At 55.0% G+C, this 57,671-nt stretch carries 52 protein-coding genes, 1 pseudogene and 1 other annotated feature (2 of these 54 running past the window's edge); of the genes and pseudogenes, 25 read left to right on the top strand and 28 right to left on the bottom strand.

The annotated features are described in order from the left end of the window. The 4 genes and pseudogenes from D781_RS07405 to D781_RS07390 all read left to right on the top strand — a co-directional run. Positions 1-985, top strand: partial view of a cystathionine beta-synthase gene (locus D781_RS07405; protein ID WP_015671691.1) — the 3' portion only. It extends 383 nt beyond the left edge of the window; only the last 985 of its 1,368 coding nucleotides appear in the window; its start codon lies off the left edge, out of view; its stop codon occupies positions 983-985. 14 nt (positions 986-999) lie between these two features. Beyond that, on the top strand, positions 1,000-2,145 hold the full coding sequence (locus D781_RS07400; protein WP_015671690.1) for a PLP-dependent aspartate aminotransferase family protein: 1,146 nt from the start codon (positions 1,000-1,002) through the stop codon (positions 2,143-2,145). A 145-nt stretch (positions 2,146-2,290) separates the two neighbouring features. After that, positions 2,291-2,947, top strand: a complete 657-nt coding sequence (locus D781_RS07395) for an HAD family hydrolase (protein ID WP_015671689.1) — start codon at positions 2,291-2,293, stop codon at positions 2,945-2,947. A 79-nt stretch (positions 2,948-3,026) separates the two neighbouring features. Continuing rightward, positions 3,027-3,559, top strand: a pseudogene (locus D781_RS07390) (glutathione S-transferase). Here D781_RS07390 and D781_RS07385 read toward each other — a convergent pair. Further along, on the bottom strand, positions 3,551-4,657 hold the full coding sequence (locus D781_RS07385; protein ID WP_041412038.1) for a PQQ-dependent sugar dehydrogenase: 1,107 nt from the start codon (positions 4,655-4,657) through the stop codon (positions 3,551-3,553). The pseudogene D781_RS07390 and the gene D781_RS07385 sit on opposite strands and share 9 nt — an antisense overlap. Positions 4,658-4,786: 129 nt before the next feature. On the opposite strand from D781_RS07385, the gene D781_RS07380 reads away from it, so the two are divergent. The 4 genes from D781_RS07380 to D781_RS07365 all read left to right on the top strand — a co-directional run bounded on the left by D781_RS07380 (position 4,787) and on the right by D781_RS07365 (position 8,884). Then, entirely contained in the window at positions 4,787-5,206 is a 420-nt protein-coding gene (locus D781_RS07380; protein ID WP_015671687.1) for a GNAT family N-acetyltransferase, read from the top strand. Between the two features lie 10 nt (positions 5,207-5,216). Continuing rightward, a complete protein-coding gene (locus D781_RS07375) occupies positions 5,217-6,203 on the top strand; it encodes a magnesium and cobalt transport protein CorA (RefSeq protein ID WP_041411754.1) in 987 nt (328 codons plus the stop codon). 324 nt (positions 6,204-6,527) lie between these two features. Then, positions 6,528-7,868: an MFS transporter gene (locus D781_RS07370; protein ID WP_015671685.1), complete on the top strand. Its 1,341-nt coding sequence runs from the start codon at positions 6,528-6,530 to the stop codon at positions 7,866-7,868. 80 nt (positions 7,869-7,948) lie between these two features. Further along, entirely contained in the window at positions 7,949-8,884 is a 936-nt protein-coding gene (locus D781_RS07365) for an amidohydrolase family protein (protein WP_015671684.1), read from the top strand. 75 nt (positions 8,885-8,959) lie between these two features. On the opposite strand, the gene D781_RS07360 is transcribed toward D781_RS07365, so the two are convergent. The 4 genes from D781_RS07360 to D781_RS07345 are packed head-to-tail and all read right to left on the bottom strand — an operon-like array spanning position 8,960 to position 12,910. Next, positions 8,960-10,312 carry an MFS transporter gene (locus D781_RS07360; protein WP_015671683.1) on the bottom strand — a complete coding sequence of 451 codons (1,353 nt, stop codon included), beginning with the start codon at positions 10,310-10,312 and terminating at the stop codon, positions 8,960-8,962. A 38-nt stretch (positions 10,313-10,350) separates the two neighbouring features. Continuing rightward, positions 10,351-11,283 carry an SMP-30/gluconolactonase/LRE family protein gene (locus tag D781_RS07355; RefSeq protein ID WP_015671682.1) on the bottom strand — a complete coding sequence of 311 codons (933 nt, stop codon included), beginning with the start codon at positions 11,281-11,283 and terminating at the stop codon, positions 10,351-10,353. Further along, on the bottom strand, positions 11,280-12,218 hold the full coding sequence (locus D781_RS07350) for an NAD(P)-dependent oxidoreductase (RefSeq protein WP_015671681.1): 939 nt from the start codon (positions 12,216-12,218) through the stop codon (positions 11,280-11,282). Before D781_RS07350 ends, D781_RS07355 begins: the two co-directional genes overlap by 4 nt. Beyond that, positions 12,215-12,910, bottom strand: a complete 696-nt coding sequence (locus D781_RS07345) for a demethylmenaquinone methyltransferase (protein WP_015671680.1) — start codon at positions 12,908-12,910, stop codon at positions 12,215-12,217. The genes D781_RS07350 and D781_RS07345 overlap by 4 nt, the downstream gene beginning before the upstream one ends. A gap of 180 nt (positions 12,911-13,090) precedes the next feature. Between D781_RS07345 and D781_RS07340 the strand changes: the two genes are divergently transcribed. Both D781_RS07340 and rimO read left to right on the top strand, forming a co-directional pair. Then, positions 13,091-13,804, top strand: coding sequence for an IclR family transcriptional regulator (locus tag D781_RS07340; protein WP_015671679.1), 714 nt, complete (start codon positions 13,091-13,093; stop codon positions 13,802-13,804). An 89-nt stretch (positions 13,805-13,893) separates the two neighbouring features. Beyond that, positions 13,894-15,201 carry a 30S ribosomal protein S12 methylthiotransferase RimO gene (rimO, locus tag D781_RS07335; protein WP_015671678.1) on the top strand — a complete coding sequence of 436 codons (1,308 nt, stop codon included), beginning with the start codon at positions 13,894-13,896 and terminating at the stop codon, positions 15,199-15,201. 48 nt (positions 15,202-15,249) lie between these two features. Here rimO and D781_RS07330 read toward each other — a convergent pair whose 3' ends face one another. Then, complete coding sequence (locus D781_RS07330; protein WP_015671677.1) at positions 15,250-16,074, bottom strand: SDR family oxidoreductase; 825 nt, start codon at positions 16,072-16,074, stop codon at positions 15,250-15,252. Positions 16,075-16,303: 229 nt separating this feature from the next. Between D781_RS07330 and hisL the strand changes: the two genes are divergently transcribed. The 9 genes from hisL to hisIE all read left to right on the top strand — a co-directional run bounded on the left by hisL (position 16,304) and on the right by hisIE (position 23,582). Then, entirely contained in the window at positions 16,304-16,351 is a 48-nt protein-coding gene (gene hisL / locus D781_RS23380; RefSeq protein ID WP_101495319.1) for a his operon leader peptide, read from the top strand. After that, positions 16,327-16,453 (top strand) — a sequence feature (His leader region). (Overlaps the previous gene by 25 nt.) 69 nt (positions 16,454-16,522) lie before the next feature. After that, complete coding sequence (gene hisG, locus D781_RS07325) at positions 16,523-17,422, top strand: ATP phosphoribosyltransferase (protein ID WP_015671676.1); 900 nt, start codon at positions 16,523-16,525, stop codon at positions 17,420-17,422. Between the two features lie 4 nt (positions 17,423-17,426). Beyond that, the gene (hisD, locus tag D781_RS07320) at positions 17,427-18,734 is read left to right on the top strand and encodes a histidinol dehydrogenase (RefSeq protein ID WP_015671675.1); all 1,308 of its coding nucleotides are present in this window, start codon (positions 17,427-17,429) and stop codon (positions 18,732-18,734) included. Further along, complete coding sequence (gene hisC, locus D781_RS07315; RefSeq protein ID WP_015671674.1) at positions 18,731-19,819, top strand: histidinol-phosphate transaminase; 1,089 nt, start codon at positions 18,731-18,733, stop codon at positions 19,817-19,819. Before hisD ends, hisC begins: the two co-directional genes overlap by 4 nt. Then, positions 19,816-20,883 (top strand): bifunctional histidinol-phosphatase/imidazoleglycerol-phosphate dehydratase HisB, encoded by a 1,068-nt coding sequence (gene hisB, locus D781_RS07310; RefSeq protein ID WP_015671673.1) that lies wholly within the window; start codon positions 19,816-19,818, stop codon positions 20,881-20,883. The genes hisC and hisB overlap by 4 nt, the downstream gene beginning before the upstream one ends. Next, positions 20,883-21,473, top strand: a complete 591-nt coding sequence (gene hisH / locus D781_RS07305; RefSeq protein WP_015671672.1) for an imidazole glycerol phosphate synthase subunit HisH — start codon at positions 20,883-20,885, stop codon at positions 21,471-21,473. The genes hisB and hisH overlap by 1 nt, the downstream gene beginning before the upstream one ends. A 5-nt stretch (positions 21,474-21,478) precedes the next feature. Next, on the top strand, positions 21,479-22,216 hold the full coding sequence (gene hisA / locus D781_RS07300) for a 1-(5-phosphoribosyl)-5-[(5-phosphoribosylamino)methylideneamino]imidazole-4-carboxamide isomerase (RefSeq protein ID WP_015671671.1): 738 nt from the start codon (positions 21,479-21,481) through the stop codon (positions 22,214-22,216). Next, positions 22,198-22,974, top strand: a complete 777-nt coding sequence (hisF, locus tag D781_RS07295; protein WP_015671670.1) for an imidazole glycerol phosphate synthase subunit HisF — start codon at positions 22,198-22,200, stop codon at positions 22,972-22,974. The genes hisA and hisF overlap by 19 nt, the downstream gene beginning before the upstream one ends. Then, complete coding sequence (hisIE, locus tag D781_RS07290) at positions 22,968-23,582, top strand: bifunctional phosphoribosyl-AMP cyclohydrolase/phosphoribosyl-ATP diphosphatase HisIE (protein ID WP_015671669.1); 615 nt, start codon at positions 22,968-22,970, stop codon at positions 23,580-23,582. Before hisF ends, hisIE begins: the two co-directional genes overlap by 7 nt. Before the next feature lie 96 nt (positions 23,583-23,678). Here hisIE and gndA read toward each other — a convergent pair whose 3' ends face one another. Next, positions 23,679-25,085, bottom strand: a complete 1,407-nt coding sequence (gndA, locus tag D781_RS07285; RefSeq protein WP_015671668.1) for an NADP-dependent phosphogluconate dehydrogenase — start codon at positions 25,083-25,085, stop codon at positions 23,679-23,681. 291 nt (positions 25,086-25,376) lie between these two features. On the opposite strand from gndA, the gene D781_RS07280 reads away from it, so the two are divergent. Genes D781_RS07280 through D781_RS07260 form a run of 5 tightly spaced genes read left to right on the top strand, consistent with a single transcriptional unit; the run spans position 25,377 to position 31,116 of the window. Then, positions 25,377-26,738 (top strand): hypothetical protein, encoded by a 1,362-nt coding sequence (locus D781_RS07280; protein ID WP_232238918.1) that lies wholly within the window; start codon positions 25,377-25,379, stop codon positions 26,736-26,738. Then, positions 26,719-27,942 (top strand): oligosaccharide flippase family protein, encoded by a 1,224-nt coding sequence (locus D781_RS07275; RefSeq protein ID WP_015671666.1) that lies wholly within the window; start codon positions 26,719-26,721, stop codon positions 27,940-27,942. Before D781_RS07280 ends, D781_RS07275 begins: the two co-directional genes overlap by 20 nt. A 35-nt stretch (positions 27,943-27,977) precedes the next feature. Next, a complete protein-coding gene (locus tag D781_RS07270) occupies positions 27,978-28,871 on the top strand; it encodes a glycosyltransferase family 2 protein (protein WP_015671665.1) in 894 nt (297 codons plus the stop codon). A gap of 7 nt (positions 28,872-28,878) precedes the next feature. Then, positions 28,879-29,961: a glycosyltransferase gene (locus tag D781_RS07265; protein WP_015671664.1), complete on the top strand. Its 1,083-nt coding sequence runs from the start codon at positions 28,879-28,881 to the stop codon at positions 29,959-29,961. A gap of 27 nt (positions 29,962-29,988) precedes the next feature. After that, positions 29,989-31,116, top strand: coding sequence for a glycosyltransferase family 4 protein (locus D781_RS07260; RefSeq protein ID WP_015671663.1), 1,128 nt, complete (start codon positions 29,989-29,991; stop codon positions 31,114-31,116). Positions 31,117-31,174: 58 nt separating this feature from the next. Here the strand turns inward: D781_RS07260 and galE are convergent, their stop codons facing one another. The 21 genes from galE to galU form a co-directional block, all read right to left on the bottom strand. Next, a complete protein-coding gene (galE, locus tag D781_RS07255; RefSeq protein ID WP_015671662.1) occupies positions 31,175-32,185 on the bottom strand; it encodes a UDP-glucose 4-epimerase GalE in 1,011 nt (336 codons plus the stop codon). A 198-nt stretch (positions 32,186-32,383) separates the two neighbouring features. Continuing rightward, positions 32,384-33,703 (bottom strand): TolC family outer membrane protein, encoded by a 1,320-nt coding sequence (locus tag D781_RS07250; protein WP_102024959.1) that lies wholly within the window; start codon positions 33,701-33,703, stop codon positions 32,384-32,386. Positions 33,704-33,762: 59 nt separating this feature from the next. Further along, a complete protein-coding gene (locus D781_RS07245; protein ID WP_015671660.1) occupies positions 33,763-35,094 on the bottom strand; it encodes an HlyD family type I secretion periplasmic adaptor subunit in 1,332 nt (443 codons plus the stop codon). Positions 35,095-35,142: 48 nt separating this feature from the next. Beyond that, entirely contained in the window at positions 35,143-36,906 is a 1,764-nt protein-coding gene (locus tag D781_RS07240; protein ID WP_015671659.1) for a type I secretion system permease/ATPase, read from the bottom strand. A 343-nt stretch (positions 36,907-37,249) separates the two neighbouring features. Then, complete coding sequence (locus D781_RS07235; RefSeq protein WP_124014435.1) at positions 37,250-38,716, bottom strand: hypothetical protein; 1,467 nt, start codon at positions 38,714-38,716, stop codon at positions 37,250-37,252. 156 nt (positions 38,717-38,872) lie between these two features. Then, on the bottom strand, positions 38,873-39,862 hold the full coding sequence (locus D781_RS07230; RefSeq protein ID WP_015671657.1) for a glycosyltransferase: 990 nt from the start codon (positions 39,860-39,862) through the stop codon (positions 38,873-38,875). Further along, the gene (locus tag D781_RS07225; protein WP_015671656.1) at positions 39,859-40,815 is read right to left on the bottom strand and encodes a polysaccharide pyruvyl transferase family protein; all 957 of its coding nucleotides are present in this window, start codon (positions 40,813-40,815) and stop codon (positions 39,859-39,861) included. Before D781_RS07225 ends, D781_RS07230 begins: the two co-directional genes overlap by 4 nt. Positions 40,816-40,817: 2 nt before the next feature. Beyond that, positions 40,818-42,299, bottom strand: a complete 1,482-nt coding sequence (locus D781_RS07220) for an MOP flippase family protein (RefSeq protein ID WP_015671655.1) — start codon at positions 42,297-42,299, stop codon at positions 40,818-40,820. Between the two features lie 200 nt (positions 42,300-42,499). Beyond that, on the bottom strand, positions 42,500-43,333 hold the full coding sequence (locus D781_RS07215; RefSeq protein WP_015671654.1) for a glycosyltransferase: 834 nt from the start codon (positions 43,331-43,333) through the stop codon (positions 42,500-42,502). A 142-nt stretch (positions 43,334-43,475) separates the two neighbouring features. Beyond that, positions 43,476-44,372 carry a glycosyltransferase gene (locus tag D781_RS07210; RefSeq protein ID WP_015671653.1) on the bottom strand — a complete coding sequence of 299 codons (897 nt, stop codon included), beginning with the start codon at positions 44,370-44,372 and terminating at the stop codon, positions 43,476-43,478. 161 nt (positions 44,373-44,533) lie between these two features. After that, positions 44,534-45,400 carry a dTDP-4-dehydrorhamnose reductase gene (gene rfbD, locus D781_RS07205; RefSeq protein WP_015671652.1) on the bottom strand — a complete coding sequence of 289 codons (867 nt, stop codon included), beginning with the start codon at positions 45,398-45,400 and terminating at the stop codon, positions 44,534-44,536. Further along, the gene (gene rfbC / locus D781_RS07200) at positions 45,397-45,933 is read right to left on the bottom strand and encodes a dTDP-4-dehydrorhamnose 3,5-epimerase (protein WP_015671651.1); all 537 of its coding nucleotides are present in this window, start codon (positions 45,931-45,933) and stop codon (positions 45,397-45,399) included. Before rfbC ends, rfbD begins: the two co-directional genes overlap by 4 nt. Before the next feature lies 1 nt (position 45,934). Then, positions 45,935-46,804 (bottom strand): glucose-1-phosphate thymidylyltransferase RfbA, encoded by an 870-nt coding sequence (gene rfbA, locus D781_RS07195; protein WP_015671650.1) that lies wholly within the window; start codon positions 46,802-46,804, stop codon positions 45,935-45,937. Positions 46,805-46,826: 22 nt separating this feature from the next. Continuing rightward, positions 46,827-47,894 (bottom strand): dTDP-glucose 4,6-dehydratase, encoded by a 1,068-nt coding sequence (gene rffG / locus D781_RS07190; RefSeq protein ID WP_041411749.1) that lies wholly within the window; start codon positions 47,892-47,894, stop codon positions 46,827-46,829. Between the two features lie 22 nt (positions 47,895-47,916). Then, positions 47,917-49,320, bottom strand: a complete 1,404-nt coding sequence (gene wcaJ, locus D781_RS07185; RefSeq protein WP_015671648.1) for an undecaprenyl-phosphate glucose phosphotransferase — start codon at positions 49,318-49,320, stop codon at positions 47,917-47,919. A gap of 61 nt (positions 49,321-49,381) precedes the next feature. After that, the gene (locus D781_RS07180; RefSeq protein ID WP_015671647.1) at positions 49,382-50,290 is read right to left on the bottom strand and encodes a glycosyltransferase; all 909 of its coding nucleotides are present in this window, start codon (positions 50,288-50,290) and stop codon (positions 49,382-49,384) included. A 146-nt stretch (positions 50,291-50,436) separates the two neighbouring features. Beyond that, positions 50,437-52,611: a tyrosine-protein kinase Wzc gene (gene wzc / locus D781_RS07175; protein WP_015671646.1), complete on the bottom strand. Its 2,175-nt coding sequence runs from the start codon at positions 52,609-52,611 to the stop codon at positions 50,437-50,439. A gap of 17 nt (positions 52,612-52,628) precedes the next feature. Next, positions 52,629-53,063 (bottom strand): protein-tyrosine-phosphatase, encoded by a 435-nt coding sequence (locus D781_RS07170; RefSeq protein ID WP_015671645.1) that lies wholly within the window; start codon positions 53,061-53,063, stop codon positions 52,629-52,631. Positions 53,064-53,083: 20 nt separating this feature from the next. Further along, positions 53,084-54,220, bottom strand: coding sequence for a polysaccharide export protein (locus tag D781_RS07165; RefSeq protein ID WP_015671644.1), 1,137 nt, complete (start codon positions 54,218-54,220; stop codon positions 53,084-53,086). A gap of 265 nt (positions 54,221-54,485) precedes the next feature. Beyond that, on the bottom strand, positions 54,486-55,379 hold the full coding sequence (locus tag D781_RS07160) for a sugar phosphate nucleotidyltransferase (protein ID WP_015671643.1): 894 nt from the start codon (positions 55,377-55,379) through the stop codon (positions 54,486-54,488). Between the two features lie 47 nt (positions 55,380-55,426). Further along, a complete protein-coding gene (gene galU, locus D781_RS07155) occupies positions 55,427-56,326 on the bottom strand; it encodes a UTP--glucose-1-phosphate uridylyltransferase GalU (RefSeq protein WP_015671642.1) in 900 nt (299 codons plus the stop codon). Between the two features lie 671 nt (positions 56,327-56,997). Here galU and D781_RS07150 point away from each other — a divergent pair. After that, positions 56,998-57,671, top strand: the 5' end (the start) of a protein-coding gene (locus D781_RS07150) for a TerC family protein (RefSeq protein WP_015671641.1). 910 nt of this gene lie beyond the right edge of the window; 674 of the gene's 1,584 nt are visible here — the first part of the coding sequence; it begins with the start codon at positions 56,998-57,000; the stop codon falls past the right edge of the window.

Genomic DNA, 57,671 nt, shown 5'->3' with positions numbered 1-57,671 from the left:
GGATTACGCCCAGCGGCTGGCGGACGACACGCCGGGCGCCTTCTATATCGATCAGTTCAACAACCCGGCCAACCCGGCGGCGCATACCGCCACCACCGCGCCGGAGCTGTGGCGGCAGATGGATCACAACGTCGACGCCATTGTGGTCGGCGTCGGCTCCGGCGGCACCCTGAGCGGGCTGAGCCGTTACTTTGCCGAGGTGTCTCCCGCGACCCGCTTCGTGCTGGCGGACCCGGCCGGCTCCATTCTGGCGGACTACCTCGACGACGGGAAGATAACCGCCGCCGGCAGTTGGTTGGTGGAGGGCATTGGCGAAGACTTTGTGCCGCCGCTCAGCGACTTTCGTCAGGTGGCGGCCGCCTACCGTATCGACGACCAGGAAGCCTTCACCACCGCGCGCCAGCTGCTGCAGAGCGAGGGCATCCTGGCCGGTTCGTCCACCGGCACCTTACTGGCCGCCGCGCTGCGCTACTGCCGGGCGCAGACCGAGCCGCAGCGGGTAGTGACATTCGTCTGCGACAGCGGCAATAAGTACCTGTCCAAAATGTTTAACGACCGCTGGATGCAGGAGCAAGGGCTACTGGCGACCACCCGGTTCGGCGATCTGCGCGATCTGATCGCCTACCGTCACGATGAAAACGCCGCGGTAACCGCCGCGCCGGACGATACGCTGGCGGTGGTGCACGCCCGCATGCGTCTGTACGACATCTCACAGTTGCCGGTGCTGGACAACGACCGGCTGGTCGGCCTGATCGACGAGTGGGATCTGCTGCACACCCTGCAGGCCGACGCCGGCAACTTTCGCCTGCCGGCCGAACAGGCCATGACCCGCCGGGTGCAGACGCTGCAAAAAGACGCCGATCCGCAGGCGCTGCTGGCGACCTTCGACCACGGCCACGTGGCGGTCATTCTCGACGGCGAGCGCTTCCTCGGCCTGATTACCCGCACCGACGTTCTGAACGCCTGGCGCCAAAAACTCCGTTAATCAAGGACTCTGTTATGACCAAGTTTGCCACCCAAACCGTACATGCCGGCTATACGCCGGACGCCACCGGCGCCGTGATGCCGGCCATTTACGCCACCTCGACCTATGCCCAGCCGGCGCCGGGCGAGCATACCGGCTATGAATATTCACGCAGCGGCAACCCGACCCGCAGCGCGCTGGAAAACGCCATTGCCGAGCTGGAAAACGGCAGCCGCGGCTACGCCTTCGCCTCCGGGCTGGCCGCCTGCTCCACGGTGCTGGAGCTGCTGGATCAGGGCAGCCATCTGGTGGCGGTCGACGACCTGTACGGCGGCACTTACCGCCTGCTGGAAAAAGTGCGCAGCCGCACGGCCGGGCTGCGCGTCACCTATGTCACGCCGGGCGACACGGCGGCGCTGGAGCAGGCGATCGAAGCCGACACCAAAATGATCTGGGTGGAAACCCCGACCAATCCGCTGCTGAAGCTGGCCGATCTGGCGGCCATCGCCGCCATCGCCAAGCGGCACAACCTGATCAGCGTGGCGGACAACACCTTCGCCTCGCCGTATCTGCAGCGCCCGCTGGAGCTGGGGTTCGACGTGGTGGTGCACTCCGCCACCAAATACCTGAACGGCCACTCCGACGTGGTGGCCGGCCTGGCGGTGGTCGGCGATAATCCGCCGCTGGCGGAGCAGCTCGGCTTTCTGCAGAACGCGGTAGGCGGCATTCTCGACCCGTTCAGCAGCTTCCTCACCCTGCGCGGCATCCGCACCCTGGCGCTGCGGATGGATCGCCACAGCGCCAGCGCGCTGCGCATTGCCCAGTGGCTGGAGCAGCAGCCGCAGGTGGAAAACGTCTACTACCCGGGATTAACCACTCACCCGCAGCATGCATTGGCCGGCCGGCAGATGCAGCAGTTCGGCGGCATGATTTCGCTGCGGCTGCGCGGCGATGACGACTACGCGCGCCGGGTCATCAGCAGGCTGGCCCTGTTTACGCTGGCGGAGAGCCTGGGCGGGGTGGAAAGCCTGATCGGCCAGCCCGCCAGCATGACGCACGCCTCCATTCCGCTGGAACAGCGGCTGAAAACCGGCATCACGCCGCAGCTGCTGCGCCTGTCGGTCGGCATTGAAGACGCCGACGATCTGATTGCCGATCTGCAGCAGGCGCTGGCGGAATAAACCTGCCCCCTTTCCCTCTCTCCCCGGCCGGGGATGCCGGCCGTCATACCAGCGTCATCAATATTCCTTAAGCTCGGCGCAATTTTATCGCCCGCGGCGAATCCGCTATCCTGAAGCGCAACCGTACCCGACCGGAGAAAATACCATGGACCTAGCCCTGTTCGACCTGGATGAAACCCTGATTAATGAAGACAGCGCCAGCCTGTGGATCCGCTGGCTGGTTTCCCAGGGGTTTGCGCCGGCGGAGCTGGCGACCAAGGAGCAGCAATTGATGCAGCACTATTATCAGGGCCGACTGTCGATGGAGCAGTATATGCAGGCCACGCTGTCGCCGCTGGCCGGGCGCAGCGTCCAGACCGTCGCCGGCTGGGTGACGCGCTATATCCGCCGCGATATTCTGCCGCGTGTCTACCCCGCGGCGCAGCAGCGCCTGCAGTGGCACCGCAGCCGCGGCGACCATATTCTGGTCATCTCCGCCACCGGCGAGCATTTGGTGGCGCCGATCGCCGAGCAGCTCGGCGCCGACGGCGCGCTGGCGATCGGCGTTGAGGTGGACGACGGCCGCTTTACCGGCCGCACCTACGGCACCATGACCTATCAGCAGGGGAAGGTCACCCGGCTGGAGGCGTGGCTGGCGCAGCATCCCGAACGACGTTTCGGCCAGCTGTACGCCTACAGCGACTCGCTGAACGACCGGCCGATGCTGGAATATGCCGACCATGCGGCGGTGATAAATCCTGACGCCGAACTTCAGGCGCTGGCGCAGCAAAACGGCTGGGAGGTATGCAGCTGGACGCGCTAACGCAAACTCCGGGTGACAAACGGCGGATTGTGGCGTAGGAATAAAGCACTCAATGACACCGTCTATCTGGAGGCATGCCATGCTGACTATCTGGGGCAGAGAGAATTCCAACAACGTGCGCAAAGTACGCTGGTGCGCCGCCGAGCTGGGGCTGAGTTACCAGCACATCAACGCCGGCGGCGCCTACGGCAAAGTGGATGAACAGCAGTACCGCGCGCTTAACCCGAACGGCCTGGTGCCGCTGCTGCAGGACGATGACTTTGTGCTGTGGGAGTCCAACACCATCGTGCGCTATCTGGCGGCCAAATACGGCGACGCACCGTGTTCTGGGGACTGGTGCGCACCCTGCCGGAGCAGCGCGATATGCTGAAGATTGAAGCGGCGATCGCCTCGCTGGAAAAGTGCTTTGATATCGTCGAGCAGGAGCTGGGGCGGCAGCCTTATCTCTCCGGCGAGGCGTTCGGCATCGGCGATATTCCGCTCGGCAGCTTTATTTACGCCTGGTTCGAAATGCCGATCGAGCGGCAACAGCGCCCCAATATGGAACGCTGGTATCAGCAGCTCTGCGCCCGCCCGGCCTACCGCAGCGGCGTAATGACGCCGTTAACCTGATTGCCCTTCGCCCACGCGCAGCAGTTTGCCGTTGCTTTCATCGGTTAGCAGATACAGATAACCGTCCGGCCCGCTGCGCACTTCACGGATCCTCTCGCCGCGATCCTCCAGCAGCCGCTCTTCCGCCACGATTTTATTGTCCACCAGCGTCAGTCGGATCAACGCCTTCTGCGCCAGCGCGCCGATAAACAGCGAATGCTGCCAGCCGCTAAAGCGCGGGTTATTGTAAAACGCCATGCCGCTGATGCCCGGCGACACCTGCCAGTAGTGCGTCGGCGCCTGCGTCCCCGCGGCAAACTGCCCTTTGGCCTCCGGAATCGGCTGCCCGGAGTAGTTGATGCCGTAGGTGGCGATCGGCCAGCCGTAGTTTTTCCCCGGCTGCAGAATGTTGATCTCATCGCCGCCGCGCGGGCCATGCTCATGCTCCCACAGCTCGCCGCTCCACGGATTGAGCGCCAGCCCCTGCGGGTTACGGATGCCGTACGCCCAAATCTCCGCCCGTTTGCCCGACTGGCCGGCAAACGGATTGCCCGGCGCCGGCTTGCCCTCGGCGGTCAGGCGCACCACCTTGCCCTGCAGCTTGTCGAGGTCCTGCGCCGTCGGCCGCTGGTTGTTTTCCCCCAGGGCGACAAACAGCAGCCCCTGACGGTCAAACACCATCTTGCCGCCGAAGTGGTTGCCCACCGACAGCTTCGGCTGCTGGCGGAAGATAACGCGGAAATCCTCCAGCCGGCGTTTGTCCTCGCTCAGCCGGCCGTAGCCCACCGCGGTGCCGGCTTTACCGCCATCGCCGGCTTCGGCAAAGCTGAGGTACACCCGGCGACTGCTGGCGAAGTCCGGCGCCAATACCACGTCCAACAGCCCGCCCTGCCCCTGCGCATAGACCTGCGGTACGCCATCGATCGGCGCCGACAGACCTTGGTCCTGCTGCCACAGGCGTAAACGGCCGGGCCGCTCGGTAATTAACATGCCCTGCTGAGCGGGTAAAAACGCCAGCGACCAGGGATATTCCAGCCGCTCCTGCAGCTGGGTGACCTCGGGCGCAGCCTGTAGGCCGCCGCTCAGCAGCAGGCCGGTGAGTAATGTCGTTCGGGTCAGTCGAAGCATGTATCCTCCTTATTTATCAGCGCCTTTTCAGTGTAGCCCAGCCGCCCCGCGCTGCCGCCGGCCGGCCGTTTATCTTTGGCTTTATCTGTGCTTAAGTTAAGAAAAGCACAAGGAGCAAGTATGAATATCACCGTAACCGAAACCATGAATGATGAGACGCTGGACGCCGTGCGCCAGGGGCTGATGGCGTACAACCGGCCGTTTATCGACACCAGCCTGCGTCAGCCGCTCAGCGTCTACGCCAACGATGATGACGGCCAGGTGGTCGCCGGCCTGACCGCCGTCACCTGGGGCAACTGGCTGAGTATCGACTGGCTGTGGGTAGCGGAAAGCCAGCGCGGCAGCGGCCTGGGGCGTCAGGTGATGCTGGCGGCGGAGCAGCAGGCGATGGCGCGCGGCTGTCGCTATGCCCGCGTGGACACCTTCAGTTTCCAGGCGCGGCCGTTTTATCAGAAGCTGGGCTATCAGGTGCAGATGACGCTGGAAAACTATCCGCTGGAGCACCAGTGCTATTTCCTGACCAAAACGCTGAAGAATTAACGGGTGGCAAATGGACAGCAAAACCATGGTGGTCAACAGCGTCGCCTATAAGGCGGGCAAGCGTTTGAACGACGTCACGATTGACGACATCAGCGAGGTGGTCAAACAGCCGGACACCTTTGTCTGGCTGGGGCTATGGCAGCCTGAAGACGCCTTTATGCGTAAAATTCAGCAGGAGTTCGGCCTGCACGATCTGGCGATTGAAGATGCGCTCTGCGCCCATCAGCGGCCGAAGATCGAAACCTACGGCGATTCGCTGTTTATCGTGGTGAAAACCGCGCAGATGGCCGGCGCAGAAGACGAGGTGGAGTACGGCGAAACGCACTTTTTCGTCGGCAAAAACTTCCTGATCACCGTACGTCACGGCGCGTCGGTCAGCTACGCGCCGATCCGCGCCAAGGCGGAGGAAAACCCCAAACAGCTGTGCCACGGCCCCGGCTTTGCGCTGTACGCCGTGCTGGATTTTATCGTCGACAATTACCGGCTGATCGTCGCGCGCTTTGAAACGCTGATCGAACGGCTGGAAGCCAGCATGTTCAACGCCGAATTCGATCAGACCGCGATTGAAAATGTCTACGGCCTGCGGCGCCACCTGCTGGCGCTGCGCAACGCCGCCCAGCCGATGGATGAAATCTGCAGCCAGCTGATCCGGCTGCATGAAGAGGTGATTCCGAAGGAACTGCGCGCCTATGTGCGCGACGTGCAGGACCATGCGCGTCAGGTGGTCAGCACCATCGACGATATGCGCGAAATGCTGACCAACGCCATGCACGTCAATCTGGCGCTGGTGACGGTGAAACAAAACGAAGTGGTGAAAAAGCTGGCCGGCTGGGGGGCGATTCTGGCCATCCCGACGGTGATTTTCAGCCTGTACGGCATGAACTTCGCCGATATGCCGGAGCTGAAATTCCCCTGGGCCTACCACGCGACGCTGGCGGTCACCGTCGGCGGCTGCGCGCTGATGTACCAAAAGCTCAAACGCGCCGGCTGGCTGTAGCCGGCGCACCGACAAGCCTCTCTCCCGTCGGGGCTCCGCCGCGAGTACCGGCAAGATCGCGCTGGCGGCTTCCGCCTGCCCCCTTCCCGCTGACCTGACCCAAATCACGGCCGAATTCGATGTAAGAAATTTCTGCCGCATCACAGAAAAAACCAGACATTGAAACATTTTTGTGACAAATCACTCAAGATGATTACATTCCCGAGCAATACAAGGCGTTCGTCGTGATAATGATTTTACTGTGTACATTTAAGTTTTACACAGTAAAACACAAGGTTCACCTTCGTTCGCGGGCTAGCGCCTGACAATTTTGTGAGGAATAGAATGTCTGAGAATATGCACAACGCGGATGCGATACCCGATCTCGAGCAACAGACCGTTAAGCGCGTGATCTGGCGGATCCTGCCGTTTCTGATCGTCTGCTATCTCATCGCCATTATCGATCGCGGTAATATTGGCATGGCCTCCCTGCAGATGAACGAAGAGCTTGGGCTGTCGAAGGCCGTATTCGGCCTGGCGAGCAGCCTGTTCTTCGTCGGCTATTTTATTTTTGAAGTGCCCAGCAACCTGGCGATGCAAAAGATCGGCGCGAAAATATGGATCTCGCGCATTATGGTGAGCTGGGGCATCATTTCCGTGTGCACCGCTTTCGTCTCCAGCGCGGAAATGCTCTATGTGCTGCGCTTCCTGCTGGGGGCGGCCGAGGCGGGCTTTTTCCCCGGCGTGATCCTGTATCTCACCTACTGGATCCCGGGTAAATATCGCGCCCGCGTGATTGCAACTTTTATGGTGGCGATTCCGGCGGCCAACTTTATCGGCTCGCCGATTTCCGGCGCCATTCTGTCGCTGGATGGCTGGCTGGGGCTGCGCGGATGGCACTGGCTATTTATTCTGGAAGGCTTCCCGGCGATCTTCCTCGGCATCGCCGCCTTTTTCTTCCTCAGCAACCGCCCGGAAAACGCCGACTGGCTGACCAAAGCGCAGCGGGAGTGGCTGCAGGCTAAGCTGGCGGAAGAAAACGCCCAGCGTAAAGTCATCGGCCATATCTCGCTCTGGCAGCTGCTGCGCCATAAACACATCTGGCTGATGGCGCTGATCTATGCCGGCGCTTCCGCCGCCGGCTCCACGCTCAGCGTCTGGTCGCCGCAGCTGCTGAAGTCTTACGGCCTGGATAACTTCAGCACCGGGCTGGTCAACGCCATTCCTTACGGCCTGGCTTCCGTACTGATGATCGTCTGGGGCAGAAGCTCCGATCGCAGCGGCGAACGCCGTTGGCATACCGCGCTGACGCTGTTCCTGATCGCCGGCGGCTTACTGTCCGCCTTCCTGCTGAACTCCCTGACGGGCAGCGTGATCGTACTGTCGATGGTGCTGATCGGCGCCTACTCCATGAAAGGCCCGTTCTGGGCGCTGGCGTCCGGCTGGCTCTCTTCCGGCACCGCCGCAGCCGGACTGGCGGCGATCGGCGCCATGGCCAACCTGATCGGCGGCGGGTTAATGGTGAACGTTTACGGCATCATCAACGATCAGACCGGCAGCCATACCCTGGCCATGCTGCCTCTGGCGCTGCTCTGTGGCGCAGGGGGCGTGGCCGTACTGATAATGGGGCGCAAACGGGCGCTGCAGGTCAAGCTGGATAACCCGGTCAGCCCCGTCAATAAATAAGCCAGCCAATCTTCCCCACAAAGCATGCCCAACGGCATGCTTTGTTTTTTTATCCGCCGGTAACGACAGGAGTAGCATCCATGCCCTTTTCACGCCGCGATTTTCTCCAGGCCGGCTGCGCGCTCGGCGCCTATCATGCGTTCTCTGCCTTTGCACAGACGCCGTTCAGCACCGGCGACGAACAGCCCACGCTCCCCATCCCGCCGGGCAGCGTGGACTGCCATATGCACCTCTACGATGACCGTTACCCGGCCGTCGCCGGCGCCCGCCTGCGGCCGCCCAATGCGTCGCTCGCGGATTATCAGCGCCTGCAAACCCGGTTGGGCATGCAACGGATGGTGATCGTTACGCCATCCACTTACGGCACCGACAACCGGCTGCTGCTTGCCGGCCTGCAGCAAAGCGCCGGCAACGCCCGCGGCGTGGCGGTGATCGATACCACGATCGACGACGCGAGGCTTGAACAGATGGACCGGGCCGGCGTGCGCGGCATTCGTTTTAACTTAAGGACCGGAGGTACGCCGCTCGCCGCGCTGGAAACGCTGGCGGCGCGCATTGCGCCGCTCGGCTGGCATATTCAGCTGGTGGCGACCGGCGAGGCGTTTATCGCGTTGGAGCAGCGTCTTGCCGCGCTGCCCGTGCCTCTGGTGATCGACCATATGGGGCATATTCCACAGCCGGCAGGGGTTAATTCAGCGGCATTCCACACGCTTCTGCGCCTGATCGCGCGCGGCAATAGCTGGATAAAGCTGTCGGGGCCTTACATCACATCCCGGGTCGGCCCGCCCTCTTATCACGACGTCGGCCTGGTGGCCGCCGCGCTGGTGCAGGCCAATCCACAGCGCGTATTGTGGGGCAGCGACTGGCCGCATCCGACGGTGAAGCAACACAAGCCCGACGACGCCGCCATCCTCAACCTATTAGCCCGCTGGGCGCCGTCCTCTGTCGAGCAGGAGCGCATTCTGCGGATCAACCCCGGGCAGCTCTACGGCTTTGACGACGGCGAGCAGAGCTGACGATCAACAACAAGGCCTGGTGAACGCGCCACCAGGCCATTAACTGCCGCTCGACAAACGGGATAGGTATCGAGCTTATTCTTGCTGCCGATAGGGATCCTTGACCAGCGAGACGCCAACGGCGCCGATAAATAAAAACAGCGCGACCACTAACAGCGGCCACATAAACCCATCGGTCGACTGACGTATATAACCCATTAACGAAGGCCCGACAAACCCGCCGAGATTGCCGATGGAGACGATCATCGCCAACCCGCCGGCGGCGGCATTGCCGGTGAGAAAACCCGACGGCAGTGCCCAGAAAGAGGCCTGAAATGACAAAATGCCGCTGACCGTAACGCAAAGCGCCATAATCTTATACAGCGGACCGTCCAGCACGGCGCTGGCAACCAACGCCGCGGCGGCGATCAGCAGCGCACCGGCAATCCAGCGTATGCGGTGCGACCTATTCGCCCTGCGCGCCCAAAACAGCATGCAAAAAGCGCCGCACACATAAGGTATTGCGGTAAGGTATCCCGTCGCGCCGTGGCTGACGCCCAGCTGTTTGATGATCTGCGGCATCCATAGCCCGACGCCAATAGAGCCGACAATGCCGCAGAAGTTGATCATCGCCAGCAGGTAAAGCAGCGGATTGCGCACGGCATCGCGCAGGCTGGAACCATGGGCCGCAGAGATCTGCCGGCGTTCCGCGTCGAGACGCCGGTTAAGCAGGCTCTTTTCCCTGGCGTTCAGCCACGCCGCCTTTTCTGGCTTATCCTGCAGGTAAAACAGGCACATGACGCCCAGAATCACCGCGGGCAGCCCCTCAATCAGCAGCAGCCATTGCCAGTTGCGCATATGCTCATGGCCGGTGAGCTGCATCAGCGCGCCGGAGACCGGAGCGCCGATAATATTGGCGACGGGGATCCCCACCAGAAATGAGGCGGTAATCCTGGCGCGCCAGTTACCCGGAAACCAATAGGTAAAAAACAGGTAAATGCCGGGGGTAAACCCGGCCTCGGCGACTCCCAGACAAAAACGCGCCAGCGTAAAACTGACGGGGCCGGTCACGAAGGCGGTCAGCATGGAGATCACCCCCCAGGAAATCATGATGCGGGCTATCCATATGCGCGCGCCGACCTTTTGCATAATCAGATTGCTAGGAACCTCGAATAAAAAATAACCGATAAAGAACATGCCGGCGCCGAACCCGAACTGTTCCGCGGTGATCCCCAGATCCGCATTCATGCCCAGCGCGGCAAAGCTGACGTTGGTGCGATCCAGATAGCTGACCACGTAGCAAAGAAAGATAAAGGGCAAAATGCGCCAGAACGCTTTCCTGGCGACGGTTTCACTCTGCGCAAAATCACGGTTACTCATAGCCTCATGCGGCTCAGGAACGGCGTCCGGCGTTGCCGGCGCAGCCGAAGGTAGCGAGTGCAAAGTCATGACGATCTCCGTTGCGTTTGGTTAACGCAGGCTCGTGTTCAGAGAAAAGCGGTCGACAGCGACGGCAGCTGGCGACCCGGGGTGCGCATCGGACAGGTCAAGATGGCGCCGCTGACGGACTCGGTGACAAACAGCTGCCTGAAGCCTTCTCCGCCAAAACACAAATTGGTGGTTGAACGCCCGGCCGGGCTGGTCAAAATTTCTATCGGCTCAGCAAGCTCATTAAGCAGCCAGACGCGGCCCAGTCCCGGGTTGGCGATCAGCAGCTCGCCGTGCTGATTGACCGTCAGTCCGTCCGGCCCGCTGGGGCCGAAGGAGGTGAAAAACTGCCCGACTTTACTCACCGAACCATCAGGCTGCAGCGGCACCCGCCAGACGCAGTTGCCGCGCGTCATCGCCACGTACAGCACCTTTTCGTCCGGAGAGAGCACCAGTCCGTTTGGACTGGGGCAGTTATCCAGCAGCAGATCCAGACGGCCGTCCTGGCCCAGCCGGTACACCCGGCCGGTGGGATCGTGCAGGCCGGTTTGACCCTGGTCGGTAAAATAGAGGTTGCCCTGAGAGTCCGGCGTCAGGTCGTTCACACCGCGGAAGCTTTCGCTGTTGCGCCGCGACAGCCAGGGGGTGATACGCCTTTCCTGCAGCGACAGTTTCATCAGCCCGTGCCGATAATCGGTAATAATCAGCGTGTCGGGATCGGTCAGCTTCATGCCGTTGGGCTCCCCGTCGTACTGCACCAGCAGTTCCCAGCGGCCCGACATATCCACCTGGAAAATCCGGCCGTAAGGGATATCGCTCACCAACAGGTAACCGTCAGGGTGCCAGACCGGCCCCTCAAGGAAGGAGTCCGTCAGCTGCCCGCCGCGATTGGCGGCGGCCCAGGCATTGTGCGCGTCAGGGCGGCGGAAATGGTCAGGCAGACGGGAAAATAGCGCCATCTGCCGCGTCTCCGGCGAAGTCAGCCACGTCATGATACGACGTCCTGTTTTTCCACCACTTTCAGCACATTTTCCGCGGCGGTCACCCCCATTTTGATATAGGAATGATCGCTGACGCCGCCGATATGCGGGGAAATAATCACGTTGTCGATGTGCTGCCAGGGGTGCGGCGCGCTCAGCGGCTCCACGGTAAAACTGTCCAGCCCGGCCCAGCGGAGGGTGCCGTTATCCAGCGCCCGCAGCAGCGCGTCATCATCAATCAGGCCGCCGCGGGCGGTGTTCACCAGAATCGCCCCCTTTTTAAAACAGGACAGGGCCTCGTCGTTAATCATTCTGACGTTCTGCTCGGTCAGCGGACAGTGCAGAGAAACCACGTCAGAACGCGCATACAGCTGCTGCACATCGTCGACGGGCTGACAGCCGGCAGGGAAAGCGCCGGCATAGGGATCGTAAGCCAGTACGCGCATGCCAAACGCCTGGCCGACATCGGCAACGCGGCGGCCGATGGCGCCCAGCCCCACCAGGCCCAGCGTACGGCCTTCCAGCTCCAGCGATTTGTGCCGGGCTTTATCCCAGTGCCCCTGACGCAGGCGACTATCCAGCGGCAGCACCGATTTGGCGCAGGCGAGAATCATCGCCCAGGTGTGCTCGGCCACCGCGGCGGCATTGGCACCCGGCGCGGACTTCACCTCAATCTGCCGCGCGGCGGCGGCCGCTTGATCGATAATGTCGATCCCGCTGCCGTGCTTGGAAATCACTTTCAGCCCCGGCGCGGCATCCATAATGCGCGCGTTGATGCGGCCATAACGCACAATGATGCCAACCGGATTATGACGCTGACACAGCGCCACCAGATCCTCTTCCGACGGCTTCCCTCCGGCAAATACCACGAGGTAATCGTCCAGCAGCGCCATCGCCTCGGCGGCCAGATCGGCGCCGGTCACTAAAATCACCGCGTTATCGCTCATTGCAGCGCCTCCCCGTCCGTCAGCATGCCAGCAGAACGCAGAGCGCCGTCAAGCCAGGCCGGGCGTAAATCCCCGCCATGAATCGCCGCGATACGGCGGGTTTCCATCGCCAGCTTTTTCGCCGCCAGCGCCAGGATCAACGTAACCTCGGCGCGCGGAATAACCACCACGCCGTCGGCATCGCCGACCACCAAATCGCCGGGCGCAACGGCGGCGCCCGCCACGGAAACCGGGTAATTGACGCGTCCCGGAATGGACTTGGTCGGTCCACAAGGGTTCAGCCCGGATGAAAACACCGGGTAGCCTTTGGCGATCAGGGCATCGGCGTCGCGTACCGCGCCATCAATGATAATGCCGGCAATGCCGGCGGCCTCTGCCTGGGTTGACATGATCTCCCCCAGCAGCGCGCAGCTGAGATCGCCCTTGCCGTCCACCACGATCACATCGCCAGGCTGAGCGACCGCCAGCGCGGCATGGATCGCCAGGTTATCGCCGGGCCGCACTTCCACCGTAATGGCCGGGCCGGCGACTTTCATACTTGCCGCCAGCGGTTTAACCCGTCCATGCAGCGTCCCCCGGCGCCCTGCGACATCGGCAAGAATTGCCGCCTGAAATTCTGCCGCCTGTCTGACATAATCGGCGCAGACACGGTCAAAATGACGGTTAATCATCGGTTGTTCAGAAGCAGACATAGGACCTCTCATTGCGTGATTTGTTTTACACAGTAAAACTACGTTGTACAGAACAAAACAACTATATCGATGAAACGCTGAATCACGCCAGTGTTACGGGGCTGTTTATGATGTAAACACGATGTTACTCACAGTTTTCAGGTACACTCAGTGCCGACAGAAACTCAGGAGAAGAAAGAAATGGGAAATGAAGGCGTTCATGCGGTGGAGAAAGCGCTGGCCTTACTGGATTGCTTCAAACCAGGGGAAGAGAACCTGTCACTCACCGAGTTATCGCAACTTTCCGGCTACCATAAAACCACGGTGTACCGGCTGATGAACTCTTTGGAGCGCATGGGCTATATCGTGCGACGGGAAAGCGGCATCTATACGCTTGGCCCCAGACTGCTGTATCTGGGCAAACTTTATGAACAGTCGTTCCATCTGGCCAGCATTGTCCAGCCGGAATTGCAGGCGCTGGCGTCCGCCACCAATGAAAGCGCCAGCTGGTATGTGCTGGACGAAGGCAAGCGCCTTTGCCTGTTCCGCGCCGAAGCCTCTGACGGATTGCGCCATTCCCGCCTGCCCGGCTCCATCTATCCCCTTGATGACTCCGCCATCAGCCAGGTGCTGCGCTACTGGGGGATGAACGAGCCGCTGTTTGACGCCCCGCCGGCGGTGCCGCTCTATACTTCCGGCGCCAGGGACCCGCACATTTCCGCCTTTGCGGTTCCGGTGTTCGCCGAGGGAGAAAAGCTGACCGCGGCATTAGCCCTGACCGGGCCGTCCTCCAGACTGACGCTGGATAAAAAAGAGAGCGGTCTTGGCGAACTGATGCGCGATACGGCAGCCAGATTGTCCGCCAGGCTCGGCGCCCGCAAGCCGTTCTGCGACCCGATCTACGGCCGCGGTTAGCAACGCCGGCAGCCGTCAGCGGAGATGACTGTCCCACGGCGGCCATTGTATAATCCCCCTACTCCGAGCAATGGTATAGTGTGGAAGACATGGCTAAAATTGGATTTTTATCATTAGGTTGCCCTAAAAACCTGGTGGATTCGGAACGGATCCTCACTGAACTGCGTAACGAAGGCTATCAGGTGGTGCCGCGTTACGATGACGCCGAGTTGGTGATCGTCAATACCTGCGGCTTTATCGACAGCGCGGTGCAAGAGTCGCTGGAGGCGATCGGCGAAGCGCTGCATGAGAACGGCAAGGTGATCGTCACCGGCTGCCTCGGCGCCAAAGAAGACCAAATCCGCGAAGTGCACCCCAAGGTGCTGGAAATTACCGGGCCGCACAGCTACGAGCAGGTTTTGTCGCACGTTCATCACTATGTGCCGAAACCGCCGCATAACCCGTTCACCAGCCTGATACCGGCGCAGGGCGTCAAACTGACGCCGAAACACTACGCCTACCTGAAAATATCCGAAGGCTGTAACCACCGCTGCACCTTCTGCATTATTCCGTCGATGCGCGGCGACCTCGACAGCCGCCCTATCGGCTCGGTGCTGGATGAAGCCAAACGCCTGGTAGACGCCGGCGTCAAAGAGCTGCTGGTGATCTCCCAGGACACCTCCGCCTACGGCGCAGACGTGAAACAGCGCACCGGCTTCTGGAACGGACAGCCGGTGAAAACCAGCATGGTCAGCCTGTGCGAACAGCTGGCCGGCCTCGGTGTCTGGGTGCGTCTGCACTATGTCTACCCGTACCCGCACGTGGATGAAGCGATCCCACTGATGGCCGCCGGCAAGATTTTGCCGTATCTGGATATTCCCCTGCAGCACGCCAGTCCGAAGATCCTCAAACTGATGAAGCGCCCGGGCGTGGTCGAACGCACGCTGGAGCGCATCAAACGCTGGCGTGAGATCTGCCCGGAACTGACGCTGCGCTCCACCTTTATCGTCGGCTTCCCGGGGGAAACCGAAGAGGATTTCCAGCTGCTGCTCGACTTCCTACAGCAGGCCCAGCTGGACCGCGTCGGCTGCTTTAAATACAGCCCGGTGGAAGGCGCCGCGGCCAACGAACTGGCGGACCCGGTGCCGGAAGAGGTCAAAGAGGCGCGCTACCACCGCTTTATGCAGCTGCAGCAGCAGATATCGGCACAGCGCCTGCAGGAAAAAGTGGGCCGTGAACTGCTGGTGCTGATCGACGACGTCGACGCGGAAGGCGCGACCGGCCGCAGTATGGCCGACGCGCCGGAGATCGACGGCGCGGTGTACCTGAACGGCGACACCGGCGTCAACGTGGGGGATATCGTGAAAGTGAGAATCGACCACGCTGATGAATATGACCTGTGGGGCAGCCGCGTTTAAATCAGCTTATGGCGCTGCTGAAAAACCTGCAGCGCCAAAGCGGCACACTCAGCTGACCGGCATTCGCGCCGGATCCGGATGCTGATAGACAAACCCCAGCTCGCGGCAGATCCGGCTGCCGTCCACCAGTCGCGCCGGCTGTTCCGGCTCTGCCGCAAACTGCGGCGGCGTCAGCTGCAACTGCGCCGCCAGCTGCGGGTAAAACTCGCGTTTCAGCGGGTGGTGCGGCGCGCACAGATTATAAACGTGCCCGCCTGTCGGCAGCGTCAGCAGCAGTTGAATCGCGGCGATCGCGTCATCCTGATGCAGCAGATTGACGCCCTGCCCGCCGCCTTTGACCGCCACCTTACCGGCCAGAAAACGCCCCGGATGACGCTCGGCGCCCACCAGCCCGGCCAGGCGTAAAATATCCACCGAGGTATTGGGCAGCTCATGCAGCCAGCGTTCCAGCTCCGCCAGCACCCGGCCCGAGGGGCTGACCGGGTTGATCGGCGCATCCTCGTTCAGCATGCCGGCGGCCTCGCCGTACACCGAGGTCGAACTGGTGAAAATAATCCGCGATACGCCGTAGGCCATCGCGCTGTCCACCAGCATCCGCACCGCGTTGAAATAGTTTTCGCTGCCCTCGACGGTGCGACGCGCCGGCAGCGTAATCACCAGTGCATCCACCTGCAGCAAGGCGTCCAGATCGTCCGCTTCACACTCCAGTTCCGGCGTCAGCGTCAGCGGGTAGCACTCAACGCCGCTCATGCGCGCGGCCTCCACGCCGTCCGGGGTGGTTTTGCTGCCCACCACCTCAAACCCGCGGCTTATCAGGGACAGGGCCAGCGGCATGCCCAGCCAGCCAAGGCCAACAATGGCGACTTTTTTCATCTCTTCCTCTCCTGAAGATTACGGCGCACTCCGGTTATCAAGGCTACGCCAGTCGCGACGGCATGGCAATCGGCGCCCTGTCGGGTTAGGTAAACCGGCATATAGCTAATAACTGAACCTGTTTCAATAAATTAAATTTATGACCGTAAAAAAGAGTTGCGCGATCCATAACCTATAGTTTAGGTTAATTAGCAATTCAGTCATTCATGACACAGATACGAGATTACACATGACGCGCATTCAGTTCAGCCACCATCATCACCATCATCCTGACTAGTCTTTCAGGCGATGAGTGCTGGGAGACGGTTTTTAAATCTTCCAGCGGCGCGCAGATTGTAAGAGAGAGCCCTCGGAAGATTTCTTCCGAGGGTTTTTTTTTGCCCCCGGACAGACAGAAAAAATATTTTTACAACAAATTCATAAAATTACAGATTAAACAGAGGTTACCATGCTGGATAAAACACGCTTACGCATCGCCATGCAGAAGTCAGGTCGTCTGAGCGACGAGTCGCAGGAGCTGCTGGCGCGCTGCGGGATTAAAATCAACCTGCAGCAGCAGCGTCTGATCGCCTTCGCAGAAAATATGCCGATTGATATCCTGCGGGTGCGCGATGACGATATCCCCGGCCTGGTGATGGACGGCGTGGTCGACCTGGGCATCATCGGCGAGAACGTGCTGGAAGAAGAGCTGCTGACCCGCCGCGCGCAGGGGGAAGACCCGCGCTACCTCACCCTGCGTCGCCTGGACTTCGGCGGTTGCCGCCTGTCGCTGGCCGCCCCGCTCGATACCGACTACACCGGCCCGCAAAGCCTGCAGAACGCCCGCATCGCCACCTCCTACCCGCACCTGCTGAAGCAGTACCTCGACAAACAGGGCGTCAGCTTTAAATCCTGCCTGCTGAACGGCTCGGTGGAAGTCGCGCCGCGCGCCGGCCTGGCGGACGCCATCTGCGATCTGGTGTCAACCGGCGCCACGCTGGAGGCCAACGGCCTGCGCGAAGTCGAAGTCATCTACCGCTCGAAAGCCTGCCTGATCCAGCGCGACGGCGAAATGCCGGCCGCCAAGCAGCAGCTGATCGACCGCCTGATGACCCGTATTCAGGGCGTGATTCAGGCGCGGGAATCCAAATACATCATGCTGCACGCGCCAAGCGAGCGTCTGGAAGAGATCGTCGCGCTGCTGCCGGGCGCCGAACGCCCGACCATTCTGCCGCTGGCCGGCGCGCAGAACCGCGTGGCGATGCACATGGTCAGCAGCGAGACCCTGTTCTGGGAAACCATGGAGAAGCTGAAGGCGCTCGGCGCCAGCTCGATCCTGGTACTGCCGATCGAAAAGATGATGGAGTAACGCCATGTCTGACTTCAATACCCCCGTCAACTGGGCCGACTGCAGCGCCGAACAGCGCGCCGCCCTGCTGATGCGCCCGGCGATTTCCGCCTCGGACAGCATCAGCGCCACGGTGCGCGGCATCCTCGACAACGTGAAAAGCAACGGCGACCGCGCCCTGCGCGAGTACAGCGCCAAATTTGACAGCGTTGAGGTCGATGCCCTGCGAGTGACGCCGGCGCAGATTAACGCCGCCGTCGCCCGGCTCGGTGACGATATCAAGCAGGCGATGGCCGTCGCCGTCGGCAACGTGACCACTTTCCACAACGCGCAGCAGCTGCCGCTGGTCGACGTAGAAACCCAGCCGGGCGTGCGCTGCCAGCAGGTGACGCGGCCGATTGACTCGGTCGGCCTGTATATTCCCGGCGGCTCCGCGCCGCTGTTCTCCACCGTGCTGATGCTGGCGACCCCGGCGCGCATCGCCGGCTGCCGCCGCGTGGTGCTGTGCTCGCCGCCGCCGATTGCCGATGAGATCCTGTATGCGGCGCAGCTGTGCGGCGTGCAGGAGGTGTTCCAGGTCGGCGGCGCACAGGCGATCGCCGCCATGGCGTTCGGCACCGAATCCGTCCCGCGGGTCGATAAAATCTTCGGGCCGGGCAACGCCTTCGTTACCGAAGCCAAACGTCAGGTCAGCCAGCGTCTCGACGGCGCGGCAATCGATATGCCGGCCGGTCCGTCAGAGGTGCTGGTGATCGCCGATGCCGGCGCCACGCCGGCGTTCGTCGCCTCCGATTTACTGTCGCAGGCGGAGCACGGCCCGGATTCTCAGGTGATTCTGCTGACCCCGGACGCTGCAATGGCGCAGGCGGTGGCCGAGGCGGTGGAACAGCAGCTGGCGGCGCTGCCGCGAGCTGAGACCGCCCGCCAGGCGCTGGCCGCCAGCCGCCTGATCGTGGCGCGCGATCTGGCCGAATGCGTCAGTATCAGCAACCGTTACGGCCCGGAGCACCTGATTATTCAGACGCGCAACGCGCGCGATCTGGTTGACGACATCACCAGCGCCGGCTCAGTGTTCCTCGGCGACTGGTCGCCGGAGTCCGCCGGAGATTACGCCTCCGGCACCAACCACGTGCTGCCGACCTACGGCTACACCGCCACCTGCTCCAGCCTGGGACTGGCGGATTTCCAAAAGCGCATGACGGTGCAGGAGCTGTCACCGCAGGGCTTTATGGGGCTGGCGGCCACCATTGAGGTGCTGGCCGCCGCCGAACAGCTGATCGCCCACAAAAACGCCGTAACCCTGCGCGTCGCCGCGCTGAAGGAGCAAGCATGAGCATTGAAAATCTGGCGCGCCAGAACGTGCGCGACCTGACGCCTTACCAGTCGGCGCGTCGCCTTGGCGGCAGCGGCGACGTCTGGCTCAACGCCAACGAATACCCGCTGGCGCCCAGCTTCCAGCCGGCAGCCGATAACCTGAACCGTTACCCGGAGTGCCAGCCGGCGCAGGTGATTGCCCGCTACGCCGAGTATGCCGGCGTCACCCCGGAGCAGGTGCTGGTCAGCCGCGGCGCGGATGAGGGCATCGAGCTGCTGATTCGCGCCTTCTGCGAACCGGGCCAGGACGCCATTTTATACTGCCCGCCGACCTACGGCATGTACGGCGTCAGCGCCGAAACCTTCGGCGTTGAGCGGCGCACCGTACCGAGCAAAGCCGACTGGCAGCTCGACCTGCCGGCGATTGCCGCCAGCCTCGACAACGTCAAACTGATCTATGTCTGCAGCCCGAACAATCCGACCGGCAACCTGCTGGAACCGGATTCGCTGCGCGCGCTGCTGGAGATGGCCAAAGGCAAAGCCATTGTGGCGGTGGACGAAGCTTATATCGAGTTTTGCCCGCAGGCCAGCGTGGCCGGCTGGCTGGCAGACTACCCGCACCTGGCGATCCTGCGCACCCTGTCCAAAGCCTTTGCGCTGGCCGGCCTGCGCTGCGGCTTTACGCTGGCGAACCCGGCGCTGATCGCCCTGCTGCTGAAGGTGATCGCCCCCTACCCACTCTCCAGCCCGGTAGCGGATATCGCCGCTCAGGCGCTCAGCGCCGAAGGCCTGCGCCTGATGCGCCAGCGCGTCGGCGAGATTGCCGCCAACCGCCTGTGGCTGCAGCAGGCGCTGGAAACGTGCGCCTGCGTCGAACAGGTGTTCGCCAGCGACAGCAACTATTTGCTGGTGCGCTTCACCGCCGCCAGCAATGTGTTTAAAAGCTTGTGGGATCAGGGCATTATCTTACGAGACCAAAACAAACAGCCCGGGCTTTCCGGCTGCCTGCGCATCACCATAGGCACCCGTGATGAATGCCAGCGCGTGATTGACGCGCTCCGCCCGCTGCCCGGAACCACCACGACTCGCCAGGAGCCACTGTGAGCCAGAAATATCTGTTTATTGACCGCGACGGCACGCTGATCGCCGAACCCCCTGAAGATTTCCAGGTTGACCGCCTGGATAAACTGGCGCTGGAACCGGCGGTGATCCCTTCCCTGCTGGCGCTGCAGGCGGCCGGCTATACCCTGGTGATGATCACCAATCAGGACGGGCTCGGCACCGACAGTTTCCCGCAGGACACCTTCGATCCGCCGCACAACCTGATGATGCAGATCCTCAGCTCGCAGGGGATCCGCTTTGAAGAGGTGCTGATCTGTCCGCACCTGCCGGCGGACAACTGCGCCTGCCGCAAGCCAAAAACCGCGCTGGTGACGCGCTACCTGCAGCCGGGCGCGATCGACGCCGAACGCAGCTATGTGATCGGCGACCGCCAGACCGACATCCAGCTGGCGGAAAATATGGGCATTCAGGGGCTGCTGTACCAGCGCGGCGCCTTGGACTGGCCGGCGATTACCCGCCAGCTGACCCAGCGCGATCGCCATGCGCACGTTAACCGCGTTACCAAGGAGACGCAGATCGAAGTAGACGTCTGGTTGGATCGCGAAGGCGACAGCAAGATCAAAACCGGCGTCGGCTTCTTCGATCATATGCTCGATCAGATCGCCACCCACGGCGGCTTCCGCATGAATATTCAGGTCAACGGCGATCTGTATATTGACGATCACCACACGGTGGAGGATACCGCGCTGGCGCTGGGCGAAGCGCTGCACAAGGCGCTGGGCGACAAGCGCGGCATCGCGCGCTTCGGCTTCATGTTGCCGATGGACGAGTGCCTGGCGCGCTGCGCCATGGATATCTCCGGCCGGCCGCACCTGGAGTATAAGGCCGAGTTCAACTATCAGCGCGTCGGCGATTTAAGCACCGAGATGATCGAGCACTTCTTCAGCTCACTCTCTTACACCATGGGCTGCACGCTGCACCTGAAAACCAAGGGCAAAAACGATCACCATCGGGCCGAGAGCCTGTTTAAAGCCTTTGGCCGCACCCTGCGCCAGGCGATTCGCGTGGACGGCAATACGCTGCCCAGCTCGAAAGGAGTGCTGTGATGAACGTGGTCATTCTGGATACCGGCTGCGCCAACCTCTCTTCGGTCAACTATGCGGTCAGGCGGCTGGGTTACCAACCGGCGGTCAGCCGCGACCCGGAGATCGTGCTGCGCGCCGACAAGCTGTTTCTGCCCGGCGTCGGCACCGCCAAGGCGGCGATGGAACAGCTGGAACAGCGCGAGCTGATTGAGCTGATCAAAGCCTGCACCCAACCGGTGCTGGGCATTTGCCTCGGCATGCAGCTGCTGGCGGACAGCAGTGAAGAGAACGGCGGTATCACCACGCTGGGGGTGATCGACTCGCAGGTGAAGCAGATGGACGCCGGCGGCCTGCCGCTGCCGCATATGGGCTGGAACCAGGTTTCCGCCCTGGCCGGCAGCCACCTGTTCCGCGGCATCGATGACGGCGCCTATTTTTACTTCGTCCACAGCTATGCGATGCCAATATGTCCAAACACCATCGCCCAGGCGAACTACGGCGCGCCCTTCACCGCCGCCGTACAAAAAGACAACTTCTTCGGCGTGCAGTTTCACCCAGAACGTTCTGGTGCCGCCGGCGCGCAGTTAATGAAAAACTTTCTGGAGATGTAGGCAGCATGATTATCCCCGCATTGGATTTGATCGACGGCAAGGTGGTGCGCCTGCATCAGGGCGATTACGGCCGGCAGCGCGACTACGGCAGCGACCCGCTGCCGCGCCTGCAGGACTATCAGCAACAGGGCGCGCAGGTGCTGCACCTGGTGGACCTCACCGGAGCGAAAGATCCGGGCGCCCGCCAGCTGCCGCTGCTGCGTCAGCTGTTAGCCGGCGTGACGGTGCCGGTACAGGTCGGCGGCGGCGTGCGTCATGAACAGGACGTGGCGTCCCTGCTGGAAGCCGGCGCCAGCCGCGTGGTGATTGGCTCCACCGCCGTGAAGCAGCCGGCGCTGGTGCAGAGCTGGTTTGAACGCTACGGCGCGGACGCGCTGGTGCTGGCGCTGGACGTGCGTATCGATGCCGCCGGCGCCAAGCAGGTGGCGATCAGCGGCTGGCAGGAGAACTCTGACGCCACGCTGGAACAGGTGGTTGAACAGTTTCTGCCCTACGGCCTGAAGCACGTGCTGTGCACCGATATTTCCCGCGATGGCACGCTGGCCGGCTCTAACGTGGCGCTGTATCAGGAAATCAGCCAACGCTACCCGCAGGTTGCCTTCCAGGCCTCCGGCGGCATCGGCGGGCTGGAGGATATCGCGGCGCTGCGCGGCAGCGGCGTGGAGGGCGTGATCGTCGGCCGGGCGCTGCTGGAAGGTAAATTTAACGTTGAGGAGGCCATTGCATGCTGGCAAAACGGATAATTCCCTGCCTGGATGTCAAAGACGGGCAAGTGGTGAAAGGCGTGCAGTTCCGCAACCACGAAATCATCGGCGATATCGTGCCGCTGGCGCAGCGCTATGCAGAGGAAGGCGCGGACGAGCTGGTGTTCTATGATATCACTGCCTCCAGCGACGGCCGCGTGGTGGACAAGAGCTGGGTGTCGCGCGTGGCGGAAGTGATCGATATCCCCTTCTGCGTCGCCGGCGGGATTAAAAGCGCCGATGACGCCAGCCAGATCCTGTCGTTCGGCGCCGACAAAATCTCCATCAACTCGCCGGCGCTGGCGGACCCGAGCCTGATCGGCCGGCTGGCCGACCGTTTTGGCGTGCAGTGCATCGTCGTCGGCATCGACACCTGGTATGACGAAAACAGCGGTAAATATCACGTCAACCAGTATACCGGCGATGAAAGCCGCACCCGCATCACCCAGTGGGAAACGCTGGACTGGGTGCAGGAAGTGCAGAAGCTGGGGGCCGGGGAGATCGTGCTCAACATGATGAACCAGGACGGCGTACGCAACGGCTACGATCTGGAGCAGCTGCGCCGCGTGCGTGAGCTGTGCAACGTGCCGCTGATCGCCTCCGGCGGCGCCGGCACCATGGCCCACTTCCTGGAAGCCTTCCGCGACGCCAACGTCGACGGCGCGCTGGCGGCATCGGTGTTCCATAAACAAATTATCAATATCGGCGAACTGAAACGGTTCCTGGCCGATAACGGCGTGGAGATTCGCGTGTGTTAACCGAACAACAGAAAGCCCGGCTGGACTGGGAAAAAACCGATAACCTGATGCCGGTTATCGTTCAGCACGCCGTTTCCGGCGAAGTGCTGATGCTGGGCTATATGAACCAGGAAGCGCTGGCCACTACCGAGAGCAGCGGCAAGGTGACCTTTTACTCCCGCACCAAACAGCGCCTGTGGACCAAAGGGGAAAGCTCCGGGTATTTCCTCAACGTGGTCAGCATCACGCCGGACTGCGATAACGATACGCTGCTGATTCTGGCGCAGCCTATCGGCCCGACCTGCCACCTGGGCAACAGCAGCTGCTTCCACCCGGCGGCCAGCGACTGGACCTTCCTGTATCAGCTGGAACAGCTGTTGGCGGCGCGCAAGAACGCCGACCCGCAGAGTTCATATACCGCCAGCCTGTACGCCAGCGGCACCAAGCGCATCGCGCAGAAAGTGGGGGAAGAAGGCGTGGAGACCGCGCTGGCAGCAACGGTGAATGACCGCGAGGAGCTGACCAACGAGGCGTCGGATCTGATTTACCACCTGCTGGTGCTGCTGCAGGACCAGCAGTTGGATCTGAGCACAGTGATCGGCCGGCTGCGCGAGCGTCACGCGAAATAAGCCTGCCGCAGGCCAGATAAAGAAAAAGCCGCAGGGGATTAACCGCTGCGGCTTTTTTTCAGCCGGCGCACAATGCGCCGGCGGCAAGAACGACGCTTATTCCATCCACTCGGTATGGAACACGCCTTCTTTGTCGATACGTTTGTAAGTATGCGCACCGAAGTAGTCGCGCTGAGCCTGGATCAGGTTCGCCGGCAGTACCGCAGAACGGTAGCTGTCGTAGTACGCGATGGCCGCGGAGAAGGTTGGCGTAGGAATGCCGTTCTGCACCGCATAAGAGACCACGTCACGCAGCGCCTGCTGATAGTCGTCGGCAATCTGCTTGAAGTATGGTGCCAGCAGCAGGTTGGCGATATCGGCGTTTTCCGCGTAGGCATCGGTGATTTTCTGCAGGAACTGAGCGCGGATGATGCAGCCGGCACGGAAGATCTTGGCGATTTCGCCGTAGTTCAGATCCCAGTTGTTCTCTTTGGATGCCGCTTTCAGCTGAGAGAAGCCCTGCGCGTAGGAAACAATTTTGCCCAGGTACAGTGCGCGACGCACTTTCTCGATAAACTCGGCCTTATCACCGCTGAAGGTCGCAACCTGCGGACCGGTCAGCACTTTAGACGCGGCTACGCGCTGGTCTTTCAGTGAGGACAGGTAGCGTGCGAAGACGGATTCGGTGATCAGCGACAGCGGTTCGCCCAGATCCAGCGAACTTTGGCTGGTCCACTTGCCGGTGCCTTTGTTTGCCGCTTCATCCAGGATCACATCAACCAGGTATTTACCTTCTTCATCTTTTTTGGTGAAGATATCTTTGGTGATGTCGATCAGGTAGCTGTTCAGCTCGCCCTTGTTCCACTCGGCGAAGGTGTCCGCCAGCTCTTCGTTGCTCAGGTTCAGCGCCTGCTTCAGCAGCGAGTAAGCTTCGGCAATCAGCTGCATATCGCCGTATTCGATGCCGTTGTGCACCATTTTCACATAGTGGCCGGCGCCATCTGCGCCGATGTAGGCCACGCAAGGCTCGCCTTCGGCCACGGCGGCGATCTTCTCAAGGATAGGGGCAACCAGCTCGTACGCTTCTTTCTGGCCGCCAGGCATGATGGAAGGCCCTTTCAGCGCGCCCTCTTCACCGCCGGAAACGCCGGTGCCGATGAAGTTGAAGCCCTGGTCAGACAACTCACGGTTACGACGAATGGTGTCCTGATAGTAGGTGTTGCCGCCATCGATCAGAATATCACCTTTATCCAGGTGCGGAGTCAGGGAAGCAATAGTCTTATCGGTCGCTTCGCCCGCTTTTACCATCAGCAAAATGCGGCGCGGTTTTTCCAGCGATTCAACAAACTCTTCAACGCTGTAGTAAGGCGCCAGGTTTTTGCCTGGGTTCTCAGCAATCACTTCGTCAGTCTTATCGCCTGAACGGTTGAAGATGGAAACGGTGTAGCCACGGCTCTCGATGTTCAGTGCCAGATTGCGGCCCATTACCGCCATGCCGACAACGCCGATTTGTTGCTTGGACATTTAGTCACTCCTGTCTGAAGGTACCCCTGCTAACAGCTCTCGGCTAACAGGTTTTGTGATGTGGCCCACATGTTAACTCAGGTTTGCGGGTGGTGGGTAGTGATTGGTGCGATAGATAAAGAGTAACAACGCCCTGACATACAACGTGATTATTATTACAAAATAAAAATTATAGGAATAATCCTAGCAAAAAAAGGATTGCTTATATTACAGACATGCACATAAAGCCCTATTGATACCCCCTGAAGATACTGTACAATTCAGCGGTTTATAATAATTAGGGATAGGAAAGTGCGCTCAATTTCCAGTATTTTTACATTACTTTTCATTGTGTTAGCAATGCTGGGCACTGTTAAAGTCTACATCGGCGGCAACCTTAATTGGCTAATTCTGTTATTACTCCTTGGCGTTGCTACGGTAACCTCATTGACAAGTACTCAGAGTTCTCTCAAGGAATTACTTAGCACACGATTAAGCATCCTGAAACACTATAAATGGATGCTAGCCGGTTGGGTGCTGTTTATCGCAGGTATCTTTATCGCTGCCTTAATGAACGACGGTACAGGCTTATACACCGTAGTAAAATACCTGCTGTTCGTTATCGTCCTCTTGTCACTGCTGCTGATCTCGCCGTTGACGCCAGCGCTACTGGAAAAGGCGTTGAATGTTTCGCTGATCGTTTCCCTGCTCCCGCTGTTGGTTTTCGCCGTGTTGCGACAGACCGACTATTTGCTGGTACTCGGCGATGGCCGTATGGGGTGGTTAGCCAGTTGGCCGGGCGTTATCTGGAAAGCCGGCGCTTATGCATGGCCTTTCATTGCCTGGCGTTGTCTGAAAAACACCAGCTGGCGCAACCTGTTATTAGCCTTCTGCGCAATTTTGATTATGGCGCTCGACGGCAGCCGTACATCCATGCTTTGGATGGCGCTGGTCTGGTGCGCGCTGGCGGTGGTTGCCCTGTTCGCCAAAATCCCTGGCAGAGGCATTAAAGGCCATATCGTCCTTCTGCTTATCACTCTCTTTTCTTTCACCGTGCTGCAGCCAACGCTGGTGGGCTGGGTATGGGGCAAATATGACCCGCTGATCGTTGAATTAATGACCGAGAAGAAGGACGTTAATGAGCCGGCATCCAACGATACATCAGAGAGTAACGACAGTACGGCCGAAATCATCATGGATAACCTTGGTGATACGGTAAAAAAAGCACTCTCTACGCCAAAAGAGGATGCTACGGCGGATCGTCTGATCAAAGGCGATAACACTACCCGTTTGGAGATGATTCAGGCCGGTTGGCATAAAGCGGTTGTGACTTTCCCGTGGGGCGGAGGCTTTGGCGCAACTCGGGTGGCCGATAATGATGTCACCAGCGTGATACATATGACTTATGTACAGCTCCTGGCGGATGAGGGCGTGCTTTCCTTTATCGGTTACCTGTTGATTATTCTGGCTCCGCTGTGTGCCGGCCTAAAATTTGTTTTTGCAGCTCGTGAAACATTTATCGAGCGCTTTGAGCTGATGCTCGCTCCTCTCTCGGCCCTGGCCTTGTTTACCATGATGGGATGTTTCCACCCGTTAAGTAACGAGCTTACCGAATGGGGTATCGTACTGGTCGCGATGACGCTGGTTATGACTCATGTCACGCATCGCAAGTAATACGTTCTGGTTAATGCTGGCGCAAATCGGGGGATTGTTTATTCCCCTGATTGAGCTGCCCGTGTTGGCGCGGGCGCTTGGCCAACAAAGCTATGGCCAGGTGCTCTATGCCTTGGGCATCGCCTTGACCGCCTCCGTGTTCGTTGAGTTCGGTTTCAATTTCAGCGCAGCGCGCAGCCTGGTAAAAATAAAAGATCAACCGCGTCAAATCGCGCAACTGGTGACCAATGTCCTCACTGCCAAGCTGTTTCTCAGCCTGGTGGTGAGTATCGCTGTCGCCCTGCTGATGTTTTCTGGCGTTGGGGCCACCGCTATACCTTCGCACTGGCTACTGTGGATCTCTCTTTTCATCCTGGCCTTCGGCTTCACGCCTCTCTGGTATTATGTCGGCATTGAAAGGCTTATCTTCCCGGCATTGCTCGACCTGGCTTTACGCAGCACCGGGCTCCTGCTCACCGTCATACTGGTTGCCGCCCCGCAACATGCGCAACGCGTGTTAACCATTCAGGCAACCGTTGGAATCATTAATACATTAGTACCGACGCTATTAATGATCCGCAAGACAGGCCTTGCTCCGGTGAGCTTATCGGGAGCAAAACAGGTTATAAAGGAAAGCTGGGAGCTTTTCCTTTATAAAGGTGCGCAAAGCATCATGGGGTCGATAGCCTCTACCTTGCTGGGATTGTTAGGTGGCGCGCGCGCCGTCGGTGCTTTTGTACCGGCAGAAAAACTCGTGCGGGCTGCCAGCGGCCTGGCGGCACCGGTGCTGAATGCCGCGTTCCCCCATCTGGTAAAGGTACAGTCGGATTCCAAACATGCGGCCAAGAGAATTGTTGGTCTGACCCTTTTGGCTTTGGTGGCCATGACGCTTATTTTTGCCTTACTGACCGTCTGGCTGGCTCCTTGGGTAGTGAATATCGTCTTTGGTCCGGGCTATCAGGATGCCATTGAACTATTAAGAATTCTGGTGTGGATTGTCCCGCTACGAATCTGCAGTATGGCGCTCGCCATCCTCTGGTTTATCCCGATAGGCAAGGAGCGTGTTGCAAGTCGAGTCATGATGGTGAATATCATGATGATCTGCCTGCTGGCCTTCCTGTTAGTTCCGACGCTTGGCGGGCTGGGAATGACGATTGCGTTCCTGAGTGCAGAAATCACTATGTTCGTGCTACTGATGATATTCTTTATAAATAAAAACAAATAGTTAATTTAACATTTCCTCTGATAATGGGAGCCAGTTTGAGTCAGTTTAATCTGAGCGTAGTCATAACAACTTATAACCGTCCGGAGCTTGTCCAACGAGCGGTAGCGTCTGTCGCTCAGCAGCGTCGCGACGACTTCAACATTGAAATCATCGTTGTTGATGATGCATCACCGTGCCCTCTTCCCAAATTTATGGAAACGGACGTTGTCACCTACCGCATGCCGGTGAATGGCGGCCCGGGGCCGGCACGCATGCAGGGACTCAACCTGGCTCGCTCTACCTGGGTCTTAATGCTTGATGATGACGATACGCTAGAGCCGGATGCGGTTTCCCATCTGATGCCCCACTTGACCGCTCCTGAGTTGCAGCAGTACCCGGTTATGCAATTTGCTCGCACGAACGGCAAACTTTCCGGCGATGACCGCGTCATTACTTTCGATGACTATCTGGGCGGAAGCATCACCGGAGACTTCGCACCGATCTTTAATCGGCGTGTTTTTCTGCAGACAATGCTGAGTTATCCAAACAACCGGGCCGGGGGGGAACATATTCTCTGGTGGAGACTGGCGATGGATTACGGCATCCCGACCTTCTCTAAAATTTTGGTTACGCTCTATGATGATGCCCAGGAGCGGCTAACCCACTTCTCTTCGCAAATCAAGAAAGCCGCTGACCATCAGCAGCTCGCAGAAATCACGCTGGCCGAATTTGGCGCTCAGTTACAGACCGCCTACCCAACGGAGTATCAACGAGTATGTCTGGCCAGAATCACCTACAGCATGCTCAATAACCAGTGTCGTTCCGCACGCAGCTACTTAACAACGGCGCCGCTGGGAGAGAAAATGAAATCGGCGCTCTGGTTAGTCAGCTGGCTTCCGCAGCCGTTGATTAAAAAGCTATTTTTGTTTTACCGCCAACGGCAAGGATGAGAATGACATGCGTATAGATTACGTGATTACCGGTCTGGATATCGGCGGCGCAGAATTTCAGGTTGTCGCCCTGCTCGAGCGTTTGGTTCAGCGCAGGCACCAGGTCAGGCTGATTTCGATGACGCCGCCGCGCGCATTTACAGAACGCCTGGAATCAGCCGGCATTCCCGTACATTCATTGGATATGACCTCCGGATTACAACTGCCGCAGGCGCTTTGGCGGCTGAAAAAACTGCTGCGCCAGTCACCGCCGGATATCCTGCACGGCCATATGGTGCATGCCAATATCATCGCGCGTTTAGCACGTTTATTCATTCCCGGGCTGAACGTTATCAGCACTGCCCATAACACACGAGAAGGCGGTAAGCTGCGCGACTGGGCCTATCGGCTGACCAACCCTCTCAGCAGGCTGAATACCACCATCAGTGCAGCGGCAACTCGCCGCTTTACTGAGGAAAAAGTTTTCCCACGTCACAATACCCAAACCATTTTTAACGGTATTGACACGGAAAAATTTCATGCTGATGATGCGCCCCGCACGCCGGCAAAACCGTTCCGCTGGCTGGCCGTTGGCAGATTAATGGAACAAAAAGATTACCCCACCATGCTGACGGCGTTTAGTCTGTTGCCCGACAGCCGGTTACTGATTGCGGGGCAAGGGCCTTTATTACCTCAATTGCAAGAGCAGGTTAGCCAGTTAGGTTTGGAAAACCGCGTAGAATTTTTGGGGGTGCGTCATGATATCGACGAGTTGTACCGGCAGGTCGACGGGTTTGTCCTGTCTTCCGAGTGGGAAGGCTACGGACTGGTCGTAGCCGAAGCCATGGCGTCGCAGCTTCCCGTGGTTGTGACGGACAGCGGCGGACCTGGGGAAATTGTTGGCAGCGATGGTTCCGCAGGTCTCCTTGTTCCTATTAAAGATCCCCAGGCGCTGGCAAATGCTTTAGCAATGATTGAAGCAATGCCGCCAGCCAGCCGCTATGATATGGGTTGCAGGGCGAGAAAAAAGATTCAGGAAAACTTCTCTCTCAACCAGATAGTGACCCAGTGGGAAAACATTTACACAGAATTAAACAAAAAAAATAAATAATTCAGTGAGCTAGGTATAAGGTTTTAAATGAAAATCGTATTGATAGGCACCACAGCAAACTGCGTTGTCGGCTTCCGTGCCGATATGATCAAGTCTCTTCATCAGCAGGGGCATACGGTGTATGCATTAGCCCTGAATTATGATGCGACCACGCGCGCCCAGGTTAAAGCGTTAGGTGCAATCCCGGTAGATTATCGTTTCAGTCGTACTGGGTTGAACCCGGTACGTGATATTATTGACACCATTGCGCTGAGCAAACTCCTTAAAGAGCTCAATCCCGACCTTATCTTTTCCTATTTTTCCAAGCCTTGTATCTTCGGTACGCTGGCGGCATCACTGGCCGGCGTCAAAAAACGCTATGCGATGCTTGAAGGACTGGGCTATCTATTTACCGAAAAACCGGAAGGCGTCAGCCTGAAGGTAAAACTGCTGAAGAAAATCCAGATCGCGCTGTATCGCTTTGCCTTCCCTAAACTTGACGCATTGATCGTTTTAAATCCGGACGATCGCCATGATTTGATGGAAAAATCAGGCGTCAAAGTTAAAAAGGTGCATGTTTTAGGCGGGATCGGGCTAAATTTAGCAGACTATCCTTTTTCTGTGCCGCCCGTAGACCCCGTTTCCTTTATCTTCATTGCCCGCCTGTTAGTCGAAAAAGGCGTTTATGAATATGTAACCGCAGCAAAAAAAGTAAAGCAACGTTACCCTGACGTTCAATTTTACATGTTAGGCGCGGTGGATACGCATAACCCGGGCAGTCTCACGGAACAGCACCTGGCCCAACTGATCAAAGATGACGTAATTAATTACCCGGGCCATGTAAATGATGTCCCCTCATGGATAGCTAAAGCCAGCGTATTCGTACTGCCCTCTTACCGCGAAGGGTTGCCGCGCAGTACGCAAGAAGCAATGGCCATGGGACGCGCCGTACTCAGCAGCGATGTTCCCGGCTGCCGCCAAACGGTAGTACAAGGTGTGAACGGCTTTTTAGTCGAACGCTGGTCCTCTGATGCCTTGGTTGAGAAGATGATCAGCTTTATAGAAAACCCACAAAAGATTATTGAGATGGGCCAGGCCAGCTATCAGATCGCACAAAGTAATTTCGATGCTGAAAAGGTCAACTCGCGCTTACTGGAAATCCTGGACTTACGGTAGACATTCAAAGATTGAGAGACCTAAAAAAAGCCAGCAATGCTGGCTTTTTTAATCGCTGTTATTTTTTATAACCCTGAGGATTATTTTTTTGCCAATTCCAGGCGTCATGCATCATTTCATCAAGGTTGCGTTTGGCGCGCCAATCTAACTTTTCAGCAGCCAGTGCAGGGTCAGACCAACATTCGGCAATGTCGCCAGGGCGTCGAGGGACAATCTGGTAAGCTACTTTTCGTCCTGATGCCTCTTCAAATGCGGCAACCATTTCCAATACCGAATAGCCCTTCCCCGTGCCTAAATTGTATACGGTGAACCCTTCGGTAATATGGTCGATAGCCTTGAGATGCCCCTCGGCCAGATCCATAACATGAATATAATCACGTACGCCAGTTCCGTCTGCGGTGGGGTAGTCATCACCAAAGACAGACAGTTGCTCCAATTTGCCAATGGCGACCTGAGCAATATAAGGTAAAAGATTATTGGGGATCCCGTTAGGATCTTCGCCAATCATGCCAGACTTATGGGCGCCGACAGGGTTGAAATAGCGCAATGCCGTGATCGCGAACTGAGGCTCTGCTGCGGCGAAATCTTGCAGGATCTGTTCAACCATCAGTTTCGACGTGCCGTATGGGTTAGTTGTCCCCCCCACGCGCGAGGTCTCGACCAGAGGAGTGTGTTCAGGGGTACCGTACACCGTTGCCGAGGAGCTGAAAATAAACTGGCGTACGCCGGCGTCTCGCATCGCCTGCAGCAGCACCAAAGTGCCGGCGACGTTGTTCTGATAGTACTCCAACGGTTTGCGCGTCGACTCGCCGACGGCTTTCAGACCGGCGAAATGGATAACGGAGGTGATTTGATGGGCATCGAAGATACGTTTGAGGCACTGTTCATCAAGAATATCACCTTGATAGAACACAGCGCTCTTGCCGGTCAGTTGTTCGACACGATGTAATGACTCTTCTGAAGAATTGGACAGATTGTCTAGAACAACAACCTCCTCCCCCCGCTCAAGCAGTGCCAAAACCGTGTGCGAACCAATGTAACCTGCACCGCCGGTAACCAAAATCGCCATAATCGCTCCTTAATATGCGCTGCTCAACAACGCCAAACTATAGGTGTACGGCTGCTACTTTACACCCGATAAACTCTTTTAACAGCAAACCACATTTGAAATCGGTCATTACTATAACCTTTTATACCGTGCCCCGGGAAAGTTTTCAGATAAGACCGAATGACCAGCTCAGGGTTCACCTGGCCATTCGGATAGAGATTAGGACTGGTAGGTAAAGTACTGCGCAATGCGCTTGATATCTTTCTCATCGAAGGTGCCAGAATCGCTCAGCAGCGAAATCCAGGACTTGATGTAGGTATATTTTGCCGAGGCGAGATCGCGCTGGGCGGAGTACAGCTGCTGTTCGGCGTTCAGAACGTCAACGTTGACGCGCTGCCCGGCCAGAACGCTTTTGCGCGTGGCTTCAACCTGCGTGGTGGCCGACTTCACCGCCAGCTCGTAGGCCGCCAGCTTCGCGCGGCTGCTGATACACAGATTATATTGCTTACGCAAATCATTAAGCGTTGTCCCCACCTGCGCATCCATCTCATACATCGCCTGCCCATAGCGGGCCGCCGCCTGACGCGTCGAGGCCGCAACCCCGCCGCCGGAGTAAAGCGACATGCTGACGCGCAGGCCGATACTGTCAGTGCGGTATTTTTGGTTAATGGTGTTATCGCTGCTGGAGTCATTTTCTGAATGCGATGCATACAGCTGCACCTGCGGCATAAAGCCGGCTCGGTTCCGCTCCACGTCATACTTGGCCGCATCGACGCCATGACGTGAGGCTGCCAGCTCGGGATTATTCTTCAGCGCCAGCTTCTGCCAGTCCTCAAACTTTGACGGGCTAAGAGGAACCACGTTGAACTTGCCGGGTTTGAGAATCTGCAGGCCGTCCAGCTGTTCCAACGGTACGCCGATAATCACTTCCAAATCCCGCTGGGCGGAGTCCAACGCATCGCGCGCTTCAATCTCCTGCGCCACCGCCAGGCTATAACGCGCCTGGGTTTCAGACAGGTCGGTTACCGTGCCCTCCCCGGCGGCAAGCAGGCGATCGTTTAACGCTAGCTGTTCCTGATAAGCATTCTTCTGCGCCACCGCCAACGCAATCTGATCCTTGGCGTACGCCACTTCCACATACGCCGAGATAACCCTGACCGCCAGATCGAACAGCTTGCCGCGGTAGCGTTCATCCGACACCAACGTCTGCGCAATGCCGGCCTTGTAGCGCGCGTAGGCCTCATAGTCGAACAACGCCTGCGTCAGGGTAACCGAGCCGGCATAACTGCGGTACTGCTGACGTTTGGTCACATCTGACACCCGGCCAAAAAGATCTGACTGCTGATACTTCTGCGTCTGCCAGTTACGCGGCGCATTTTGATAGCTCAACGACACCTGCGGCAGCAGCCCGGCCCGGCCGATCTTTTCGTTCTCGTCTCCGGCCTGTTTCTCCTTCAATGCCGCCTGATAGGTTGGGTCCTTCTCAAGCGCTAACGCATAGGCGTCTAATATTCCCAATGCATGGGCTGGCGCAGACATCGCCAGTAATAAGGGGCCGGCCGCCAGGCCGACCGCCTTCCATGGAAATCGAATCAAAATTATTCCTCAGTCAATGAAGTATGAGCGCGATCCAAAATAGGTTTGAACAGATAGCTCAACAGAGAGCGAGACCCCGTTTTCACAAACACTTCTACCGGCATACCAGGCCTGATTTCTTCGGTGTTCAGCAGCTTCATGCCTTCCGGCGTCACCGTTGCCTGCATCTGGTAGTAAGGTTCGCCATTGGCTTTATCCACCAGACGGTCAGCGGAAATCAGCGTCACCGTGCCGGGAATTTTCGGCGTTTTATTTTGATTAAATGCCGTGAACATCAGGTCAACCGGCAGGCCGTTATACACTTTATCGATCAGATCCACCTTCAAACGGGCATCAACAACCAGCGTCGCCTGGCTGGGCACCACATCCAGCAGATGATCGCCCGCCGCCACAACGCCGCCCTGGGTGAAAATATTCAGCCCCACAACGGTGCCCGTTACCGGCGCGGTGATCTCGGTGTTGCCCAGATCGAAGTCCGCCATCTGCAGCTTGTTGCGATATTCGCTGGTATCCATCTGTGACTGCGCCAGCTGTGTTCTGACTTCCCGCTGATAATCGGCCCGACGCTGGTCAATTTTCTGCTGCGACTCCAGCAGCTGCTTTTCCAACTGGCCAATGCGCCCCAACGTTTCATCAATACCGCCGTTCACTTCGGCAAACTGGCGTTGAATTTCCAGATAGCGGTTACGCGGTAAATAACCATCGGCCGCCAGCGACTTCATGCTGTTCATCTGTTCGCGCAGGGTGGAAAGCTGAATTCGCTTATTGACCAGCGAATCCTTCGAACCTTTCAGTTGGAAGCGAATGCCGTCCATCGACTGCTTATACCCGTCGATTTCGCTTTTCAGCCCCTGACGGCGGGAGGTGAACAGCTGCTGCTGCAATGCCAGAATCTCGGCCACCCGCGGATCGTTTTGCACCGCCTTCAGTACCGGCGAGAAGGCGACGTTCTCATGACCATCCCGTTCGGCCAGCAGTCGCCCTACCGACGCCAACGTGGTGTAATATTGATCGCGTAAGGAGTCGACCTGCGCCTGCGCCTGCGTCTGGCTGAGTTTCACCAGCACCTGACCGGCTTTGACCTTCTCCCCTTCACTCACCAGAATATTTTTAATGATGCCGCTGGCCGGTGCCTGTACTGTTTTACGGTTGCCGGAAACGATCACCGACCCGGAAGAAGCCACCCCTTTATCCAGCGGCGCCAATGCTGCCCAGGCTAAAAAACCCACCACCCCAATCAGAATGACCAGCCACCCCATACGGGTGTAGCGCTGTTCATCCAGGGGAAGCAGGCCGTTAGGCGCCCTCCCTGCCTCATTTATTTGCGTAGACATTACCACTCCTTCAAACGCATCCGGCCGCTGCCGGCATGCACACCAATTTTAATGAGTTTGCGTTTTTGCCGTATTTTCTTGCTCAAGTTCGCCGTTAACCGCCTGGACGTTCTGCTGCACCGGTGATTTTTGCGCCTGCGAAATCGCCTGGATCACCTGCTGGGTGCCGCCAAAGGCATTAACCTGACCGTTGGTCAGCAGCAGCAATTTATTGGTCATTGAGAGCAAATTGGTACGGTGGGTAATTAACACTACGGTGGTTTTACGCTGATGCAGCGTCTGAATGGCATGGTTAAGCGCACGTTCCCCCACATCATCCAGGTTGGAGTTCGGCTCATCGAGCACCACAAGCGACGGTTCGCCATACAGCGCACGCGCCAGACCGATCCTCTGCTTCTGGCCGCCGGACAGTCCTGCACCGCCATTACCAATGATGGAATCGTAGCCTTTCGGGAAACGCAGAATCATGTCGTGTACGCCGGCCAGTTTGGCCGCCTCCAGGACTTTCTCTGCATCCACCTCATTAAAGCGGGCAATATTTTCAGCAATGGTGCCGGCAAACAGCTCAATATCCTGCGGCAGATAGCCAATGTGCGGCCCCAGTTCATCTTTGTTCCACTGGTAAATATCCGCGCCGTCAAGCCGTACAATGCCGGAAGAGACCGGCCAGATACCGACCAACAAGCGCGCCAGCGTCGATTTTCCGGAGGCGCTCGGCCCGATAATGCCCAACACATCCCCCGCCTGCAGCGCAAAGCTCACGTTATGCAACACGGCAGGCACCTGCGACCCCGGAGGCGCAGCGGTGACATTCTCGACAGACAGCTCACCAACCGGACGCGGCAATGACATCCCCTCGCCGCGTTGCGGGTGGGCGTCCAGTAGTTGCACCAGACGGTTATAGGAAAGCTTGGCCGAGCTGTAACTTTTCCAGACGTTAATCACCTGTTCAATCGGCGCCAGCGTCCGCCCCATCAGAATGGAGCCGGCAATCATCATGCCGGGCGTAATATGCCCGTCAATCGCCAACCAGCCGCCCAGCCCCAGCACCAGAGACTGCAGGGAGAGACGCACAAACTTGGTGATCGACGTCACCCGCGCCGAACGCTCGCTGGCGATACGCTGATTATTCAGAAAACGCTGATGCAGGCCGAACCAGCGACGCTTCAGATTCGGCAACATCCCGAGCGCTTCAATCACCTCAGCGTTACGTAAATTGGTACTCGCCAGATTGCCGGACATGATCGACAACTTGCTGGCCTCCCCCAACGGCTTGCGGGACAGCACTTCGTTCATGATGGCAAGCGCAATCAGCAACAGCGAGCCAACCAGCGCAAATAAACCCAACCATGGATTAAACAGGAAAATGACGAGGAGGTAGATGGGGAACCAAGGGGCATCAAAGAAGGCGAAGAGCGCGCTGCCGGTAAGAAATTGCCGTAAGGTGGTTAAATCATTCAGCATTTGCCCGGCATCCGAGGAGCCATTTTTCAGATTAGACTCAAACGCTGCGGTATAAATTCGCGTATTCAGCTGCATGTCCAACTGGCTGCCGATACGTATGACCACCATGCTGCGCACGTACTCCAGTAATGCCATTACGCCAAACATGGATAACATAATCAGCGTCAGCATTAACAACGTAATTTCGTTACGGGAAGGCAACGCACGGTCATAGACCTGCAGCATATAGATCGAAGGCACCAACATCAGTAAGTTGATTAATGCCGTGAATATGCCAATGGTCCAGAACACCTTGCTACGCGCACGTATTACAGCAGCTATCTCATTATAGGGTAACGTTGGGGTCACACTAATCCCTCTTACAAACTACGGTTATGGTTGGTAGTTTAACTGACGGCACTACGTGACCCGGTTATCAAATAACCAGGCAACGCAGTGTACAAGAACTGAGATTAACTATGGTAGAGGGTTCGGGATATGGCAAGGTTTCGGGGAGGAAAAATTTTAAAAATAAAGATTTACACCTTAATGATTGGTACCAAAGGTAAAACTGGCGAATAAAAAAACACTTTCCATATGTTTTATCCGGAAAAAGAATAAAAAATAGGCAGAGTAAAAACTCTGCCTATCAAGGACTAACAATAAAAAAAACTATTTTCGCAAGCTATGAAAGAAAATAAAACCATATGGTTTATTTGTCATTAGGCATCGGAGCATAACTCGCCGCCATCTGTGGCAGGTTTGAAGAGAAGTATTGCCCTTTCACCGTTTTCCAATCAGGTTTTTCATTGGTGTAAATGGCTATCGGTTTATCATCCAGACTGATGCCTTTCGATATATCCCCTTTCTTCTCAGTGTCAAGGTTCCAGTGTTCAATCGTGACGTCGCCTTTAATACCCGCAACGGTTACCGGCTGTACCTTCGCATGCTTCGGTGGATTCTTCCACATCAAGATGGTGTATTTTTTGTCAGTATCGTTACGGTTCGATTGCAGAACGTAAGCTTCAACGTCTGGCGCCGGATTAGCCATATATAGCAAATGCTTGCCTTTCATGGCGTCAACGGCCATCGCATAGGCCAACAGGCGGATCTTCGGCTGCCAGTTGTCATCAAACAGGCCAAAATAATAAAGTTTATTGTTGATATAGCGATCTTTAGCCAGGAAGTAATCAACGCGCTTCATATCGTAGACATAAAAACCGCGGGCGAACAGTTTAATCAAATCATAAGGATTTGACTGATAGCGTCCGGACGAGTTGGTATCAAGCTGCTCCGTATCTAATAATGGCTTGCCTTTTACGCCATACTTCGCCATAACGGAACGCATATATCCCGGCAAATCATCCGCACCAAACACAAAGTGGTGCATTGAATAAGCATCTGCGTACTTATCGATGCCTAATTTAAAGCTTTCATCAATAAAGCGCCGGCCGCCGCTCAAACCACCTTTGATCGGTGAACGCGAATATGTTGCCGCAAACGCCACGGTTTTAATATCTTGTCCGGACTTCTGTATCTGCTCCTTGAGCATTTTCATCTCTTTGACATACATACCCGGCGTCGATTTCATCCACCATATGCTTGGCGCGTCAACTTCATTACCTAACTCGGCATATTTAACGTTATAGCCCGCTAAATGCTTTAACGTCACATCGAGGTAATTTCTGTATTTCCCATAATATTTCGGATCTACGCCGGATAGTTTATTATGAGCAACCGTAAACTGGGCCGGAGGGTAGCCAAACAGGAATAAATGGCTCATGCCATACTTTTTCGCCATTTTGAGCTGAAAATCCACCTCGGTAAAATTGGTGGGGTTGCCGTTTTTATCCGCCACCCGATGCCAGGCGGTCTCGGCGCTGCGCAAGCTGTTCACGCCGACGCGCGATAACAGTTCATACGCCTTTTCAATTTTTGCCCGATCGCCGGTTGACTTTACCGCCGGAATCTCCATCCCGTGCAGACCGAAATCTACACCATCATCCGCAGAAGCCTGGGAGAGCTTACGTTTCATCAATTTGTCGTAAACATACTTCGATGAATTATCGCTCAAATCCTCGCGGGTTTTCTTCATTTCCGAGTAATACATCGCCGTATCCGGCGCTGCATAGGCAGACGCCGAGGTCAGTGCAATACATAGACAGGACAAACTCAGCACGTTCCTACCTGCAGTGGGGTACAATCTCATATCACCTCTCCGAAAATTTGTTTACCGTAATCACAGCACTCCCCCAAAGGTCTATCACGTTGAAAATGTCCATATCTCAAATGGCCCCGACAGTAAAACTTTAACCGGGGCCACTCCGTTCCGTATTTAAGCGTAGATAATTCTATTTATTCGGCGTTTGACGAACGATGTCAGCTTATAGAGACGCGGACAGTTATCCGCTAACGTCACGGCCAACGACGTGTTCCGCTTTTTCAATTCATTAAACTGTTTTGCAACATCGGCGCTCAACGTCACCTTATCATTTTTGACAATGTTAAGAATCGAGATAATGTTGATGGAAATCCGATCGCTGAGATGTTTGCGGTTTTTGGCATCGCCTGCATTGTCCCGTAACTGTTCCAGCGCGTTAATTCCCGCAATATACCCAACGACGTTACGCTCACCGCGGTTGGTTTGCATAATCGACCCGGCGCGAACCCTGCGTTTGAACAAGATAGCGCGGGAAACGGCAATCTTTCCGGCCTTAAAGAATAGGCGCGGTGTAAACTCTTCATCCTCATGGATGATCGGTTTAAACCAAATGTTATTCTCCGTAATCAGCGCTGAGCGGAAAATGTACATCCAGGCATTCGGATAGAAAGAGCCATAGCCGGACATGGTATTAAACGCCGAAATCGCATCAGGGAATACTCTGTCCATTTTCCGGTTATAAAATGGCAACGGTTGCTGCACCGTTGGCTCAGAGTCGAAAAATGAATTGGCCGAGAAGCAGAAAATATCCAGATCGGGATGGCGGCGATAGGTATTTAAAAAGGTTTCCAACAGCGTTGGCACCGCAACATCATCCGAATCAAAATAATAGGTGAACTCCCCGGTAACATGGCGACTCCCTTCATTACGTGCCTCGCCCAGCCCATGGTTAGTGGTATGAACAATTTTTACGTTATCAAGGTGACCGTACAGTTCATCCAACAGCTCACCCGAGCCGTCGGTCGCACCATCATCAATAATGATCACTTCGTACGGCGCGACGGTTTGCGCCAGGATGGAGTCCACCGCTTCCTGCACGTATTTTTTGACGTTATATACCGGTATAACGACGGAGATTTTAACCAGTTCGTTCGCTACTGTCATAATTTAACCAACTCACAGCCAGGCACGCCTTTGGTCCAGGATTCATAGTACCCCGAGTTTTTGCCGTAGGAGTTATCAATCAGCTGAGTATTCATCTTCAACAGGCAGCACAGGATATGGCCGTGCATACGTGAGGTAATCACCGAATCATGCGACATAAAACGTTGATTAACGCGGTCCACCAACTTATCGGTATATTGATACCACATGCTGTTGGTCGGGAATAAATTGCCCGGGATCTTGCGGTTCAACTTTTCAAACAGGTGCATAAACTTCATAAAGCGACGATCGGCATCGGTGCAGATATCATGCCAGTCGACAAAATTGTTAGGATCGGCTTCTGCGCCCAGCGCGGACAGATCCGTTTTTTCAATATCGCGACGGATCATCCACATCGCCTTTTGCTTGATATCACCGCTTTTCTGCTGCGGGAAAACGTTCCACAGCGATTGCGCCATATCCGGGCAAAGGAAGACGTTGTCACAAAAATGCTCTTTCAGAATCGCTTCGCTGTTGGTATCGCGACAGAAGATGGTCAGGTTCGGATGCTGTTTAAAGATTGCGCCGGACTTAAGCAGATTAGCGTTGTCTTTAAAGTGGACGGTCTGCGGCAAGATCACCACCTGATTGTTCTGGTACTTTTTCACCACGGCTTCACGCAACCGCTGATGGGCTGGGTAAAGATCGCCAAAGTTACCGCCGCCGTGCAGCACAATCACCACATGTTCAGGAATCGAGTCGGTTTTCTCGACAAAATTCATGCTGGTATGGTCAGAGTGGCGCGTGATGACCTTATAGTCATTTTCCTTGAAGAACTGTTCTGCGCCCTTAAGGATTAATAAGTCACCAACGTTCAAATGCAATGGATAGTCTAGATAAATAATTTCGCTACCGCGAGGAACCACCTTCTCAATAACAGACAAATTGTCTTTCAAAACTTGCATTCTTTCCATCTTTAGCATTCCACTCTAAATATTTTACGTAATTTTTCGCTTTTGATCAGTTGTAACTTCACCTCATTAATTAGCGGTGCTTTACTGAAATAAATGACCATAGCAAAAGCAAAAAGACCAAACACTATTTGCGAAAATAACGTTACAACCGTTGATACTGTCTCAGGCATAAAGTAGCCAATACACCAACTTACCACCACCGTGGGTATGGTTAATTTAAACGGCAACCATAAACTATTAATATATTGGCGATAACTTTCTCCAAGCACTGGTTTTATCAGGATAAAATAACTCAGGTAGGTATTGATGGCCTGCACGGTCAGGAATGCCAAGGCAACGCCAATCGCCCCGCCGAGCTTAACGCCAAGCATCATACTAGGAATAAACAGTAACGTTTTAAAGACGTTAAACTTAAAACTGATATCAACACGGGCCTTCGCCATCAGCAATGAACCAATCGGGTTGCCAATAGAGCGCAACAGGCCAACAATGCACAGAATTTGCAATATCGGCGTAATAAACTCCCAACGCTCGCCGAAGACAAACAGTACAAAATTATGTGAAACCACCATCAATCCCAGCAGCGCGGGGAAATTAATAATCCCAACAAGGGAAAGTAATTTATAGAATGAGTCCTTAAGTTTGGCACTATCATCCTGAATCTTGGCAAACGCTGGAAACAATACCCGCGTGATGATCGGGTTCAGCTTGGTTGGCGGCATAACGGCGACGTTATAGGCCAAATTATAGCCACCGGTAACGATCGTTCCCAGACTCCGTGCAAGAATAGCCGTCGACACGTTGGTATTAATAAAGTTTACCAAACTGTCCGCGGTTAAATAGGCGCCGAATTTAACGTTGGACCTAATCTCAGAAAACGCGAAACGCAGGCTGGGGCGATAAATTTTTCTCCCGGCATAGGCGAACAGCAAGGTTCTGACGGAGGCATTAATCAAATAACCGTAAATCGCCACGATAGCGAATGGGTAAACGGTGGCAAGCGCCAGTGTCGCCACAAAACCCAGTAGATAAGAGAACGACTCGATTTTACCGATACTGGCAAAGTTAAGCTCTTTTTGCATCAGCGCACGGAACTGCTGCCCGTGGGGAATCAGCAAAAAGGCGACGGAGATGAGTTGTACCAATGGCTCCAGACCAGGCGCATGCAGTGCATTGGCAATCACGCCGCTCAGGAGAAATGTCGCAGCGCTGACCGTAAAACCGATGCCCACATTTAACCAATACAGCGTGGTAAGCTGGGTATTGGTAATGTCTTTTTTCTGAACGATTGAGTTAGAGATTCCGAAATCGGAAATCGTATCAGCCAAAGCAATAACAACCATCGCGATGGTTAATAAACCAAACTCGCTGCGGTCAATCATTCGCGACAACAATGTCATCTGCAAAAAGCTCAGACCGATAATGATTACCGTTGAAATGGCGGACCACTTAGCCCCTCGGACCGTTTTCTCGCGTAGACTCATAGTGATTTTATGACCTGTAATATTCCCATCTTGAATTTACGCTAAACGTAAATTCAAGACCGATTTCCTTGCGATTATTTTCAATAAATAATCTTGGCATAAACAAAATAGCCCTTGTCATGGATATGCATGGTCATATCACAGCTAGCGCGCCAAGCATTAGCTGCCAAGGTTATCAAACATGATATCAATGGATTTATTTATTTTTTCTCAACAAATTTGACCCAGGCTAGCTTGGTCAATGCATACGGCAACGCCCGCCATTTATAACGCCAGGCGACGTCAACATCATTAATGGCCGAATGCCAACGCGCCCAATAAGGCACATCCTTACGTTCGCCGTTCCATCCGCGGCAGTGATACGCCGTCACATCGTTATAAACAGACACGCCCCATCCCTGCCGCTTCAAACGCAGAGACAGTTCAATATCTTCTTTATACATGTAGTAGGAGCTTTCAAAACCAACCTTGCCCTGCTTATCACGGCACTGCAGCAAAGCCGGCACGCGCAGCAGCATAAATGCGCCGCACACCGCGTCAACCGCCGTAGGTTGTTTATCCAGCGTCGATACCGGCTGGTTGGCATCGATGTCATACCAGCGTCCAACCGGGCTGCAGGCAATCCCTACGGAGTCAAAAATTGGCAGCGGCTTTTTCTCATCGATATTAAAACGGATCAGGGGCACGGAAAATAATCCCACCTTTTCCTGCTCTTTCGTCGCGGCAAAGGATAACAGGCGATCCAGGTTTGTCCCTTCAATATGGGCATCAGGATTAAGCAGCAGTACCCAGTCATAAGAGGCGGCATCGAACATGGCCTGGTTGTTACCGGCCACAAAACCCACATTGTTGGTTTTCACCACATCCAACCGGTGCTTACTCTGTATTGCATCCAGATAATCGCTGTTCGTTGAACCTGAATCAATAATTCTAACGACGATGTCATTTTGTGATGACTCTAACCCGTCCAGCACCCACTGAATATGTTTTTGGCTGTTGTAGGTGACGATCACCACCAAACATTTCTGCGACATTTTTACACCTTAAAACTTAGATTATATTTTTCAGAGCAAGGATGACATCATGAGATAAATCCGCACGGCGTTAAGCCTCATCCGCACTGGCCAAATCCATTTTGAAATCATTTACTCAGAGATAAACATCTCATGCTCAGGATTATGATTTAATCAATCCAAGATTCAAATTCATCTTATTAAGAAGATATTTTACAATATATTTTGGCGCTGTTTTCTTCACCGTCCAGTAGAGGCTTTCAGAAAGCGATGCGCTTTTATCGCTGGAAGCAACGATAAACTTCATAAACTTGGCGTCATCACCTACATAAATATTCTGATTGCGCTGCAGCAAATCGTTCAGTGCGCTGCTGAGTGGGTAACTCTTGGATACCCGCTGCTCATTTTTGGCATGGTCATGATGCATCAGGTACTTGTATTCAGGAAAACGCTTGAACGGGCCATGAGAATACGCCAGTCGCAACCAGGTATCCCAATCCTGCAAGCGACGCACCCGGGTATCAAAACCGCCGATGTCCTGCAAATTCTTGGTTAACGTGAATATCTGGTTCGACGCGATATTATCAAAAAGCAACGCGCGATAGTCGGCAACCAGAGGCTCATCCTGTTTGTAATAAATATTGTGCGAGCCGTCCGAGTAAACCTCTTTAAAGTTACAGCACAAAAATGAATATTGATCATCCCAGTTTTTCACCAAAAATGAGATGCGATCCGGGGTAAACTCATCGTCGTCATCCAGACCGGCAATAAATTTGCCGGATGCGGTAAAGATACCAAGATTCCTGGTGGCACAGGCCCCCATATTCTTTTCATTACGCAAATAGTGAACGCGTTCGTCTTTGGCGCACAGTTCCGCCATATAGTCTGCGGTGCCATCAACCGAGGCGTCATCACAGACCAGCACTTCGATATTAGGATAGTCCTGATTCAAGACGGATTGAACCGCTCGTTTCAACCGGTCAACGCGATTACAGGTTGAGATATAAATACTGACCTTAGACAATGCATCCTGGTCAATAACACCTGATTCAGCAGTCATAGTACCTCTAAATATTCCTAATTCATTCGGACATGGCCTGTTTTCTATAAAACAGACGATATTGGGCCGCGTATAAACAAAAACAACGTGCGCAACCCAATATCCCCTGGCCACTAATCTGGCCAGGGTTCGGTCATGCTTCTAAAAATATTTTACCCAGACTACTGATTGTTTTTTATATCAATCAATACCTTACGCAACCCCTCTTCCCACGCGGATGAGGCAATGCCGGCGGCATTTATTTTACGGCAGGACAGGGTTGAATATTGCGGTCTTTCCGCCGGCGTCGGGTAGTCAGCCGTAGTAATCTCGGCCACCTGCGGTACCTTGCTGAGCAGCTGCAGCTGGTGCGCATGCGTAAAGATCGACTTGGCGAAATCACTCCAGCTCACTTCTCTATCGCCGCAGAAATGATAAACGCCGCCCTCGGCATTTTGCTTCAGCAGATCGATAATTGCCTGCGCAATATCGCCGGCATAGGTCGGGCAACCGCGCTGGTCGGCCACAATGCCCAAGCTATCGCGATCTTTCGCCAAACGCAGCATGGTCTTAACGAAATTATTGCCATATTCGCTAAATACCCAAGCGGTACGGACGATCAATGATGCAGGTAAAACCTCTGTAACGGCGATTTCACCATCCAGCTTGGTTTGCCCATAAACGCCCAGCGGGTTGGTCGCATCAGTTTCGCTGTAGGCGACGCTGGCCTTACCGTCAAACACATAGTCGGTGGAGACATGCACCAGCCGTGCTCCCGCATCTTTCGCCGCCAGCGCCAGGTTTTTCGGCCCGACAACGTTAATCAACGCCGCCAGTTCACGATCCTGCTCCGCCTTATCAACCGCCGTATAGGCCGCCGCATTCACGATAGCATCAGGCTGAAACTCTGCGACTGCCGCTTTGACCTTCTCCAAATCGGTGATATCAAGCACATCGGCGTCCGTTGCCCAAACCTGCCATCCTTCAGGAAGGCGATCCTGGAAACAGCTGCCCAGCTGGCCTTTCGAGCCCGTCAGCAATACTTTCATTTCGCCAGCTCCTTGAGCAGCTTGCCCACTTTGTCTTTTTCAGACAGCAGCGGATTATCGATTGGCCATTCAATACCTACCTCTGGGTCGTTCCACAGCAGGCAACCTTCATGGCTAGGGTTGTAGTAATCGGTGCACTTGTACTCAAAATCGGCAATGTCAGACAGCACGACAAAACCATGCGCCAGGCCCGGCGGCACCCAGAACTGGGTTTTATTCTCTTCGGACAGGATGACTCCTTCCCACTGGCCGAACGTCGGCGAGCCAGGACGAATATCCACGGCGACATCAAAGACTTCGCCACGCACCACACGCACCAACTTGCCCTGCGGGTTTACCTTTTGGAAATGTAAACCGCGCAGCACGCCCTTGGCAGAGCGTGAATGGTTATCCTGCACAAAATCGAGGTCAATATTCAGCATTTCCTGGTAGCGCTTTTTCTCGAAAGTTTCCAGGAAAAAACCGCGCGCGTCGCCAAATACCTTCGGCTGGATAATTTTGACGCCGTCAATTTTGCTATCAGTTACTTGCATGTTACTTCTCCCGGATGATATGTGCGAGGTATTGCCCATACAGCGTTTTACTCAGGAGCTTGGCCTCATCGGCAACCTGTTCGCGTGACAGCCAGCCCTTGCGGAAAGCGATCTCTTCCAGGCATGCAACCTTGAAACCCTGGCGCTTTTCAATGGTGTGAATAAACTGCGACGCCTCGATCAGGCTGTCGTGGGTGCCGGTATCCAGCCAGGCAAAACCGCGACCCAGCAGCTCGACATTCAACTTGCCCTGATCCAGATACATCTGGTTCAGCGTGGTGATTTCCAGTTCGCCGCGCGGAGAAGGTTTTACCTGCTTCGCCATTTCAACCACGTTCTCGTCATAGAAATAGAGGCCGGTCACCGCCCAGTTGGATTTTGGCACCGCCGGTTTTTCTTCCAGCGACAGCGCACGGAACTGATCGTCAAACTCAACCACGCCAAAGCGTTCCGGATCCATCACCTGGTAGCCGAATACGGTGGCACCTTCATTACGCGCCACCACGTTTTCCAACTTGGCGCCAAAGCTCTGACCAAAGTAGATGTTGTCGCCCAGAACCAGTGCGCAGCGATCGCCGTTGATAAACTCTTCGCCAATCAGGAATGCCTGCGCCAGGCCGTCCGGACTTGGCTGGATTTCATAGCTCAGATTGATGCCGAAGCGGCTGCCGTCGCCCAACAGGCGCTGGAAGGAAGGCATATCTTCCGGCGTGGAAATAATCAGAATATCGCGGATCCCGGCCAGCATCAGCACCGAGATCGGGTAATACACCATCGGCTTATCATAGATAGGCAGCAGCTGTTTTGAGACACCGCGAGTGATGGGATATAAACGCGTGCCGGAGCCACCCGCTAAGACAATACCTTTCATGTTGAAACTCCTTACTTAAAATTTAACGGGTCAGGCCCAGACGTTCACCGGCATAAGAACCATCTTTTACGCGGCTCCACCAGGCTTCATTTGCCAGATACCACTCCACGGTTTTTCTAATGCCGCTTTCGAAGGTTTCTTGCGGTTTCCAGCCCAGCTCACGGTCAATTTTGGATGCGTCGATCGCATAGCGCATATCGTGACCAGGACGGTCGGCAACGTAGGTGATCAGATCTTCATACAGGTTGACGTTCGCCGGCTTGTTCGGCACCAGTTCGTCCAACAGACGGCAGATGGTTTGTACAACCTCGATATTCTTACGTTCGTTATGACCGCCGATGTTGTAGGTTTCGCCAACCTCACCTTCGGTAACGACTTTGTACAGCGCACGCGCGTGATCTTCCACATACAGCCAGTCGCGGATCTGCGCGCCGTTGCCATACACCGGCAGCGGTTTGCCGTCCAGCGCGTTCAGGATGATCAGCGGGATCAATTTTTCCGGGAAATGATAAGGACCATAGTTATTTGAACAGTTGGTCACGATAGTCGGCAGCCCGTAAGTACGCAGCCACGCGCGCACCAGATGGTCGCTGGAAGCTTTGGAAGCGGAATATGGGCTGCTTGGCGCATACGGCGTGGTTTCCGTGAACAGGTCATCGGTACCGTGCAGGTCGCCGTACACTTCATCGGTTGAGATATGATGGAAGCGGAACGCCCGCTTTGCATCGTTGTCCAGCGTATTCCAATACTGACGCGTCGCTTCCAGCAGGGTGTAGGTACCAACGACGTTGGTTTCAATAAACGCGGCCGGGCCATCGATTGAACGGTCCACGTGGCTCTCTGCCGCTAGGTGCATTACCGCGTCAGGTTTGAACTCGCTAAAGACGCGATCCAACTCTGCACGGTTACAGATATCAACGTGCTCGAATTTAAAACGGGCGTTGTCAGCCACCGTTTTCAGCGATTCCAGATTGCCGGCATAGGTCAGGCTATCCAGCACCAAGATTTCATCCGCGGTATCGTTAATAATATGGCGGGCCACTGCGGACCCAATAAACCCAGCACCACCGGTAACGATAATTTTCATAATATCCTCAATCTTGAACTATCAACTAATAAGCCGACTTATTGATAAAACCTTTGAAAACGGTCAGGAAAATAATTTTTAAATCCATCCACAAACTCCAGTTCTGGATATAGTAGAGGTCATATTCAACCCTTTTTTCCATTTTCTCCAACACATCCGTTTCTCCACGCCAGCCATTTATTTGGGCCCAACCGGTAATACCCGGTTTCATTTTATGGCGCAGCATATATCCCTTGATCAGTTTGCGGTACTGTTCATTGTGTGCAACGGCGTGGGGCCGTGGACCAACAATAGACATATCCCCTGTGATCACATTGAAAAACTGCGGCAGCTCGTCCAGGGAGGTTCTGCGGAGCAGGCCGCCAAACGGCGTAATACGGCTATCCCCTTTTTTCGCCTGAATAACCTTATCGCCGTTTTCCATCACGGTCATACTGCGGAACTTCCAAACTTTGATCGCCCGCCCATCAATGCCGTAGCGTAGCTGTTTAAACAGTACAGGTCCCGGAGAAGTGATCTTGATGATTAAGGCAATCGTCAGCAAAACCGGGGAGATGAAAAGCAGAATACAGGTTGAGAAGATGATGTCTTCAATACGTTTCAACACCATATTCACACCGCTCATCGGCGTGTCATATAAAGAAATCACCGGCACGCCGTAGATCATTTCACTGCGTGAGTGCAAGACATTGAAGGTAAAGATGTCCGGTATCAACATGACGGTACATGTACTGTCAGCCAACGCAGAAAGGATATAGTTAATCTCCTTGGACTGCTCCATCGGCAAAGCAATATAAACCCTATCAATGTTATTTTCGTTCACCTGAGCAATCAAAGCATCAATATCGCCCAAATGATTCATATCCAGCTTATCGTACCCCTGCACCTGACCGGTCGTCGAGAAGTACCCCAACAGATTCAGCCCCAGCCACGGCGCATTTTTAATGCTTTCGGCCAAATGCACGCCGGAAGCAAGATCGCCAATCATCACAACTTTACGGTTGTTATAACCGACCTTACGCAAGTGTCCCAGGATGACGCGAATGAGACTACGGAAAAAGACGAACAATACTAATGAGAAGAATGACCATAAAGCATAAAACTTGATGGTGATGTCAATCTCATTAATAAAGGCAATAATACCTGCGGTGAAGATTACGCTGAGCAACCAGTTTCTTAATAAAAACTGCAGCTCCAGACGGAAACTTACCCCTCGCCACGAACGATAAAAATCGGTCATTCCACCGATCATCTGGAACAGCACAAGACAGATTAAAGCAACAATGCCGTGAACAAGGCCGATTTGCTGATGACTGATATACCCAACCAGCATCATACCAAGCAGCATGCTGAATATATCGGAAAATCGCTGTAGCATTGAGATAATGGAAGCGTTGGAGTGAGTCATGCTTCTACTTGATTCATTCATTATGTGTCTCTTTCCCCATTAATCTACCAAACCGATATGAATCCACGCTGGTTTAGATTCATTATTTCCAAAACCGGCTGTGCATACTTAATTTTGGCAACCATTTCCGCGGCAGCTTAGGATACTTCATCCCCAACTTATAGCCCACGATCTTCAGGAAATTGTGCACACAAGCTCGAGGTATCCATAGCGGATGATTTTTTAGTAAGAAAGATAACTCAGATTTAATAAAACGCATCCCTTCACCGCCAGCCCCACCAAACTTATCCCTGATCCAGGACTCATCATAGTGGAAGACGCCAATATCAAAATAGCGCTTAAACTCTTCAACCGGCGTGTAATTATGAGAATGGCGAACTTCAGCGCCGGCGCAATAGCTGACTTTATAACCTGCCATCACCGCCTTGGCGGCAAAATACATATCTTCGGAAAGAATAGTATTCGAAGGAAAACCACCCAACTCTTTAAATACGGAGGTACGATATGCAGCAAAAGAATTAGACGTGAAAACGGTTTTTATGCCCAGCCTTTCTTTATCTTTAAATTCGCTGGTATAGCTCTCCGCGCTATAATTAAACATCCTGGCATGCGTAGCTAAAGGGTTCGCATCCTTATGAGGAAGTTGTCGTCCATACGCACAGGCCACTTTAGGATCGTTGAAGACCTGCGTAATCTCATCCAAAAATCCCGCCTGCGGGATCGCATCCTGGGTGAGAAAAATTATAACATCGGCACGATCAATATTATTTTCAACGGCCTGATTTCTGGTTCCGCCATGATTAAAATCTTTAGAATCAATAGACAGCATTTCGAAATCATGCTGTTTTGCAATAGCCAGCGTATCATCCTTACTGCCTGAATCTACGACATACACCACGGCCTTGTTAAGATTGAATTCCGATATTCCGTCAGCGGATTCCTGCCACACCTTCCCCCCATTATATGTGGGAATGGCAATTAAATATTTCATCGTGATCACCCGATCTTTATTATATTGCAATATATGACATGCAATGCTCTCTATGCAAGAGAGACAACAAATCTTGGATAGTTAATTAGATTTCTTAGGAATAACGGCTGGCTATAGAATTATAGCCAGCTTTATATAGGCGAGATTTATTTTTCAGAGTCGTAGTTATAGCTGTAGTTATCGTAGCCATAGCTATAATAGTTCGACAGCTTGCGCACTACGGCGTTCAGAATGACGCCTTTAATCTCAATGCCATTCTGTTCGAAACGACGGATACTGACTTCAACTTCTTTCGGACTGTTCAGCTCAAAACGGGCCACCAGCAGTGAAGTACCTGCATGCTTGCCGATAATCGCCGCATCGGTAACCGCCAGAATCGGCGGCGTATCCACCAGAACCAGATCGTAGTTTTCAGACGCCCATTTCAGCACCTCTTCGAAACGGCGGTGCATCAGCAGTTCAGAAGGATTCGGCGGGATCTGGCCGCGAGAAATAAAGTCGAACACGTTGGACTGAGTATGCTGTACGGCTTCATTAATCGACAGTTTGCCCGACAAGACATTGGACAGGCCCTGTTTACCATCGGCGCCGATCAGTTCGTGCACATAACCTTTACGCATATCGCTATCGATTAACAGCACGCGCTGACCCGTTTGCGCCACAACGGCCGCCAAGTTGGCGCTGATAAAGGTCTTACCGATGCCTGGGCTGGCGCCGGAAATCATCAGCACATTATTTTTGGCTTCCATCATCGCAAAGTGCAAGCTGGTACGCAGGCTGCGAATCGCTTCAATCGCCAGGTCAGCCGGGTTACCGAAGGCCAGCAGCGAATCGGCGTCCGCATTCTGTTTACGGCCTTTGATTTTAGAAATCAGCTCCATATCGCGCTTACGCTGCCATTCGGAAAGCGGAACGCTCGCATAGACATTGATGCCCATCTCTTCAAGCTGCTCAGGGCTTTCGATACCGCGATGCAGATAGCTGCGCGCCAGAACATAGCCGCAGGACACCATGCCGCCCAGAACCAGGCTCAACAGCATGATGATCGCTTTGCGCGGCTGTACCGGGCTGTCGCCGGTCATCGCACGGTCAACGATACGTACGTTGCCGATGGTGCTGGCTTTCGAAATGTTCAGCTCTTGCTCACGGTTAAGCAGTTGCATGTAGACTTCTTTACCGGAGTCAACATCACGGCTCAATCGCACCACTTCCTGCTGCGTTTCTGGCATCGCGTTTACCCGCTTGTTCAAGCGATCGCGCTCTTCTTCCAGCGTCTTACGCTTTTCAAGCAGAGAGCGGTAAGCCGGGTGCTCTTTGGTATACAATTTGGAGATATCAGCTTCTTTGAAGGTCAGTTCATTCAACTGCCCTTCCACCGCTACGATGCTATCAAGAATAGATTTCGCTTCCATCGTCAGGTCAACGGAATCTTTCTGCTGACGATAGTGACTCAATTTATCTTCGGCGCCATCCAGAGAAGCACGTACCTTAGGCAGCTGCATACGCAGGAAGACCAGGCTTTTCGCATCTTCTTCAGATTTACGCTCAATATTCTGTTCCAGATAGTTACGCGTGATGCTATTTAGAATCTTTTGGATCATCACCGGGTTGTCCCCGGTCAACGTCAGCCCCAGGACGCCGGTATCTTTACCCTGGTCAACCACTTCATACTGATCGGCCAGCTGATTGATGGCTGATAAATAGGTTCTGGAAGTGATCGTAAAGGTCGTACCCGGCTCAGCAACGATATCGCTGACCAGGATAGATACGCCTTTTTGCTGCGCAAACACGCCGACTTTACCTTTGAACAACTCGTCACCATCCTTGCTGATGGTGTAGTCCGTTGCGCTGTCGACGGTCAGTTTGAACGAAGGGGAAGCCCAGCCTTTCGGCAGCGTCAGCTTGGACACCGACAGCTGACCGGGGTCCTTATGCATCAGGCGTGCAAATCCGCGGCCAAAGATGGGGAAATAATCCTGTTGAATATCCGTGGTCAGATTAAGATCTTCAACGGTTTTCCCCAGAATCATACGCGATTTCAGCAGTTCGATTTCCGGCGCTGACTGCGGCTGGCCGGAAGGCAGCATCTGGTTGATGTTGCTTAACAGCTTATTACCGACATTTTGCTCAACCTGAACAATCGCGTTAGCGCTGTATATCGGCGTTGCAAACAAGCAATAGATGATGCCGAAGGTCAGGAAGATGGCGGTAATACCAATAATCAACCAACGATTGTCAATCAGCTCGCCAACCAAACGTCCAATATCCAGCTCATCCGAACTATCGTTTTGAGACACATTAACTCTATTCTTATCTGCCATTGGTAATCCTGATTGACTTAGCGGCTTAAAGCATGAGCCCATTTTTGGGCTGATTTATCAAGAAGCTCATACACAAACTCGAAGGCTTCGCGGGATTGCCTATAGGGGTCAGCGATTTCTCGCTGTCCAATCCAGTGCCCATAAAGCATGGTCTTTCCCCTGACCTCAGGCGCCAAACGGCAAACGGAATCAATATGTTCCTTTTCCATCACCAGAATCAGATCATATTCACGGCACATTTTTGATGTGAGTTGCCGAGCCTGGTGACCATCAAGTGACGTGCCTCGCTGCAGCGCAACATCTGCGGCCGTGGCATCCGCGGGTTTATCAACCAACGCCCCCAAACCGGCAGAAGCGATGTCTTTATTCGGCAGTAGATTTTTCAGCAACCGCTCCCCGGTTGGGGAGCGGCAGATATTGCCGACACAAACGACCAATATCGAATTAAACATAAACGTTACCTATCTACACACTACGGCCAATTACGAATACGCAATGTCCCTTCGGTGAGGTTGTTGAAACCAGAGATGGTCGGCACCAGCTGGCTGATGACGCGGTTCCAACGAACGACAGGTGCTGTCGTGACATAAACGATATCGTAAGGCTGCAGATGGAATTCGGTACCCATTACCATCGCCGCCGCATCGGACGCATTGAGCTGATAGATGTTCGCCAGTTTGCTGCCTTCAGCACCGCGTAACGGACGAATCACAAAAATACCGGTCGCGTCGGAGAACGATTGATCCATCCCTTCCGCATTACCCAACGCTTCGGTTAGCGTCATACCGCTGCGGTCCATCTTCAGGGTGGTCTGTTTTTTCACCTCACCCATCACGAATACTTTCAGATCGTCATTACGCGGGATATAGAGGATATCGCCCGGGTACAGCAGATGGTTTTGCGTCAGGTCACCTTTTTGCATCAGCGCCTGCAGTGAAATACGCTTCTCTTTGCCGTTATGCGTCAGGATAACGTTGCGCCAGTCGGCGTTCTCTGACAAGCCGCCGGCGGCGTTGACGGCATCCATCACGGTCAGAGGCACGTTGGTGATCGCCTGCTGGCCGGATTTGGACACTTCGCCGGTCACATAAGCTTTCTGCGAGCGGAACGCGGCGACGCTGACGTCAACCTGTGGGCTTTCAATATATTGCGCCAGACGGTTGGTGATATCGGTACGCACCTGCTGCAAGGTTTTACCCGCAACCTTCACTTTACCGATATAAGGATAGAAGATGGAGCCGTCGGAATTTACCCAGTTGCCGGTATCGCTAGCGCTACGATACTGACCCGCAGGCGTGGTCAATTCAGGGTGATCCCAAACGGTCACCATTAACACATCGCCAATACCGATCCGGTATTCGTAGTTCTGCAACTCACGTTCCAGCGATTTATTAGGCTGCGCCACGACGCTCTGCGGCCGCATTTTATCAACCAGGCGTGGCGTCAACGGATAAATATTGACCAGCTTATCGAGGTCGTAGTCGCTGTCCTGCTGCTTAACAACATCTTTTCCGCTGGTAGAAAGGTGGGAACCGGGGAAAACCGTACAGCCGCTAATCACACTGATCGATACCAAAAGAGGTATCAGTTTCCATTGTTTTTTTGCCATCGAGTTATCATCACTTTCAAAGTAAACATGTATGCTGTGCCAAGTCCCCTGCCAACCATGGCGCCATTACGGCACTCAGCAAAAATGAAGAATTTGTCAAAATTCCGCGCATGCATTTGCCAAAAATGCATTACGTTGAACGTTCATTGAAACCGAACTTGCTATTATCAGTTGCCGTCCGGTACGGCGGCTGCGTACTCGCCGAAACGGCCCCGGACAGCACATAACTATAAAGCTTATTCCATGTTACGCCAGAATAAAGTTATTAAAGTACCTGCTGCTCAGCCCACTCGCGAAACGCCTTGCCCTGAGTCGGGTGGCGTAAGCCATAGGTGACAAATGCGCGTAAATAACCCATCTTTTCACCACAGTTAAATGACTGCCCGACCAGCTCGGTGGCTTCAACCGGCTGCTGGCGCAGCAGCTCGGCAATCGCATCAGTCAGCTGCACCCGCCCCCAGGCGCCCGGCTCGGTTTTTTCAAGAAGCGGCCAGATATCAGCGCTAAGCACATAGCGACCCACGGCGGAATAGTTAGATTTTAACTGCACATCAAGGCCCGGCTTTTCAATAATGGACGTCATCCGTGAAGTCTCGCCTGGTTTCAACGTATCCGTTTCACATTCAACAACCGAGTAATCATGCAACACATGTTCGTCTGCTGCCTGCACCAGCACCTGACTGAGTCCCGTCTGTTCGAAGCGGGCAATCATATGCGGCAGGTTATCTTTGCTCAGGTCGGCTTGCGCATCATCAAGCAAGACATCCGGCAACAGCACGACGAAAGGAGAATCTCCAACCAACGGCTTGGCGCACAGCACCGCATGACCTAGACCTTTTGGCTGCCCCTGGCGAATATGCATCAGCGTCACGCCTTTCGGCGTGATTGACTGCACTTCATCAAGCAGCTGGCGTTTAACGCGTGCTTCCAGCATCGCTTCCAGCTCAAACGAGGTATCGAAATGATTCTCAATGGCATTTTTGGACGAATGCGTAACCAGAATGATCTCCTTGATCCCGGCAGCTACGCATTCATTAACGATATACTGAATGAGCGGCTTATCGACGATCGGCAACATTTCTTTTGGAATTGCCTTGGTTGCCGGCAGCATGCGCATGCCGAGGCCGGCAACGGGAATGACAGCTTTCAACTTTGTCATGGTAATCCTCTTTCAATCTTGTGATCGTTTTTAAGCCAACAGCGAAATTATTTGCTTTCCAGGGTCTGCTTCAGCCACTGGCTGAAACCTTCGCCTTCGGAAGCATGGCGCAGGCCATATTGTACGAAGGCCTTCATATAGCCCAATTTATCACCGCAGTCATGCGATTTGCCACTCATATGGAAGGCTTCCACGGTTTCCTGCCCCATCAGCATCGCGATCGCATCGGTCAACTGGATTTCATCGCCGGCGCCCGGAGGCGTTTTCTCCAGCAGCGGCCAGATGTCCGCCGACAGCACATAGCGCCCGACGACGGCCAGATTAGAGGGCGCTTCCTCACGGGCCGGTTTTTCCACCACCGCGGTCATCGGCGCACTTTCGCCGGCAGTCAGCGCCGCGCCACCGCAGTCCACCACGCCGTATTTGGACACGTCCTTCTCCGGCACCGGCTCAACCATAATCTGGCTATAGCCCGTCTGCTCGAAGCGCTGCAGCATTTTAGCCAGATTCTCTTTACGCAGATCCGCCGTGGCATCATCCAGCAGGACATCCGGCAGCAGGACGACGAAAGGCTCATCACCCACCATCGGTTTAGCGCACAATACCGCGTGCCCCAGGCCTTTAGCCTGGCCTTGACGCACCTGCATCACCGTTACGTCCGGCGGGCAGATACCCTGAATTTCCGCCAGCAGTTGGCGTTTGACCCGCGATTCCAATACCGCTTCCAATTCGAAAGAGGTATCAAAGTGGTTTTCAATCGCATTTTTGGAAGAGTGGGTAACTAAAACAATGTCTTTGATCCCAGCCGCAACGCATTCACTGACAATGTATTGGATCAACGGCTTATCAACCACCGGCAACATTTCTTTAGGAATAGCTTTCGTTGCAGGCAGCATACGCGTACCCAATCCGGCTACCGGAATCACTGCTTTCAGTCGTTTTTGCATGCTTTAATCCACCAACAAATTACAAATAAGAGTCACGGTTACAGGCTAAATCAGCGTTCCAGCGAGCAACATCGGAAAAGTCCATGTCATGGCGGCTAACCCGTTAACTTCTCTTGATGAAGAAGTCTTCGGACACGCTACCGCCCTTGGCTTTCAGCTACCAATGCACTGTATACACGTTCATATGTCAAACGAATGGTTCCCATCGCGTTTGGTCAGTCAACTCAAGTGCTCCGAGGCATTTAATGCCGAGCAAGTCACAAAAAAGTAAAAAAGCTCTACGTCCTTTATAACGAAACGGTGATACTTGTTCACTTTTATATATGGCTAAGATTCTTATACTAATGACTAACTGAAACAAGCCTTAGATAGGTTCAGACAAGTCTTTTCAGAATAAGACTACTTATTGCCAGAAATTCTAAGGTTTTCCCCATTCAATACAGTTATAAGTCAATGATAAACATAATGTTATTTCGTAATAAAATCGTTAAAAAGCTCATTGATTGACCGCTAATCGTGCGGATAACCATCAATTGTTTTCAGTGCATACCAGGTTGTCTCCCTCCGAACTCCCCCTTCCCATTCCGGATTCACAGTTGAATTTTTCCGATGCTGCACGCATCCTTTTTTAAGGGGATAACTCCCGTAAACTCAAAGGGGTAATCAGACTTATGGAATGGATCGCCGATCCAACAATCTGGGCGGGGTTAGCCACGCTAGTGGTGCTGGAGATCGTCCTGGGGATAGACAACCTGGTGTTTATCGCCATTCTGGCGGAGAAGCTCCCCAAAGAGCAGCGCGACAAGGCGCGGGTGGTCGGCCTGCTGCTGGCGTTGCTGATGCGTCTGGTGCTCCTCGCCTCCATTTCCTGGCTGGCGACCCTGACCAAGCCTCTGTTTGCCGTACTCGACCATCCGTTCAGCGGCCGCGATCTGATCATGCTGGTCGGCGGCATCTTCCTGCTGTTTAAAGCCACCATGGAGTTGAACGAAAGGCTGGAAGGGAAAGACGAGGAGCAACACGGCCAACGTAAAGGCGCTCGCTTCTGGCCAGTGGTGGCGCAAATCGTGGTGCTGGATGCGGTCTTTTCGCTGGATTCGGTGATCACCGCGGTTGGCATGGTCGATCATCTGGCGGTGATGATGCTGGCGGTGTGTATCGCCATCGGCCTGATGCTGTTGGCCAGCAAGCCGCTGACGCGCTTTGTCAACGCCCATCCCACTATCGTTATTCTGTGCCTCAGTTTCCTGCTGATGATCGGCTTCAGCCTGGTGGCGGAAGGCTTCGGCTATCATATTCCGAAAGGTTACCTGTACGCCGCCATCGGCTTCTCGGTCATGATTGA

It is taken from the genome of Serratia sp. FGI94, from assembly GCF_000330865.1.
Lineage (GTDB): Bacteria > Pseudomonadota > Gammaproteobacteria > Enterobacterales > Enterobacteriaceae > Serratia_B > Serratia_B rubidaea.
The sequence above is the reverse complement of the archived record's forward strand: the minus strand, read 5'-3'. Positions and strand labels throughout refer to the sequence as shown.

Coding starts and splice junctions, on each gene's coding strand:
- D781_RS07265 (WP_015671664.1), top strand. CDS start 28,879: ATGCGTATAGATTACGTGATTACCGGTCTGGATATCGGCGGCGCAGAA.
- hisA (WP_015671671.1), top strand. CDS start 21,479: ATGATTATCCCCGCATTGGATTTGATCGACGGCAAGGTGGTGCGCCTG.
- hisG (WP_015671676.1), top strand. CDS start 16,523: ATGCTGGATAAAACACGCTTACGCATCGCCATGCAGAAGTCAGGTCGT.
- D781_RS07370 (WP_015671685.1), top strand. CDS start 6,528: ATGTCTGAGAATATGCACAACGCGGATGCGATACCCGATCTCGAGCAA.
- wzc (WP_015671646.1), bottom strand. CDS start 52,611: ATGGCAGATAAGAATAGAGTTAATGTGTCTCAAAACGATAGTTCGGAT.
- D781_RS07400 (WP_015671690.1), top strand. CDS start 1,000: ATGACCAAGTTTGCCACCCAAACCGTACATGCCGGCTATACGCCGGAC.
- rimO (WP_015671678.1), top strand. CDS start 13,894: ATGGCTAAAATTGGATTTTTATCATTAGGTTGCCCTAAAAACCTGGTG.
- D781_RS07360 (WP_015671683.1), bottom strand. CDS start 10,312: ATGACTTTGCACTCGCTACCTTCGGCTGCGCCGGCAACGCCGGACGCC.
- D781_RS07275 (WP_015671666.1), top strand. CDS start 26,719: ATGTCACGCATCGCAAGTAATACGTTCTGGTTAATGCTGGCGCAAATC.
- galU (WP_015671642.1), bottom strand. CDS start 56,326: ATGCAAAAACGACTGAAAGCAGTGATTCCGGTAGCCGGATTGGGTACG.
- D781_RS07375 (WP_041411754.1), top strand. CDS start 5,217: ATGGACAGCAAAACCATGGTGGTCAACAGCGTCGCCTATAAGGCGGGC.
- rfbD (WP_015671652.1), bottom strand. CDS start 45,400: ATGAAAGTATTGCTGACGGGCTCGAAAGGCCAGCTGGGCAGCTGTTTC.
- rfbC (WP_015671651.1), bottom strand. CDS start 45,933: ATGCAAGTAACTGATAGCAAAATTGACGGCGTCAAAATTATCCAGCCG.
- D781_RS07380 (WP_015671687.1), top strand. CDS start 4,787: ATGAATATCACCGTAACCGAAACCATGAATGATGAGACGCTGGACGCC.
- wcaJ (WP_015671648.1), bottom strand. CDS start 49,320: ATGAATGAATCAAGTAGAAGCATGACTCACTCCAACGCTTCCATTATC.
- hisF (WP_015671670.1), top strand. CDS start 22,198: ATGCTGGCAAAACGGATAATTCCCTGCCTGGATGTCAAAGACGGGCAA.
- D781_RS07215 (WP_015671654.1), bottom strand. CDS start 43,333: ATGTCGCAGAAATGTTTGGTGGTGATCGTCACCTACAACAGCCAAAAA.
- D781_RS07395 (WP_015671689.1), top strand. CDS start 2,291: ATGGACCTAGCCCTGTTCGACCTGGATGAAACCCTGATTAATGAAGAC.
- D781_RS07245 (WP_015671660.1), bottom strand. CDS start 35,094: ATGTCTACGCAAATAAATGAGGCAGGGAGGGCGCCTAACGGCCTGCTT.
- D781_RS07220 (WP_015671655.1), bottom strand. CDS start 42,299: ATGAGTCTACGCGAGAAAACGGTCCGAGGGGCTAAGTGGTCCGCCATT.
- D781_RS07330 (WP_015671677.1), bottom strand. CDS start 16,074: ATGAAAAAAGTCGCCATTGTTGGCCTTGGCTGGCTGGGCATGCCGCTG.
- hisC (WP_015671674.1), top strand. CDS start 18,731: ATGAGCATTGAAAATCTGGCGCGCCAGAACGTGCGCGACCTGACGCCT.
- D781_RS07355 (WP_015671682.1), bottom strand. CDS start 11,283: ATGACGTGGCTGACTTCGCCGGAGACGCGGCAGATGGCGCTATTTTCC.
- hisH (WP_015671672.1), top strand. CDS start 20,883: ATGAACGTGGTCATTCTGGATACCGGCTGCGCCAACCTCTCTTCGGTC.
- D781_RS07250 (WP_102024959.1), bottom strand. CDS start 33,703: ATGTCTGCGCCAGCCCATGCATTGGGAATATTAGACGCCTATGCGTTA.
- D781_RS07180 (WP_015671647.1), bottom strand. CDS start 50,290: ATGAAATATTTAATTGCCATTCCCACATATAATGGGGGGAAGGTGTGG.
- D781_RS07340 (WP_015671679.1), top strand. CDS start 13,091: ATGGGAAATGAAGGCGTTCATGCGGTGGAGAAAGCGCTGGCCTTACTG.
- rfbA (WP_015671650.1), bottom strand. CDS start 46,804: ATGAAAGGTATTGTCTTAGCGGGTGGCTCCGGCACGCGTTTATATCCC.
- D781_RS07260 (WP_015671663.1), top strand. CDS start 29,989: ATGAAAATCGTATTGATAGGCACCACAGCAAACTGCGTTGTCGGCTTC.
- D781_RS07170 (WP_015671645.1), bottom strand. CDS start 53,063: ATGTTTAATTCGATATTGGTCGTTTGTGTCGGCAATATCTGCCGCTCC.
- gndA (WP_015671668.1), bottom strand. CDS start 25,085: ATGTCCAAGCAACAAATCGGCGTTGTCGGCATGGCGGTAATGGGCCGC.
- D781_RS07345 (WP_015671680.1), bottom strand. CDS start 12,910: ATGTCTGCTTCTGAACAACCGATGATTAACCGTCATTTTGACCGTGTC.
- D781_RS07210 (WP_015671653.1), bottom strand. CDS start 44,372: ATGACTGCTGAATCAGGTGTTATTGACCAGGATGCATTGTCTAAGGTC.
- D781_RS07350 (WP_015671681.1), bottom strand. CDS start 12,218: ATGAGCGATAACGCGGTGATTTTAGTGACCGGCGCCGATCTGGCCGCC.
- hisD (WP_015671675.1), top strand. CDS start 17,427: ATGTCTGACTTCAATACCCCCGTCAACTGGGCCGACTGCAGCGCCGAA.
- D781_RS07165 (WP_015671644.1), bottom strand. CDS start 54,220: ATGGCAAAAAAACAATGGAAACTGATACCTCTTTTGGTATCGATCAGT.
- D781_RS07365 (WP_015671684.1), top strand. CDS start 7,949: ATGCCCTTTTCACGCCGCGATTTTCTCCAGGCCGGCTGCGCGCTCGGC.
- D781_RS07160 (WP_015671643.1), bottom strand. CDS start 55,379: ATGACAAAGTTGAAAGCTGTCATTCCCGTTGCCGGCCTCGGCATGCGC.
- D781_RS07225 (WP_015671656.1), bottom strand. CDS start 40,815: ATGGAAAGAATGCAAGTTTTGAAAGACAATTTGTCTGTTATTGAGAAG.
- galE (WP_015671662.1), bottom strand. CDS start 32,185: ATGGCGATTTTGGTTACCGGCGGTGCAGGTTACATTGGTTCGCACACG.
- D781_RS07230 (WP_015671657.1), bottom strand. CDS start 39,862: ATGACAGTAGCGAACGAACTGGTTAAAATCTCCGTCGTTATACCGGTA.